The sequence below is a fragment of the Cryobacterium sp. TMT4-31 genome (assembly GCF_004403385.1).
GTDB classification, from domain to species: domain Bacteria; phylum Actinomycetota; class Actinomycetes; order Actinomycetales; family Microbacteriaceae; genus Cryobacterium; species Cryobacterium zongtaii.
The window spans coordinates 1-57,671 of the sequence record NZ_SOGI01000074.1 but is presented as its reverse complement, the minus strand read 5'-3'; the positions used below and the strand labels follow the sequence as shown (position 1 = coordinate 57,671).

Here is a 57,671-nt window from a genome sequence, read left to right as displayed (position 1 = left end):
GTTCTTCGAGTGACACGTTGCCGCGCACCTCGTCGATCGTTCCCGCGGCCAGCACCGAACCCTGCACAATGATCGCCACGTGGTCGCAGACCCTCTGGATGAGGTCCATACCGTGGCTGGAGAGAATCACCGTTCCGCCGGCAGCGACGTAGCGCTGCAGAATCTCGGTGACGTTCACGGCCGACACCGGGTCGACCGATTCGAACGGTTCGTCGAGCACCAGCACGCGCGGCGAGTGGATCATCGCGCAGGCCAGGGCGATCTTCTTGGTCATGCCCGCCGAGTAGTCGGCGACCAGACGGTTGAGAGCATCCTCAAGGCCGAACGCCGCGGCCAGGTCGGCGGACCGGGCCCGCACGGTTTCGCTCTCGAGGCCCCGCAGCACGCCGGAATAGTAGAGAAGCTGTGCACCGGTGAGCCTGTCGAACAGCCGCAGCCGGTCCGGGAGGACTCCAATGGTGCGCTTGGCGGCGATCGGGTCGGCCCACACGTCCACGCCGTGTACCTGGATCGAACCGGAGTCCGGCCGCAGCAGCCCGGTGATCATCGACAGCGTGGTGGTCTTACCCGCGCCGTTAGGGCCGACGATGCCGTAGAACGACCCGGCCCGAACTTCGAGGTTGACGTCGGCGACGGCCACGTTCTGGCCAAAGCTCTTGTTCAGCCCGCTGACCGCGATCTCCACGCGAGGGGACGCCCCGATGACGGCGGATGCGCCGGTGCGCGGGGCCATCGGCTTGCGCACTACCGGCGGGATGCGCTGCGACGTGGCACCGACAACGGGTTCGGGGACCGCGGTGGCCTGGCCGGTGCGATCCGCGGCCGAGACGACGGGCACCGTAGTCCGAGCGGGTGCAACAGGGGCTTCGGGGCTCGCTGGTACCCCGGCTGCCACGGCATCCGTGCGCTCGGCAGCGCCGAGGTCGGTCGGAGACACGGCCTCGGTCTGCTTCGGAGCAAACCTGGGCAGCCGCCAGAACGGCCGCTTCGCGGGCTGGGCCGGCTCGGAGGCAGGGGCGCTCGTCGCAGGGGTCACGGTGAGCACAACGGTGTCGTCGGACTCCGGGGAGGCCGGCATCGTCAAGACGACGGTCTCGTCGTCGGCGGAGAGCGCGGGGGCGACCGGCACGACCGGCAGCACCATGGTGGCGTCGGGCTCGGGTGCAGCGGGCGCGGCCGTGTCGGGCACTGAGGCGACGGGCGCTTTCGTTACGGGCTCTATAGTGACGGATTCCGCAGCGGCTGGTGCGTCCTCAACGGCAGCCGATCGTGCCGCAGCGGCGGCGGCGGCAGCCGCGGTGGCGGCACGTGCAGACGCTGTGGCGGCGGTCCTGGCGGCGGCAGACTTCGCCGCGGCGGACTTGGTCGCTGCGGCGCGGGCCGCGCCGGCCTTGGTGGCCGATTCGGTCTTGGCTGCAGCGGCCTTGGCGGCAGCGGCCTTCGAAGCCGCGGTCCGGGCGCTGCTCGAGCGGGCGGCCGCGGTCTTAGCCTTCTCGGGGCCGACCTCCGCGGGGCCGGCGGGCAGGTCCAGCTCGGAGGCCGCGGCGGCGGCCTCGACGGCCTCCGCGGTATCGGCCGTGGACGTCGTCGTGGCCGGCAGCCTGGTGGCCTTGGCGACCGCGGGCTTCACCGGCGCCTTGCGGGCAGCGGGGGTGCGCGTCACCGTGACGCGCGCCGGCGCCGTTGCGGGTTCGGCGGCGGCCGGGGACACGGGCGTCGTCGTCGGTACCGACACGTCCTCCGCCAGCGCGGCGGCGGCCGGCTTCTTCTTGGCCGGAGCGCGGGGCGTCGACGTGGCTCGCGGAGTCGCAGGGGTGCGCGGTGCGCGGGTCGTGCTGCGCGCAGGCTTCACCGGGGTTGTCGAGCCGTCGGCGGTTGCTGTGTCGGCTGAAACCGATGTGTCGGCGTCGGATGCGGCGGGCGCGTTCGACGCCCCACCGGCCGAAGACGTCGTGGTTCGGGGGGTGCGGCGCACCGGAGGCTTGCGGGGCGGCAGCGCGCCGGTGGTCGGTGCTGTCGTTGAAAGGGAATCGGGCTCAGGGGCTCGGTTCGCAGGGGCGTTGTGTTCGATGGCACTACCCTCGCGTTCCGGCTCCGTATCGGGAACGGGCAAGACCGGAGTCCGCTCGTCAGGCTCGGAGTTCGGAGGCACTGGAGTCACCTCGCTAACTTACCAAGGACCGTCTGACCTCGCAGAGGCCGGCGGCGGTCGCAGGCGGATTCTCACCAAAACTCGCGCCGGAATCGCAGGTCACAGGGCCGCACGAATCGTCACGATCAGGACACGCCTCTGACCGTCTCTTCCCCCAGAACGGGGTCGTCGGGTAGTCTGAAGGTGGCATAACGGTGTGTCTATACGTGAACTTAGGGGTGAACCGCAGGCAAACTCGGCGAAAACGTCCGACCGCTGCGGGGCCACCCAGATCTTTCTTAGGAGATATTCGTGACCACCCAGGTAGTAATACTTGCAGCAGGAATGGGCAGCCGCCTCGGCCGCTCCCTTCCCAAACCGCTGACCGAACTCAACGACGGCCGCACGATCATGCAGCAGCAGTTCGACAACATCGAGCACGCCTTCGGCAAGAAGACCAAGGTCACCATCGTTGTCGGCTACAAGCTCGAGCACATCATCGAGGCTTTCCCGCAGGCATCCTTCGTCTACAACGAGCAGTACGACGTGACCAACACGTCGAAGAGCCTGTTGCGCGCCCTCCGCGCGTCCGCCAGCGGCGGCGTGCTGTGGATGAACGGCGACGTCGTATTCGATCCCGCTATCCTCGATCGCGCTGCCGCGATGATGAAGCGCGACCAGTCCTTCGTCACGGTCAACACGTCGAAGGTGTCTGACGAGGAAGTCAAGTACACGACGAGCGCCGAGGGCTACATCAAGGAGCTGTCGAAGACCGTGAAGAACGGGCTCGGCGAGGCTGTCGGCATCAACTTCGTGTCTGCCGCTGACAAGCCCATGCTCATCCACCACCTCAGCAAGGTCGGCGACCAGGACTACTTCGAGCGCGGCATCGAGCTCGCGATCGAGAAGAACCGCATGCTCGTGGAGCCCGTCGACATTTCCGACTTCTACGCCGTCGAGGTCGACTTCGCCGAAGACCTCGAGCGCGCCAACCTCTTCGTCTGATCAGCCTGGAGCCGTGGGGCGGTCGCGTCGATGGCGCGGCGCCCCGATCCGCTCCCATACGATAGAGCGCGTGAGTAGTTACGCTCAGGTGCGTCCTGAACAGCGCACCCCGTTTGCGCGGTACCGTCATTCCCTCTGGCTGTTGACCCAGCGGGACCTGCGGGTGCGGTACTCCACCTCCGTGCTCGGCTACTTCTGGTCGATCCTCGACCCGCTGGTGATGGCCGGCATCTACTGGTTCGTTTTCACCCAGGTCTTCCAGCGCACCGTCGGCAACGAACCGTACATCGTCTTTTTGCTCGCCGCACTGCTGCCGTGGATGTGGTTCAACGGGGCCGTCTCCGACTGCACCCGGGCATTCCTGCGTGAGGCAAAACTCATCAGGTCCACCCGGATCCCCCGCACCATCTGGGTCAACCGGCTCGTGCTGTCCAAAGGCATCGAGTTCATCGCCGCCATTCCGGTCCTGATCGTCTTTGCGATCTGGTCCGGCGCCGAGGTCAACGTTGATGCGATTTTCTTCCCGCTGGCCATCCTCATCCAAGCCGTGCTCACGGCCGGAGTCGGCCTCATCGTGGCCCCACTGGTCGTGTTCTTCCGCGACCTCGAGCGAGCCGTCAAACTCATCCTGCGCTTTCTGTTCTACGCGTCGCCGATCATCTACGGCACCAGTGACCTGCCGGAGCAGCTGCACTTCTGGGCGGCGTTCAACCCGCTCAGCGGCATCTTCAGCCTCTACAGGGCCGCGTTCTTCCCCGGCGAGCTGGACTGGTTCGTCGTGGCCGTCAGCGCAGCCATGTCGGTGGCATTCCTCGGAATCGGCCTGCTGGTCTTCTCCCGCACCGAGCGTGCCGTGCTGAAGGAGATCTGATGACCGAGACCGTCATCTCCCTGAACGACGTCGGAATCAGGTTCCGCCGGAATCGGCGCAGCCGCCGCAGCTTCAAGGACCTCTTCGCCGGCACCCGCCGCCGCACCAGGTCCGGTGAGTTCTGGGCGCTGCAGAACGTGTCGTTCACCGTTCAACGCGGTGAGGCGATCGGGGTCGTCGGCCGCAACGGCCAGGGCAAGTCCACCCTGCTCAAGCTCGTCACGGGTGTTGTGCTGCCCGACGAGGGCACCGTGAACGTCATCGAGGGTGTCGCCCCGCTGATCGAGATCACCGGCGGCTTCGTCGACGACCTCACCGTGCGCGACAACGTGTACCTCACGGCGGGTCTGCACGGCATGACCCGCAAGCAGATCGATTCCCGCTTCGACGACATCATCGAGTTCGCCGAGATCGCCGACTTCATCGATACCCCGTACAAGCACCTGTCCAGCGGCATGAAGGTGCGTATCGCGTTCGCCGTGATCTCCAGGCTCGAGGAGCCGATCATCCTCGTCGACGAGGTGCTGGCGGTCGGCGACAAGGCGTTCCGCGAGAAGTGCTACCGACGCATCGAAGAGCTGCTGGCCGGCGGACGCACCCTGTTCTTCGTGTCGCACAACGAGCGCGACCTGCGCCGGTTCTGTGCCAGGGGCCTCTACCTCGACAAGGGTGAGCTGGTCCTCGACGCCCCGATCAACGACGTCCTCGACCGGTACAACGCCGAGTACGGCATCAAGAAGGCCTGAGACGTCGCCCGACCGCGATTCGTCACGGCCAACGCGCATCAATCTGGCTGGGAATTACCTCGACGATGCTCAGTTTCGAACCGTAAACTCGTGCTTCTGCACCCGAGGAGGACCGCACCATGGCTAAGAAACCCACACCACTGCTGTCGCCCACCGGCGGGCTGCCGCAGGGCGGCCAGCTGCCATCCGGCGTCGCCACCGGTTTCGACAGGGTCATGGCGATTCATCGCCCCGCTGTGCTCGCCCACATCCGCAGCATTCGCCACCGTCACCCCGATGCCTCGCCGGAACAGCTTGTGCGCATTCTGGAGCGGCGTTATCTCGCCGCTGTCACCAGCGGCGGCGCCGCGGTCGGCGCGACGGCCGTGATCCCCGGCGTCGGCACCGGTATCACGCTCGCTCTGTCCGGCGTCGAGACGGCCGGTTTTCTTGAGGCGACCGCTCTTTTCTCCCAGTCCGTCAGCGAGGTGCACGGGATCACGGTGAGTGATCCTGAGCGCGCGAGGGCGCTCGTGATGACCATGATGCTCGGCCACGAGGGCTCCGACCTGGTGCGTCAGCTGGCCGGTCAGGTCACCGGCGGAGGAGTGGCCCGTACTGCCTACTGGGGAGAGTTGGTAACCACCAGCCTGCCCCGCGCCATCATGGGGCCGCTGACAGACCGCCTCAAGCGCACCTTCATCCGGCAGTTCGCTGCCAAGGGCGGAGCCAGCCTGATCGGCAAGGCCGTGCCGTTCGGCATCGGCGCCGTGATCGGCGGACTGGGCAACCACATTCTCGGCAAGCGGGTCATCGGTTCGTCCAGGCTCGCGTTCGGTCAGGCGCCCGCCGCCTTCCGCCCGGAGCTCGACCCGCGGGCGCACACCATCACGCTGCGCGACGGCGCCGTGATTCCCGGCAACCGGCTCACTCAGCTGGGCCACGGCGCACTCCGGGCACTCCCCCGGCCGCTCCGCCGCCTGCCGACCGGCGGGGACCCGGTCAAGCCGGATGCAGCCGCACCGGCGGAACCCCTCTAAGCAGAGCCCGACCGGCCTGACCCTGCCCGCCTCACCCGATCACTCAGACGTCTTCGGTCTCGCTGACTTCCTCGACGAACTCGGCGAGGCCGTCGTCGTCGCCGGCGTGCACCTGGGCGAACCGGTCCCATTCGGTCATCAGATGTTCGATCGCGGCATGGAACCGCGCCGTCGGCGCACCGGGCGTGGGATCGCCGAAGTACTGCTCGACCCAGACGCGCAGACGTTGGTCGGCGCCGTCGTCGTTCACAAGCTCGTCGAGGGTCTCGACGATACCGGCGGTCTCGCCCGCGTCAAGCCACTCGCAGTCGGACAGGTACCCGCTGGTGTCGATGGCGGCGAGAGGGTTCAGCGGCCGCGTCACCATGAGCGGTTTGCCCGATGCAAGGCGGTCGTAGACCATCGCCGAGATGTCGACGATCGCAACGTCGGCGGCGGAGAGCTGCCAGCCAAGCTCCGCGCCGGTGTCGATGATGTGCTGGGCGCTGGCATCACGGCTGTTCGCCGTGTTGATCATGGCCATGATCTGCTTGTTCGCTAGACCGTATTCGTGGTCGACCACACCTGATCGCGGATGCGGGCGGTACACCAACCGGTGCCGGGGGCTGCGCAACAGGGCAGTGACCAGGGCCACGCCGTGCGTGGCGATGGAGCCGTACGCGGCGGCGGCGCGGTCGCCCTCCCAGGTGGGCGCGTAGAGCACAACGGTGCGCTCGTCGGGCATGAACGGCAACCGGCCCGAGTAGTGGTCGGCCTGGGGCCGACCGATGGTGATGGCCCGCTTGTCGAAGTCGTAGTCCCAGAGCACCTTGCCGAGCCTGGCGACGGCGGCCTGACCGGCCACGAACGAGTAGTCGTAGGCCTTGAACTGGTTCGTGGTCATGTACATCTTGTCGCTCTCACCATGGTTGATGAAAACGTGCCAGCGGCGCCCGTAGCGCATCATCTGGAAGTTGCGGGAGTTCTGATTGACGTACAGGACGATGCGGATGTCCTGCTCGGCGATCACTCGTTCGAGGTCGGACACCTTGCGCACGTAGGCGACCGGGATCGGGCTCTCTTCGATCAGCTTCATCGTGCCGCCGGCGGTGCGGCTCAGGACGACCACGGGCCAGGTCTCGGCCAGCTTCGCGAGTGGCTTGTACCACTGGCGCATCTGGTAAAGGTTCACCGGGCCATCCGCGAAGTACACGGCGATCTTGAAAGTATTGGCGGGCAGCGGGCCGCGTACGGCGAGGCGCTCGGTGAGTAGGCGCTGAGCCTTGCGGGAACCGAGCACATCCTTCACCAGCTTTGCTGCGAGTCGGACGTCTTTGCTGCTTACCACTGCTCCAGCCTACCCACCGGGCCGGGACCTAGGGCCTACCGCCCCCCCCGGAAGGGGCGCACCGGTAGCCAATCGTTAGGCCCCGCTCAGATGACGGGGGGCCGGCCCGCGCGGGTCATCCGCCAGATGGTGCGGGTCGCCAGCGGACGGCGTTCGCCGGGGTCGGTGACCCACCCCTCCCACCAGCCACGGAACCAGGCCTTGAGGGCAGCCGGGTTGCGGGCTCCGCGGAGCACCTGGATCGCCGTCCAGGACCCCACGTAGAGCGGTATCAGCGGCAGTGGCAGGTTGCGCCGGGCGATCCAGACGCGGTTGCGGGCGTTGAGCCGGTAAAAATCGGCGTGCCGGGTGGGCAGGATCACCGGGTGGTTTGCCACCAGGTTGCCCGCGTACCAGGTGCGCAGGCCCTGGTCCCAGACCCGCCAGGCCAGCTCGATGCCCTCGTGGGCGTAGAAGAACGGTTCGGCCCAGCCGCCGGTGGCGTCGAAGACGGGTCTGGGCAGAAGCACAGCACCCTCCCACACCGAGAACACCGCGCTGGAGTGTGCGGCGTCGCCCTTGCGGATGCGTGGAATCCAGCGGCGTGGCGCGGTGAGGCCGGCCGGGTCGACGACCTGAGGCTGCAGCAGACCGATGCTGGGGTCGGCGCGCAGCACCCCTACGGCGTCGATCAGGAACCGGGGATCCGGCAGGCTGGCGTCGTCATCGAGGAAGAAAAGGTAGTCGCCGCCCACGTGCTCCACGCCGCGATTGCGGCCGGCGGGGATGCCCAGGTTCTCGGGCAGGGCGAGCGCGGCGACGACACTGGGCAGGCCTGTGGGCTGCCAGCCGTTGCCCACGCAGATGATGTCCAGCTGCACGTCTTCCTGGGCGAGCAGGCTGCGAATGCCGCGCTCGAGGTCGTCCGGGCGGCGGCCCTGGGTGAGCACGACCACACCGATGGTGACGGGCACGCTGTCGCCTGACTTCAGGACCGCACTCGCTTCGAGGCCATGATCGCCAGGAAGTGGCCGATCAGCGCTAGGAAAGCGAGGGGAACGAGGACGGCGAGGAAGACCCGGTCGGTGATCGGCTGACCGAGGACGAGGCCGATGACGGCGGCGACGAAGATCACCATCGTCATTTCCACCGAGTGGTACAGGCGGTGGAAGGGCAGGAACCGGGCCAGGCGGCGCAGGGTCGCGATCAGGCCGGCCTGCGGCACCTTCTCACCCTTGTTGTCGGCCAGCTTGGGCAGGCCGGCGTTGGCGCGGGCAACGTGCACCATGTCGTTGAGGGCCTTGTTGAGCACGATCAGCAGTGCCAGGGCCAGGCCCAGCGTGGTGAACAGGAAGTCGGCGGGTGCTTCGAACGGGTAGGCGGCGGCGCGGATGCCCAGCGCGATGGGGATCAGGGCCTCGGTCGAGTAGTGCCCGACCTTGTCGAGGAACACCCCGGCCGGTGACGACGTCCTACGCCAACGGGCGACCTCGCCGTCGCAGCAGTCGACGAGCATCTGCAGCTGGCCGAGCACCAGGGCCAGCAGGGCACCCCAGATGCCGGGAATGAGCAGCGCCGCGGCCGTGGACCAGCCGACGAGGATCATCAGGCCGGTGACGCCGTTGGCCGAGATGCGCGTCTTCAGCAGCAGCCAGGTGAGGTACGGCGACAGGTCACGCAGGTACAGCGACGCCGTCCAGTGCTCGGCGTTGGCGCGCATCCGCACCTCGGGAGGTTGCGCGACGGCACGAAGCTCGGCGATCGAAGAGGGCCGAGCCGTGTTGGGCGAACCAGACGTCATTGATGTCTTCCCGTGTGTGCCGAGATGTTGGTGGTGAGCTTGAGGTAACCGAGCAGGAATCCGATACCCCAGCAGAAGTGAATGCACGGCAAGACTACGAGAAACCAGAGCGCGACACGAACGCCGTCGGACCGGGTCGACGCAACAGTGGCCGCCACGACGATGAGCAGGTAGGCCAGCGGGGCCAGGAAACCCAGCAGCAGCCAGCCCGGTCCGCCCAGCAGGACCTGCACCAGGCCGGCGAGGCCGAGCAGGATGCCGATGGTGACGCCGAGTACCATCACGGGCGGGGCGAAGTAGCGCAGGCCGTTGGATTCGGGGAACCGGCGGGCCAGTTCGCCGCGCCACAGTCCGGTGGAGACCATCTGGCGGGCCAGGCGGGACAGGCTGGGCCGCGGCCGGTAGATGACCTTCAGCGCCGGGGTGAACCAGACCGAGCCGCCGTGCTCGCGCAGGCGGCGGTTGAGTTCCCAGTCCTGGCCGCGCTTGATGCCCTCGTCGAACATGCCCACCCGCAGCAGGCTGTCACGGCGGAAGCAGCCGAGGTACACGGTCTCGGCTTCGCCCTCGGGGCCGCCGACGTGCAACGGAGTGCCGCCCAGGCCGATGCGGGTGCCGTAGGCGCGGGCGACGGCTTGCTGGAACGGGGCGGTGCCCTGGGCATCCATGATGCCGCCGACGTTGTCGGCGCCGGTGCGTTGAAGCGTCTCGACGGCGATGCGGGCGTAGTCGCGCGGAAGCACCGAGTGGGCGTCGACGCGGATCACAACAGGAAAGGTGGAGGCGCGAATGGCGATATTGAGGCCGGCCGGCGTCGACCCGACTTCATTGGCGACGACGCGGATGCGCGGATCCACCGCGGCCATCTCTTCGACGAGTTCGGTGGTGCCGTCGATGCTCGGCCCCAGGGCCAGGGTGACCTCGAACGGGCCGTCGTAGTCCTGCTCGAGCAGGCTCTGGACCGCCGCTCGTACATGGCTGGCCTCGTTGAGCACGGGCATGATGTACGAGACGCCGATCAGCACTGTGTCTGCGATCTCGTGCACTGGGCTGGCCATCTTTCCACTCATTCGGGCAATCGCCTGAGCCTAGCAGCCGAGTCTTTTCACTCGGTCCGCGTTACCTGTGGCACGCCTCCGAGCTGGCGGCCGCGGCCCCGGACACAACTGCGCCGCCGGTGCAGGACCGGCGGCGCAGGAGGAAGGAAGGAGCTGATCCGGGCTAGCTGGTGAGCTCGCCGACGGTGACCGACACCGTCACCGATTCGCCTTCACGCACGTAGGTGAGGTCGGCGGTGGCACCGGCTGCGAGGGTACGCACCTGGGCGGTGAGGTCGGTCGCGTCGGTGATGGGAACACCGTTGAAATTGGTGACGACGTCACCAGCCTTCAGGCCGGCCTTCTGGGCGGCTCCGCCGGACGACACCTCGCTGATGAGGGCGCCGACGGTGTCGCTGTCGGTGCTGGTGGCGCCGGTGACGCTGGCGCCGAGCAGGCCGTGCGTGGCAGATCCGGTGTCGATGATCTCATCCGACACCCGCTTGGCCAGGTTGGCCGGGATCGAGAAGCCGACACCGATGCTCCCGGCGGTGGTGGCGGTCGAGCTGCCACCGGCGTTGGCGATGGCGACGTTGATGCCGATCAGTTCGCCCTTGCTGTTGAGCAGGGCTCCGCCGGAGTTGCCGGGGTTGATCGCGGCATCCGTCTGGATCACCGCGAGCGAGATGCTACTCTGGGCGGCCTGGGTGTCCGGGGTGTCGGGGGTCGAACCGTCCCGGTTGGGCAGGTCGTAGTTGAAGAAGTTGCCGTCACCCTCGTCTGGCGTGGTCTCGTCGGGCGTGGTGGGTGCGGCGGAGGACGCGACGGTGATGCTGCGGTTCAGGGCGCTCACGATGCCGTTGGTGACGGTGCCGGACAGGCCGAGTGGCGCGCCGATTGCGATGGCGGTGTCGCCGACGTTGAGATCGCTCGAGTCCGCCCAGGTGATGGGCGTGAGGTCTGACGCGTCGGTGAGCTTGATCACGGCGAGGTCGGAAACCGGGTCGGTGCCGATCAGGGTGGCCGCGTACAGCTTGCCGTCGCTGGCCTTCACCTGGATGGTCGCGTCTGCGGCGGCGCCGTCGAGGGTGACGACGTGGGTGTTGGTCAGGACGTAACCGTCTTCGCTGAGGATGACGCCGGAGCCGGAGCCGCCGGAGTCACCCGCGGCGACCTCGATGGTGACGACACTGGGCGACGCCTTGGCGGCGACGGCGGTGATCTCGTTCACGCTGTCGGTGTTGTTGACGACCACCGTGCTCGGGCCCTGGGCCTCGCTGGCCGGGGTGCCGTTGCTCTGGCTCGAGTAGACGACAGCGGAAACACCGGCTGCGGAGACCCCGCCGACCAGGGCGGCGATGGCGAGCGCGGCGACGAAGGCCACGTTGCCTTTGCGGCGGTTGGGGTCCTTGGGCGCCTTCGGTGCACCCGACGGTTGCGCGGGGTAGCCGTTCGCGTTGGCGTAGGCCTGCTGCTGCGCCGGGGTGGGGGCGTAAATCGGGGTGGACCCGTCCGGGCCCGGAATCGGGCGGCCGAAGGCATCCGTGGGATAGGCGGGGGGCGCCTGGGTGTACGGGTGCGTCGGCTGAGCTGCCTGAGCGTGCTGAGCTGCGGCCTGGTGCGCTGCTGCCTGCTGCGCGGCGGCCTGGTGCTCAGCTGCCGTGGGCGCCGGGGCAGCGACCGTGGCGTCTTCCGAACCGAGCACCTCGGTGGGCTGGTTGTCGGCGGCGCGTGGAACTGCGGGCTGTGCTGCGGTGGGCTGTGCTGCGGTGGGCTGTGCTGCGGTGGGCTGTGCTGCGGTGGGTTGTGCTGCGGCTTCACCCGACGAGTTGACCTCGAACGGTGCGTTGTCCTGAGGCTGGTCGGGGGTGGTGCCCGGGTCCTGAGTGTTGTCGGTCATGGTGTGCTCCTTCCAAGCGAAGCTAGCTTCTCGCCTAAAGCTGAACGTTTGATATGCGCAGACTGGGAGCAATCAATGATGAAGCCGTGACCTTGCCCGGCTCGCGGAACGACGTGGTCCTGCAGCGGCCCGATGACTCTCAGCAGCCGGGGCCGCCGGGGTTGCCGAGGCAGGACTCGGCCACAAGAACCGTGCCGGCGCGGTCGGCGATCGCGGTGATCGGGCGGGTGGGCACCAGCACCAGACCCTGCACGTCGCGCCATTCGGCACCGGCAAAGCGATACTCGGCCGAATATGACACGACCAGCCCGATCGACAGCGTGCCGGTGCTCTCGAACACGTGACTAGTTGAGGTTTCTGAGAACTCGGGAAGGTTCAGGGCCGCCCAGGTCGCCCCGCCCGAAGCCGACGTTCGCGACGTTCCGTCGCCGTATTCCCACCGGAATCCCACCGGGGTGAACCGCACCTCGGCTGAGGCGCCGAGGAGGGTCCCTGACCGGACATGGGCCGACGCCGTGGCGAAGAAATTGGCCGGGACTCCGACGACGAGCCAACCGTTGGGTTCCATCCCCTGAGTGGGCGCGTCGGCCGGGATACTGACCAGGTCACTGACACGCACGACCAGATCCGGATCGCACGGCGTCTGAGGCTGGCACACCGGCACCGCGGGGTCGGCCGGCGCCACTATCGGTTGGCGCCTCGGACCAGTCCCCAGTCCGCCGGATGCGTCGCCCCGGTCGACGGGGACTCCCCCGGGAACCAGGCTGACGCCGTCAGGGAGCCCATCCCACTCGCCGTCTCCCGAGCCGCCACCGCCGTCGCCGTCGCCGTCGCGGCCGTTGCCGGAACCAGACCCCTGACGTCCAGGCGTGTTGACCTCCCGGTCTGCGCTGAGGTCGACCCCGCCGTCGCCGACCGAGGCGCCCGCCTGTGGGCAAGAACCTGCCTTTTGCTGAATACGGTCGCATCCCGAGTCCGCGACTGCACTCAATGGCGCCAGGACCCCCGCGAGGGAGGCTGTGAGTACAACGGTGATGGCTACCAGACCTCGCCCCGCTAGCAAAAACTCTTCCCCTGCCAAACGTCGCGAGAATCCACGATGAGGGCTTCATCACTATTCAGGACGAAGCCAACCTCGAATGGTGTCACGCTGTCGCGAATCTCCGAAACGAGTGAGGAGCCATTCTCGTCAAGCACGTCGACTTCCGATACGTCGTCGCAGATGTAGAGCGAGATGGCGATCTCATCCAGACTTGCGTAGCTCAGCTCCTGGGTGCCGGCAACGAGAAATGTTGTCGAACCAACGCTTCGTGCCCCCGCTTCCCTGAAGCCATCGGACTGGTGCACCGCCGTGGGGAGGAGGCTGGCTGACACAAATGGAGCGATGCGCTCTGGATCGATTCCGCCTTCACTATCGATCTGGTCGGACATATTTTGATAGTTCGCGTAGGCCTCGGTGGCCGCGGCGAGCGCCTCCTCGTCGGAAGCGAAGATGGGGGTGATCGTGGGCGTGGGCGACGGAGGCGCGGGCTTCGGCGCCGCCGTACAGCCCGCCGCACCCAACAGCAGACCACCCACACAGGCAGCACTAGCCATCCGTCCGACACCTCGTCGCCCACCACCCACGATCACCATCCCGCCACCGTATGACAGCAGCCCTCCCCCGCGTGCAAGTTATCCACAACCCCGAACCCTGCCGTGGACCTGCATAACTCCGGCAACCCGTCGCTGGTCGCGCATCCGCACCGGTGTTCGCGGGGTGCGGTCTGACACGGAATCAGGAAGAGGAGGAGTTGCGCACACCCGCGGGGAATCTGGCTAGACGGGCGGGTGCGTGAGTTGGGCCGGCGGGATGTCGTAAATTTGGGGTATGCAGCAGGTCACCACATGACGATCGGCGGCGCCTGGCGTCGCACCGCCAGAGGCGCCGGGCTCCTCGCCGCCGACGGCACCGTCTCGGCCAGTATTTTCGCGGAAATGAGCGCGCTCGCCATGCGCACCGGCGCCATCAACCTGGGTCAGGGTTTTCCCGACGAGGACGGTCCTGCCGTCGTGCTCGAAGCCGCTCGTCAGGCCATCCGCGACGGCGTCAACCAGTACCCGCCCGGGCGGGGAGCACCGGTGCTGCTCGAGGCGATTGCGCGCCACCAGCAGCGCTTCTACGGGTTGACCGTCGACCCCGGCACCGAGGTTCTCGTCACCGCCGGCGCCACCGAGGCGCTCTCCGCCACCCTGCTGGCGCTGCTCGAACCGGGCGACGAAGTGGTGACCTTCGAGCCGTTCTACGACGCTTACGGCGGCCTGATCGCCCTGGCCGGCGGCGTGCATCAAACGGTGCGGCTGCACTCCCCCGATTTTCAGCCCGACCTGGATGAGCTGGCGGCTGTCGTGACCGACCGCACCCGGATCATCCTGATCAACAACCCGCACAACCCCACCGGCACGGTCTTCACCCGCGAGACCCTCGAACTGATCGTGGCGCTCGCGCATAAGCACGACGCCCTCATCGTGACCGACGAGGTCTACGAGCACCTCACCTTCGGCGTCGCCCACCTGCCGGTCGCGACCCTGCCCGGTGCCCGTGAGCGCACCGTCACGATCTCATCCGCCGGCAAGACCTTCAGCACGACGGGTTGGAAGATCGGCTGGTTGAGCGCCCCGGCGGCCATCGTCACGGCGATCCTCGCCGTCAAGCAGTTCCTCACCTATGTCAACGGCGCCCCGTTCCAGCCGGCCACGGCGATCGGACTCGATCTGCCCGACGCCTACTACTCCGGCATCGCCTCCGACCTGCAGGCCAAGCGCGATGTGCTGGCCGGCGGGCTCGGCGCGGCTGGGTTCACCCTCGCGGTGCCGCAGGGTTCGTATTTCATCGTGGCGGATGCCGCGCCCCTCGGCCATCCCGACGCCGTCGAGTTCTGCCGCGCGCTGCCCGATCTGGCCGGGGTGGTCGGGATCCCGATCTCGGCGTTCTGCCTGCCCGAGCACAAGGCGCAGTACGCGTCGCTCGTCCGGTTCGCGTTCTGCAAGCGCGTCGACGTGCTCGAGGACGCCGCCGCGCGTCTCGCCCACCTGTAGTCACCTCTCGGCGCACAAAACGGCCCCCTGCAGCAGGGGGCCGTTCGGTCTCAGCGCGCGGGCGCGCCGCGGGAGAGGCTAGCTCGCGTAGGCCGGGTAATCGGTGTACCCGACGGCATCCGGGCCGTAGAACGTGGCCGGGTTGGGCTCGTTGACCGGCAGGTTCTCCAGCCAGCGGCGCACGAGGTCGGGGTTGGCGATCACGGCACGACCGACGACGACACCGTCGCCGAGACCGTCGTCGAGCAGGGCGATGGCCTCCTCGCGGGTGGTCACGGCGCTGAAACCGGTGTTGACCAGCAGCGGGCCGCCGAACCGGCTGCGCAGCGTGCGCACCAGCTCGCCCGCGGGGTCGCGGTTCAGAACGCTGAGGTAGGCCAGTCCCAGCGGCGCCAGGCCGTCGACCAGCGCACCGTAGGTGGCCAGGACGTCGGCGTCGTCGGTCTCGACGGCATCCTGGATGTTGTGCTGGGGCGAAATGCGGATGCCCACCCTGTCGGCGCCGATCGCCGCGGCGACGGCCGTCACGACCTCGATCACGAACCGGGCCCGGTTCTCGGCGGAGCCGCCATAGATGTCATCGCGCTGATTGGAGGCCGGCGAGAGGAATTCGTGCAGCAGGTACCCGTTGGCGGAGTGGATTTCGACTCCGTCGAGGCCGGCCGCGACAGCGTTGCGGGACGCCTGCACGAAGCAGTCGATGATGCCGGGCAGGTCCTCGCCGGTCAGTGCGCGCGGCACCGGGTAGGGCAGCTTGCCCTTGTAGGTGTGGCTCTCGCCCTGGATGGCGATGGCGCTGGGGGCGACGATCTGGAGCCCTCCGGTGATCTCGGGATGGGAAACCCGACCGGCGTGCATGACCTGGGCCACGATGCGGCCACCGGAGGCGTGCACGGCGTCGGCGACCTTGGCCCAGCCGGCGATCTGTTCCGTGGTGACCAGGCCCGGCTGGCCTGGGAAGCCCTGGCCGGCCTTATCGGGGTAGACACCCTCGGACACGATCAAGCCGAGGGTGGCCCGCTGGCGATAGTGCTCGATGTTGAGCGCACCCGGGATGCCGTCAACCCCTGACCGCATCCGGGTCAACGGTGCCATGACCATTCGGTTGGGCAGTTCGAGGGCGCCGAGGTTCAGCGGGGTGAAAAGACTCACGTGGTGCTCCTTATATCTGTGGGATGGGGACGCAGTGGATGCGGCTGTGCCGCCGTTGTCGAACACGCGTCCCGTTCAGCAAACTCTGCGACCGGGCAGGGTATTCCGGCCGCGGCAAATGATCAGCCGGAACTCAGGCTTGGCCGGCCGCCAATCCGGGTCGCCGGCCGTACCGAACCCCTGTTATGAGCACCGCCACCGCCGTCCCGGCAGGTTTCGACACCGACCTGGGCTACTGCCCGTTTGCGCTGTCACACGACTCCGGCCGGCTGGGCCTGAGCACGAGCCTGATCGACACACCCCTCGGTCCGGTCGCGGTGCGGCATGGTCGGCGAACAGCGACGGGCTCCACCGGCACCGCGACGATCCTGCTGCACGGTGCGGCCGGATCGTGGACCACCTGGACGCCGCTGATCCGCGCTGCGGACCGGTTGCCCGCGCCCCCGCTCGAGAACCTGATCATCCCGGACCTGCCCGGCTGGGGCGACACTCCCCTGGCAATCGACGAAGACGCTGAGACCATTGAGTCCCTCGCCGCGGTCGTAGCCGAGATCGCGCGCGCCCTGGGGTATCGGCGTTGGCGGGTAATCGGGCACTCGCTGGGCGGGTTCGTCGCCCTCGAGCTCGCGGCGAGCAGACCCGGGCAGACGACCTTTGTCGGGCTGGTGTCCGCGACGACGTTCGGTGTCATCGACAGCGTGCGGCATCCGTTGTCCCGGTTCGCCGTGCTGCCCGGCTTCACGGCCCTGCTCGGCGTGATGAGGGTTCTCTCGGCGTGCGGCGCGGCCGGCCGCGGTCTGGCAGCCGGGCTGAATCGGCTGGGCTTGCTGCGCCCCGCGGTGGCTCCGTTGTTCAGCAACGTCCGCCGGGTCGACCGGAGCGTGCTGTCCGCTTTGGCCGCCGAGACGCGGCCACGCTCGTTCACCCTGGCCGCCGGCCGGGCCGGTCGTTACAACGCCGAGGCGTCCTGGGCCCGCATCGAGTGCCCGGTGCGGTCGGTGCACGGCGACCGTGATGTCTTCGTCGGAGACGACGACGACCGGCGCCTGGCCCGAGTGATCGCCGACCTCGAGGTCACGGTACTCACCGGCACCGGCCACTTCGGCCACGTCGAACGTCCGGTCGACACGCTCACGGCTCTGCATTCGCCCGAATTCCTTGCGCTTTGCCGGGCAGCAGAGGAGAGTTGAGGGATCCTCCGGTTCTTCTGTCAGTGCCCCATCATCGCTTTCACCCGTTCCCGGCACCGAGCGTGGCCAATCTGGAAGTGAACGCGAAAACTCATGGGCACCCTGTCCTACGACCGGGTCGTCGTTGAATTCGACGACAGGATCCTGACACATCTGCAAGTCGTGATCGTGCAGAAACTCCGCCGCGGCGAGAGCTTCCTTTTCTCCTGGCGCAACGCCATCGAGGTCGGCGACGGACGCAGTTCGGCATGGATGAATCCGGCGATACCGCTGTACTTCAAGTTCACCGGCGGCCACACCCCGACTCTCAACCCGGAGTGGATCGCACAGTTGACGCGCTCGGCCAACAGCTCGCAAGGGCTGATCGCCACCAGCGAAGAACGCGCCATCGATTCCAATCACGCGGGTGGGATGGATGTGTCGTTCGCGGTGAAGTCGGCCTCCGCGTTGCCGAAGTCGTCGGTGGCCGCGCCGGAATGAGCGCTTAGAGCGGCACCGTGCCGAAACGGCGCAGGGCAACGGCGGGGTTGACCCGTCGCACCTCGGCAAGCCGGGCAGGGGAGATCCAGCCGACGGCCACATCCGTCGTTTCCCCGATCGTGACCAGCTCAACACCCATCGGGTCGACCACCATGCTCGCGCCGACGCCGCTTGGCGGCGCATGGTCGGCCGCCGCGAGATAGACGGTGTTCTCGAGTGCGCGCGCCGTGACCAGAGTGCGCCAGTGCTGCTCCTTGAGCGGTCCGCGCACCCACTCCGCGGGGACGAGCACAAGGTCGGCGCCGGCATCGACAAGACGGCGGGTGACCTCGGGGAATCTGATGTCGTAACAGGTCTGCAGGCCCACCGTGAGACCGGCAACGACGAAGGTCTCCGGCGCTTCGATGACACCGGCAAGCACCCTGTCGGATTCCCGTGACCCGAACGCGTCGTAGAGGTGCAGCTTGCGGTACCGCGCCACGACCAGCCCGGCGGGGTCGACGGCGACGAGAGTGTTCTGCACCCGGTGGGGGTCGTCGGTGCGCTCGAGCATGCCGGCCACGATGTGCACGCCCAGATCGGCGGCCAGGTGACCTAGCGCGGTCACAAACGGTCCGTCGAGCGCTTCGGCGGCGGCAACGGATGCGTCACCCAACCGACTCTCGAAAAACGACGAATACTCGGGGAACACCACGATGCCCGCCCCGCGCGCCACGGCGGTACCGGCCAGCGAGCGCATCGCGGCCAGATTCGCCGCCTGATCAGCGCCGGGCGCGAACTGCGCCACGGCCACCCCGAGTTCGTCGCTCGCGCGCGCATCCACCATGTCGTCAGCCTAGCGGCGGCTTCCCAGCTTGCCGTCGGCAGGTCGCGAGCGAAGCGTCACGCAACGTGCCAGCATGAGACCCTGGTGCGAGCGAAGGGTGACGGATGAAGATCTTGGTCGTGGAGGACGATGACCAGATGGGTGCCCTCATCGAACGCGGACTGCAGGCCGAGGGGTACGAGACGGTGCGGGTCTCCACCGGGGTCGACGCACTCATCGCCCTCAATGGGGACGGCTTCGGCCTGGCCGCCATCGATGTGATGCTGCCCCAGATGTCGGGTTTTGAGATCTGCCGCCGCATCCGCGAGTCGGGCAACACCATGCCCGTGCTACTGCTGACCGCACGCGACACCGTCGACGACAGGGTTTTCGGCCTGGACAGCGGAGCCGACGATTACCTCACCAAGCCGTTTGCGTTCGCCGAGCTCTCCGCCAGGGTGCGTGCCCTGCTGCGCCGCCGGTCGATGGGCGCCCCGACCACGGTGGAGATCGGCAACATAGTGCTGGACTCCCGCGACCTGCGGGTGACCGTGGCCGGGCGTGCGGTGTCGATGAGCCCCAAAGAGGTGGCGTTGCTTCGACTGCTCTGCAGCAGGGCCGGCACTACGGTCGACCGCACCACCATTCTCGAAGAGATCTGGAACGGCACGAACCACATCGACCCCAACATCGTCGACCAGTACATCAGCTATCTGCGCCGCAAGATCGATACCGATGCCGCGGGCGTGCGCATCGTCACCGTGCGAGGCACCGGTTACGCCGTGGAGCTCGCCGGATGAGGCGGCCCTCCCGGTGAGTGGCCCCCGGGGCATCTGGTTGCCCGCGCTGTCGATCCGCGCGCGGATCACCTTGGGAAGCCTCCTCGTCGCGACCCTGTTGTTCAGCACCGCCGCATTCTTCGTCCGCCTCGAGGTGCAATCGATTCTCACCGATTCGAACGAGACCATGCTGCGCAACGACGCCGAGTCCCTGCTGGGTCAGCTCGCGACGAACCCCGCCGAGGCCATCCAGAGCCCGAGCGAGGGCCAGCTGCTGGCCATCGTCGACCCGACCGGGACGGTACGGAAGTCGTCGCTGCCGCGCAGCCTGGACCGGCAGCTCGACGCCCTGATCGAATTGGGCGCCGAACCGCAGACCGTGACCACCCCCGCCGCCACCTACCTGGTCTCGGCGACGCCGGTGAGCTCGGATTCGGGCGACTGGCTCGTCATAGCCGCCCGCAGCCAGCAGGCCCCCACCCTGCTGCTCGATGAGCTCACCGGGGTGCTCGTGCTGGGCACGGTGATCCTCACCGCCGGGTTCGGACTGGCCTCCTGGCTGCTCACCGGCGCGGCGCTTCGCCCGGTGACCCGCCTGCGTGAGGAAGCCGAGAGTCTGAGCACGACGGGCTCCTCGGCGCAGCTGCGGGTTCCAGCCGGCAAGGACGAGGTGAGCGAGCTCGCCCGAACCCTCAACGACTTCATCAAGCGGCTCCGGCGCGGCGTGGACCGCGAAAAACAGATCGTGTCGGATGCGAGTCACGAACTGCGCACCCCGCTCGCGGTACTTCAGGCGCAGCTCGAGCTGGCCCACCTCGACTCCGGCGATGCCCCTGCTCTCGAGCGCGACATCCGAGACGCATCGGCAACAGCCGGACGCCTGAGCCGGCTGGCAACCAATCTGCTCGAGCTGAGCAAGCTGGAGAGTGTGCAGTCGCCGCCCGAGACGGACTGGACCGGTCTGGTCGACGAGATCACGGCGTCGGTCGACCGGGCGCGGGTGGTGCGGGACGGCCACGAACTCGAGGTCGTCTACCGCATCGACGATGACGACCCGGAGGGTCGCTACGGCGTCTCGGCCACGAATATGGGCCAGCTCCTCGACAACCTCATCTCGAACGCCGTCACGGCGATGGCGGGCCACGGCGGCGTCACCGTGTCACTCTCCCGCTCAGGCTCCGGCGCGCTGATCACCGTGATCGACACCGGCCCCGGCCTGCCGGAGGATTTCATTCCGCTGGCGTTCGACAGATTCTCCAGGCCGGACAACGCCCGGTCAAGCAGCTCCGGCGGATCGGGCCTGGGTCTGGCCATTGTGCACGCCATCGTCGAGCGCGCCAACGGCACGGTCCTGCTGCGCAACACCGGCAGCGGACTCGCAGTCGAGATCCGGCTGCCGCGGCACGTTCCCTAGCGGCACTTTGGGAACCTTCCAGGTCACCGAGGCCCCGCGTCGGTAAACGTTGGAGGGTTCTAGGGTCTGGAGGTGACGACTGTTCTCGCCTCTCCGCTCGTCGAGGCCCCGGAGCCGACGAGACACGGTCGGCGCGGCTTCGCCGCTACCGCGGCCCTGCTCGGCCTGGTCGGCTTCCTGGTGTCGGTGGCCGGGTCCTGGCAGCCGTCCTACTGGGGTGACGAGGCAGCCAGCGTGCTCTCCGCCGAGCGGTCGCTTCAGTCGCTGTTTCGGATGCTCGGCACGGTCGATGCCGTGCACGGTGTCTACTATCTGCTTCTGCACGGCTGGATCGACGTGTTCGGGGCGTCGGAGTTCGCTACCCGACTACTCAGCGCCCTGTCCATCGGCGCCGCGACGGCCGGCACCGCCGTCTTGGCCCGGATGCTCGTCAACCCGCGCGTCGCCCTGTTCGCCGCCCTCGTCTTCGCTGTGCTCCCCCGAGTGACGTATATGGGCGCTGAGGCCCGGTCCACGGCCCTGGCCACCATGATCGCGGTGTGGTGCACAGTGCTCCTCGTGCACATCGTGCGGTCCAGGCCCACCACCGCCACACTGACCCTGACGCTCTGGGCCGGCTACGCGGTGCTGCTCGCCGCGGGCATCGCCGTGTTCGTTTACATCGCGCTGCTGGTGCCGGTGCACGGGCTCGTGGTGACTCTGCTGACCCGGCACAGCCCACGCGTCACCGTGCTGACGTGGGCCGGCGGGGTGGGCGCCGCGCTGGCGGTGGCCTCACCGATCATCATCCTGGCCCACACCCAGCGTGACCAGATCGCCTTCCTGGCCCGACGCGCACAGGCCAGCCCGCTCGACGCCGCCGTCCAGCAGTGGTTCGACACTCCGGCCCTGGCCGCCCTCGCCTGGCTGTTGATCGCGGTCGGCTGCCTGACCGCGTTCGTCCCCCGGTTCCAGGGCGTCGGCGTGAACGCCGGGCCCGGGCGGGTGCCGCGGGCCGAACTGGTCGTCCTGCTGGCCTGGCTGGTCGTGCCGAGTACCACCCTGCTGATCGGCACCCACCTGATCACGCCGATGTACGCCTATCGCTACCTTTCGATCTGCGCGCCGGCGGCCGCCATCCTGATGGCCGTGGGCATCGTGGGGCTTCGGCCGTTCTGGGCTCGGGCGATTGCCCTGCTGCTCGTGGTGACCCTCGCGGCGCCCGGCTATCTCGCGCAACGCTCGGACTTCGCGAAGGACCACGGCAGCGACTGGCGCCAGACGGCCGACATCCTGCGCGCAGAGGCCCGACCACGCGATGCCGTCGTCTTTGACGAGAGCACCAGGCCATCGCGGCGCCCGCGCCTGGCCGGGCACCTCTATCCGGCGGCGTTCGTCGGGCTGAACGACATCACCCGCGACGAGTCGTTCGAGAACACCGACGGGCTGTGGGACCGCACACTCCCGCTCGAGGTGGCCGCCTTCCGGCTGGCTGCAACCGACAGAGTCTGGCTCCTGCAGAATGTCGGGAGCCGGGGAACGGCGACCGGAACCGACCTTGCCGTGCTCCGCGAGGCGGGTTTCTCCATCGTGTCGTCCCGCACGATCAACCGCACCATCCTCATCGAAATGACGAGGTTGACGATGCCGTGAGCCCGGGGTGTGACTTCTGGTCACGATGACTATATGATGGACCTCACGTTAGAGTCATATTGACCTTTACTCGAGGGATGCCCGATGACCGATCTACACCCGCCTGTGCTTGCGGTTTCGACGGTCATTTTCGCGCTCCGGCCCGACGTCGAGTCCGGCTTCATGACGCTCTGGCTTCCCCTGGTCCGTCGCACCAGGGACCCGTACCTGGGCCTGTGGGCGCTGCCGGGTGGCTGGCTGCCGCCCGAGGAGGAGCTCTCCACCGCCGCGGCCAGCACCCTGCGGGAAACCACCGGACTCTCCCCCAAGTACCTCGAGCAGCTGTACACCTTCGGCGATCTCAGCCGTTCCCCGGGCAGCCGCGTCGTCTCGATCGTGTACTGGGCTCTGGTGCAGTCCACCGAGGCCGACCTCGCCGCCGTCGATGAGAACGTGCAGTGGTTCCCGGCCGACCGGCTGCCCGAGCTCGCGTTCGACCACAACCACATCGTCGAGTACGCGCTATGGCGTCTGCGCACCAAGGTGGAATACTCCCGCATCGCGCACGCCTTCCTCGGCGAGACATTCACCCTGGCCCAGCTGCGCGACGTACACGAGGCGGTCCTGCGCCGGGCACTCGACCCGGCGAACTTCCGCCGCATGATCGAGTCGACGGGGACCGTCGTCGACACCGGGCTCCGCCTGGCCGGGGTACCGCACCGGCCGCCGCGGCTCTACCGCTACAACGACTCCCACTCCATCGCCGAGGGGCCCCTGGGCTCCACGGTCGGCTGGCCCGAAACTCCCCTCCAAACCACCCCGCACCCCCCGAGGAGCACGACATGACCATCGCATCGGTCGACCGCACCATCCGTCTGATCAGCACGGGCAAGAGCACGGGCAGCACCTGCACCCCCGACCTCGCCGTCGACCCGTGGTACTTCGACGACAAGGCCCCCGGCTACGGGCCCGGCTCCTCGATGGGCGACGTCATCCCCACCGGATCCCCCCGCCAGGGCGAGCTGCCCGCGCGCTACCGCACGGCATCCAACGGCGAACTGGGCGACTGGATCCGCGCCGCCAAGGCCACCCTGGGTGACCGTGTTGTGGTGCTCGGCCACTTCTACCAGCGCGAAGAGGTGCTGCAGCACGCCGACTTCATCGGCGACTCCTTCCAGCTCGCCGTGGCCACCCAGAGCCGGCCGGATGCCGAAGCCATCGTCTTCTGCGGCGTGCACTTCATGGCCGAGACCGCCGACCTGCTCTCCCGCCCCGAGCAGGCCGTGATCCTGCCCAACCTCGCCGCCGGCTGCTCGATGGCCGACATGGCCGACATCGACTCCGTCACCGAGTGCTGGGAACAGCTCGAAGAGCTCTACGGCACCGAACCGGATGCCGACGGGCGCGTCCCGGTGATCCCGGTCACCTACATGAACTCCTCCGCGGCGCTCAAGGGCTTCTGCGGCGAGCACGGCGGTATTGTCTGCACCTCCTCGAACGCCGAGACCGTGCTGAAGTGGGCCTTCGAGCGCGGCCAGCGGGTGCTGTTCTTCCCCGACCAGCACCTGGGCCGCAATACCGCCAAGGCCATGGGCGTTCCCCTCGAGCGGATGCCGATGTGGAACCCGCGCAAGGCCCTCGGCGGCAACACCGAGGCCGAACTCGAGAACTCGCAGGTGATCCTCTGGCACGGCTTCTGCAGCGTGCACCGCCGCTTCACCGTCGAGCAGATCGAGACTGCCCGCGTTGAGCACCCGGGCGTGCGCGTGATCGTGCACCCCGAGTGCCCGATGGCGGTCGTGGATGCGGCAGATGAATACGGTTCCACCGACTACATCGCCAAGGCCATCGCGGCCGCACCGGCCGGGTCGACGTTCGCGATCGGCACCGAGATCAACCTCGTGCAGCGCCTCGCCGCCCAGTACCCGCAGCACACCATCTTCTGCCTCGACCCTGTCGTCTGCCCGTGCTCCACCATGTACCGCATCCACTCCGGCTACCTGGCCTGGGTACTCGAGGCTCTCGTGGGCGGCGACGGCGTGCCGGCGGAGGTGCTCAACCGCATCACGGTCGCCGACGACGTCGCCGGGCACGCCAGGGTGGCGCTCGAACGGATGCTCGCCGCCAAGCCGCCCGCCGCCGGTCCCGTCGCCCCCGTCGTGACCGGAGCCTGACCATGACGCGCGTGCTGGTCGTCGGCAGCGGCCTCGCCGGGCTGATCGCCGCGGTGCGGGCAACCGATGCCGGCCACCGGGTGACCCTGGTGACCAAGGCCGCCCTTTCCGACAGCAACACCCGCTACGCCCAGGGCGGCATCGCCGCGGCGTTGTTCCCCGACGACTCCACCGACGCGCACATCCTCGACACCCTGCGCGCCGGCGCCGGACTCTGCGACCCCGCTGCCGTGCGGGTGCTCTGCGAGGAAGGCCCGGCCCGGGTGCGCGACCTGATCCGGTTCGGCGTCGATTTCGACCGCGACGAATCGGGCATCACCCGTGGGCTCGAGGCCGCGCACTCCAGGTCCAGGGTGTTGCACGCCGGCGGCGACGCCACCGGCGCCGCCATCGAGACCGCCCTGGTGGCCACGGTGCAGGAGCGGGCCAAGCGCGCCCACGCCCTCGGCGGCGACCAGATCACCATCCACGAACACACCATGCTCGTCGACCTGATCGTGACCGACGGCCCCGGCACGGTCCGGGTGACCGGCGCGATGCTGCTCGGGCCGGACGGCACCCAGCACGCGGTCGCCGCCGACGCCGTGATCCTCGCCACCGGAGGTGCGGGAGCGTTGTACCGGCACACGACCAACCCGGCCATCGCCACCGGCGACGGTGTCGCCGCCGCCTGGCGGGCCGGCGCTGCCGTCGCCGACGTCGAGTTCTACCAGTTCCACCCGACCGCGCTCGCGGTGCCCGGCACCCCGCTGGTGTCGGAGGCCGTTCGCGGCGAGGGCGCCGTGCTGCTCACCAGCACCGGTGAACGGTTCATGCCGGCCATCCACCCGGATGCCGAGCTCGCGCCCCGCGACATCGTGGCGCGCAGCATCGCCGCCCAGATGAAAAAGCAGGGCGGCGCCCCGGTGCTGCTGGACGCCACCGGGCTCGGCCGTGACCTGCTCGAGAGCCGGTTCCCCACCATCACGGCCGCCTGCCGCGCCGCCGGGCTGGACTGGGCGGTGCAACCGATTCCGGTCGCTCCGGCCGCGCACTACTGGATGGGCGGAGTCGCCACCGACGGCTGGGGCCGCACCTCGCTGGCCGGCCTCTACGCGGTGGGTGAGGTGGCCCGCACCGGAGCGCACGGCGCGAACCGGCTGGCATCCAACTCGTTGCTCGAAGCCGCTGTCTTCGCCGATCGGGCCGTGCGCGCGCTCGACGCTGAGGAGCAGCTACCGCCGCTGTTCGACGACCTCGAGGCAGTTGCCGAACTCGGCAGCGACCCGGATGAGGCCGGCACGCTCGTCGAGCGCAGCACCCTGCAGGAGCTGCTCTGGGAGGCCGCCGGAGTGCACAGGTCCGGCTCTGGCCTGACCCGGGCCGCCGTGACCCTGGCCGGGTGGCGGGCCGTCGACCGGGGCCGGGCCACTGTCGCCGAGCTCGAGACGGGCAACCTGCTCGACCTCGGCCGCCTGATCGTGGCCGCAGCCCTGGCCCGCGAGGAATCCCGCGGCGCCCACCACCGCGCTGACTTCCCAGACAGCCGCCCGGAACTCGCCCGGCCGCGCTTCACCCGGCACCCGGCGTCAACCCGCCCTCTTCTCACAGTTCCATCGCAGCCTTCGGAGGCCATCGCATGCTGACCACACACGCCATCGACACCGTCGTGCGGGCCGCCCTCGACGAGGACGCCCCGTGGGGCGACCTCACCAGCGAGATGCTGATCCCCGCCGACGCCGTCGCCACCGCCCAGCTGGTGGCCAGGGAAGCCGGCGTGTTCAGCGGCGGGGCCGTGTTCGCTGCGGCGTTCCGACTGGTCGACCCACGCATCGCGGTGCACCTCCACGTCACCGACGGCGCCGCCTTCGCTGCGGGCGACCTGCTCGCCGAGGCGTCCGGCCCGGCCCGCGGCATCCTGCAGGCCGAACGGATCGGACTGAACTTCGTGCAGCGGATGAGCGGCATCGCCGCCCTCACCGCCCGGTACGTGTCTGAGACCGCCGGCACCGCGGCCCGCATCGTCGACACCCGCAAAACCACACCCGGCCTGCGCGCGTTCGAACGCCAGGCCGTGCGCGACGGTGGCGGCCACAACCACCGGTTCAGCCTCTCCGACGCCGTGATGGCCAAGGACAACCACCTTGCTGTGCTGAGCGCCGGCGGCATCGGCCTCACCGAGGCGCTGCTGGCCGTACGCGCCAAGCTCTCGCACACCACCCACTTCGAGGTCGAGGTGGACACCCTCGAGCAGATCGAACCCGTGCTCGCGGCCGGCATCGATACCATCATGCTCGACAATTTCGACGCCGACAGCCTCCGCGAGGGCGTGCGCCTGGTCGCCGGCCGGGCCATCGTGGAGGCCAGCGGCGGCGTCTCGCTCGACACCGTCAGACGCATCGCGGAGTCCGGCGTCGACGTCATCTCGGTGGGCGCCCTCACCCACAGCGTTCGCTCGCTCGACCTGGGCCTGGACGTGGTGATCCTCACCGAGGATTGACCACCCCTTCCCCGAACCCGGAGCAGCCATGATCTACCTGGACAACGCCGCGACGACGCCGCTGCGCCGCGAGGTCGCCGAAGCCATCTGGCCGGTCATGACCCGCGGCTTCGGCAACCCGTCCAGCCACCACCGGGTGGGTGAGGCCGCGGCCGCCACGCTGAAGGCCGCCCGCGCCCGCATCGCCGGGGTGCTCGGCTGCCGGCCCGGCGAGATCACTCTCACCGGCGGCGGCACCGAGGCCGCCAACCTCGCGGTGAAGGGCCTCGCCCTGGGCTCCCCGCGCGGCCGGCACATCGTTAGCACCGCCCTCGAGCACGAGGCCGTGCTCGAGTCCTGCGACTATCTGCGCCGGCTGCACGGCTTCGAGATCACCCTGCTGACCACGGATGCCTCCGGCCGGGTCGATCCCGCCGAGCTCGCCAGGGTTCTTCGGCCCGACTCCACCCTCGTCACCGTGCACTACGCCAACAACGAGATCGGCACCGTGCAGCCCATCCGGGAACTCGCCGCCATCGCCCGCGCGGCCGGTGTACCGTTCCACACCGACGCCGTGCAGGCCGCCGGCTGGCTGGAGCTGAACGTCGTCGACCTCGGCGTCGACGCGCTGAGCATCTCCGGACACAAGCTCGGCGCGCCCCAGGGCGTCGGCGCGCTGTACCTGCGCGGTCGCCTGCAGGTCGAACCGGTGCTGCACGGCGGCGGCCAGGAGCGCGGCCGGCGCAGCGGCACCGAGAACGTGGCCGGGGCCGTGGGGCTCGCCGTGGCCCTCGACCTGGCCGAGGCCGAACGGCGGGAGCTCGCGCCCGCCCTGACCGTGCTCCGCGACGGTTTCGTCGCAGCGGTCCTGAAGAGCACCCCCGGCGCGGCGCTGACCGGGGACCCGCTGCACCGGCTGCCCGGCCATGCTTCGTTCACCTTCGCAGGCACCGGCGGCGAGGCCGTGCTGCTCGAGCTCGAACGCCACGATATCGTCTGCTCGAGCGGGTCGGCCTGTGCCGCCGGCAGCGACGAGGCGTCACACGTGCTCACGGCCCTGGGCATTCCCGCCGATCTCGCCCAGACCGCTGTGCGGTTCACCCTGTCGGCCACCACCACCGCCGCGGAGCTGACCGAGGCAGCCACCCGGGTGCGCGAGGCCGTCGCCGCCGTGCGCGGCCTGGCCGGCTGACCAGCGCCCCGGCCGCCCCCTCGCTCGCAACTGTTCCCGAACCGGACAACTGCGTCCGGCGCACCGGGCGCAATTGTCCGAACGGGGCACAGTTGCGGTGCAGGGCGAACGGATGCTGAACGGGCGCCGAAAGGCAGTGCACGTGGGACCTTTGGCCCGTGTTTTGGGCGTTCCGGCAGCCTATGTTTGAACCAGAGACAAAGATCCCAGATCGGGTTGTCCAGGAGGAAAACTATGACGATCACAGACCAACCAGTCGCCACTCCCATAGCTACGAAGATCGACACCCTGGTTGCCGCCGGCAACGTCGCGCTGAAGGACTACGCGGACTTCACCCAGGAACAGATCGACTACATCGTCAAGAAGGCCTCCGTCGCCGCGCTGTCCCAGCACGCCACGCTCGCCGTGCACGCCGTCGCTGAGACCGGCCGTGGAGTCTTCGAAGACAAGGCCGTGAAGAACCTCTTCGCGTGCGAGCACGTCACCAACAGCATGCAGAACCTCAAGACCGTGGGCATCATCAGCCGCGACGAGCTCACCGGCATCACCGAGATCGCCGAGCCCGTCGGCGTCATCTGTGGCATCACCCCGGTCACGAACTGTACGTCCACCGCGATCTTCAAGTCGCTCATCGCGCTCAAGACCCGCAACCCCATCATCTTCGGCTTCCACCCCGCCGCGCAGGAGTCCTCCGCAGCCGCCGCCCGCGTCGTCCGCGACGCCGCCATCGCAGCAGGCGCACCCGCCAACTGCATCCAGTGGATCGAACAGCCGTCCCTCGAGGCCTCCACCCTGCTGATGAACCACCCCGGTGTGGCACTCATCCTCGCGACCGGTGGAAACGCCATGGTCCGCGCCGCGTACTCCTGCGGCAAGCCCGCCCTGGGCGTCGGCGCCGGCAACGTGCCCGCCTTCATCGAGAAGAGCGCCAAGCTCAAGCGTGCCGTCAACGACGTCGTGCTCTCGAAGGCCTTCGACTACGGCATGATCTGCGCTTCCGAGCAGGCCGTCATCATCGAAGAGCCCCTCTACAACGAGGCCATGGCCGAGTTCAAGATCCTGCACGCCTACCGCACCAACGCAGAAGAGAAGGCCCTCCTCGAAGAGTTCATCTTCGGCGTGCAGGCCAACTCGGAGAACTGCGCCGGCGCCAAGCTGAACCCGAACGTCGTCGGCAAGTCGCCGGTGTGGATCGCACAGCAGGCCGGCTTCAGCGTCCCCGAAGAAACGTCGATCATCCTGGTCGAGGTGTCCGGAGTCGGACCGCACGAGCCGATGACCCGCGAAAAGCTGGCACCGGTGCTCGCCGTCATGCACGCCAAGGACGCCGAAGAGGGCATCTCGCTCTCCGAGCAGATGGTGGAATTCGACGGACTGGGCCACTCGGGCTCGATCCACAGCGAAAACCCCGCGATCATCGAAGAATTCGGCAAGCGCGTCAAGGCTGTCCGCATCATCACCAACGCCCCCAGCTCGCTCGGTGGCATCGGTGACATTTACAACGCGTTCATCCCCTCGCTCACGCTCGGCTGTGGTTCGTACGGACACAACTCCGTCTCGAACAACGTCTCGGCGATCAACCTGATCAACATCAAGCGCATCGGCCGGAGGAACAACAACTTGCAGTGGTTCAAGATCCCCGCGAAGACCTACTTCGAGCCGAACGCCATCCGTTACCTGGCCGACATGCGCGACGTCACCCGGGTCACCATCGTCACCGACTCGACCATGACCCGCCTGGGCTTCGTCGACAAGATCCTCGACGTGCTCAACCGCCGTGAGGGCCGCGTTGCCCTGCAGATCATCGACAACGTGCTCCCCGAGCCCACCGTTGCCGCCGTCGAGAAGGGCGCAGAGGAAATGCGCGCCTTCAAGCCGGACACCATCATCGCCCTCGGTGGCGGTTCGCCGATGGACGCCGCCAAGGTCATGTGGCTGCTGTACGAACACCCCGAAATCGACTTCGCCGACATGAAGGAAAAGTTCTTCGACGTGCGCAAGCGCGCGTTCAAGTTCCCCGACCTCGGTGAGCTCGCCAAGCTGGTCTGCATCCCGACCACCTCGGGCACCGGTAGCGAGATGACCCCGTTCGCCGTCATCACCGACGACGTCACCGGCGTCAAGTACCCGCTGGCCGACTACGCGCTGATCCCGTCCGTCGCGATCATCGACCCCGTGCTCACGGCCATGATGCCGTCGTTCCTCGCCGCAGACTCCGGCTTCGACGCCCTGACCCACGCCACTGAGGCGTATGTCTCGGTGTACGCGAACGACTTCACCGACGGCCTCTGCCTGCACGCGATCAAGCTGATCTTCGAGAACATCGAGACCAGCGTCAAGGGCACCATCGGCAGCACCGATGACGCCGTGATCAAGGCTCGCGAGAAGATGCACAACGCCGCATCGATCTCCGGTATGGCATTCGGTAACGCCTTCCTGGGCATAGTCCACGCCATGGCTCACGTCACCGGCGCGCAGCTGCACCTGATCCACGGCCGGGTCAACGCGACCTACCTGCCGCACGTGATCCGGTACAACGGCACCGTACCGACCAAGCTGACCAGCTGGCCCAAGTACGAGCACTACATCGCCCCGGAGCGCTTCCAGGAAATCGCGAAGCACCTCGGCCTCCCGGCCTCCACCCCGGCCGAGGGCGTCGAGTCCTACGCCAAGGCCGTCGAGAAGCTGCGCGACCAGGTCGGCATCAAGCCGTCCTTCCAGGCACAGGGTGTGCCGGAAGAGGACTTCATCAGCCGCCTCGACTCGCTCGCCATGGGCGCCTACGGCGACCAGTGCGCACCCGCCAACCCGCGGATGCCGATGCTCGAGGACATGAAGACCCTCATGGAAGCCGCGTACTACGGCACGTCGTTCGCCGAGGTTCGCGCCGGACGCGCAGCCGTGGTTGACGCCGCGCACGAGACCGGTGCAGTGGTTGCCGCTCCGACCGAGGACGCCAAGAAGCCCGCCCGCAAGGCCGGCAAGTAGGCTCCACGCGTCACAGCAACAACCGTTCGACCTGCACCACCACAACGGCCCCGCACTCTCGTGCGGGGCCGTTCTGTGTTGCGAGAACGGTGCCGGCGGTCGCGGTCGCCCGTCGCTCCTCACCACCCATTGGTGTTAGATGGACACTGTGGGCAACCCAACTGACACTCCGCACGGCAACGCTGACGCTGCTGGACCCGATTCAGCCCGCATCCCTCAGGACGATCAGGACGAGCAGGACGAGGCTCGAACCTCCAGCCAAGCCGCCCAGGATCAGAAGATCGAAAAGATCCTGGTGGACGCACACCGACGGGACGATGAGGCCGACATCCGCGATGTCGAGTCTGACAAGCGTGCCGAAGCCGCCGACCTCGAGGCCTTTTTGGACACCAGCGAAATATATTCAGGCCACGGAGAACGGCGAGCAGCAGCGCTGGACCGCTCCCACGCCAAGAGCGATCGTCAGTCCTCCGCCGACGATCGAGCCGAACTCACGAAGCACAGAGACACCCCGAACGCGGACTAGCCGAATTCCTGGCGCCACGACAAGGCGGCTGAGCTGCGAGCCGGGTCTGATCAGGCCGGGAGGGAGTGGGGTTCCACACCGACACTGGTCAGCAGCGTGACGACGTGGGCGCGGATGTCGTCCCGGATGTCCCGCACGGCTTCCAGCGATTGTCCGGCCGGGTCGGCCAGCTCCCAGTCCTGGTAGCGCTTGCCCGGGTAGACCGGGCAGGCGTCGCCGCAACCCATGGTCACCACGACGTCGGCGGCCTGCACCACGTCGTCGGTGAGGGGCTTGGGAAACTCTTCGCCCAGGTCCAGGCCGATTTCAGCCATGGCGGCGATCACGGTGGCGTGGATCTCACCGGAGGGCATCGAGCCGGCGCTGCGTACGTGAACGCGCCCGCCGGAGAGGTGCGCGGTGAGTACGGCGGCCATCTGGGACCGGCCCGCATTCTGCTCGCAGACGAAGAGCACCTCGGGGACGTCCCGGGCAATCGCGCCCTTGGCCTGGGCGAGCGCGGTGAGCCGGTCCGTGGCGAACCGAACCGTGCGAGCGGCGACGTGTGCGCGCACCGTCGATCCGCGCAGGAGGCTGGTGTACGACTCGAGCACGTATCGTTCCACGGTCTCGAGGCCGAAGATACCGGAGAACTTGAGCGAGAGCTCGTCGGAAAGACGGTGCAGGTACGCCTCCGGGAAGGTGAGACCGGGAAGGGGGCGACGGTCCGAAACATCCATTTTCTTCACCTTGTCGAGTGTCGGGTGGTCAGGCGGTGACGGGAAGGATCTCGGCGAGCAGCTTCTCGATGCGAGCCTTGATGTCGTCACGGATCGGGCGCACCGATTCGATGCCCTGACCGGCCGGGTCGGCCAGCTCCCAGTCCTCATAGCGCTTGCCGGGGAAGATCGGGCAGGCATCGCCGCAGCCCATGGTGATCACGACGTCGGAGTCTTTGACGGCCTCGGTCGTGAGAATTTTGGGCACGTTGTGTGCAATGTCGATGCCGTCTTCAGCCATGGCCTCGATGGCGACGGGGTTGATCTGGTCCTTCGGCTCGGAACCGGCCGAGAGCACCTCGACGCGACCTCCGGAGAGCGCCGTCAGGTATCCGGCGGCCATCTGGGACCGGCCGGCATTGTGCACGCAGACGAACAGAACTGTGGGCTTGGCGGCGGACGTACCTGCGCTGAGGTCAGACATGGGGATTCCTTCGGCTGGTGATTGATCGACATCTGTCAATATAGACGATTCACGCCGGCTGCGGCACCAGTGCAGAAATTGTCTTGAGCCGCTCACGCGCCATTCACCTCCCGTTCACCCACTCCCGGCGCCGGTCGGCAATGGTGTAAATCGATGCACATCGATATGCTGGGATGGCCGGATGCGCTCGACACCGTGTCGCATCGCCCGGCGGATACCGAGGCTCCCATGACGTCCATCCAGATCTTCGAACCCGGCCTGTGCTGCGGCACCGGCATTTGTGGTGTCGACGTCGACCAGCAGCTCGTGACGGTGTCGGCCGACATCGACTGGGCGACCTCGGCCGGCGGCAGCGTGCGCCGGTTCAACCTCGCCCAGGAGCCCCTGGCGTTCGCCGAGAACGAGACCATGCGCAGTTTCCTGCACACGGTTGGCCAGGAAGGTCTTCCCGTCACGATGGTCGACGGCGCCACCGTGCTCACCGGCCGGTACCCGTCCCGCCCCGAGTTGGCCAAGTGGGCCGGCCTGGGCGCCCCCGCGGCCGAAGACCGGCCGTCGCTGCTCAGTGCCGCCCAGCCCGGTGCCTCCGCTGACGGCTGCTGCGGCGGCGGCGGCGGCGGCGGCGAAGGCTGCTGCTGATGACCGTCGGCACCGACATCCTTCTCGACACCGGCACCCGCAGCTCCACCGCCTTCCTGGCGGATGCCCCACGGTTCCTGTTCTTCACCGGCAAGGGCGGCGTCGGCAAGACCTCGATCGCCTGCGCAAGCGCGATCCGACTGGCCGAGGGCGGCGCATCCGTGCTGCTAGTCAGCACCGACCCGGCCTCGAACGTCGGCCAGGTGTTCGGCGTCAGCATCGGCAACACCGTGACTCAGATCGACGCCGTGCCCGGGCTTGCCGCGCTGGAGATCGACCCGGAGCAGGCCGTTCAGCAGTACCGCGAACGCATTGTGGGCCCGGTGCGTGGCCTGCTGCCCGCCGCGGAGGTCGCCTCGATCGAGGAGCAGCTCTCCGGCGCCTGCACCACCGAGATCGCCTCGTTCAACGAGTTCACCGACCTGCTCACGGATGCCGCCTGGACCGCCGCGTACGACCACATCGTCTTCGACACCGCACCGACCGGGCACACCATCCGGCTGCTGCAGCTGCCCGGCGACTGGACCGAGTTCCTCACCGCGGGCAAGGGCGACCCGTCGTGTCTGGGCCCGCTGTCCGGCCTGGAGAAGCAACGCGCGGTATACGCGCAGGCCGTGGCGGCACTCGGCGACCCCGAGCGCACCCGTCTGGTGCTCGTCTCCCGCGCCCAGCAGTCCACCCTGGCCGAGGCCGCCCGCACCCACACCGAGCTGGCCGCGATCGGCATGGACCGGCAGTACCTGGTGATCAACGGTGTGCTACCGGGCCCGGATGCCGAACTGCCCTCACCCGCAACGGGGCCCCCCGCGGGGGCTGACGACCCACTGGCGGCCGCCATCCGCCTGCGGGAACAGCGGGCGCTCGACGCCCGCGACCCCGTGCTGGTCGCGCTGCCCACCGATTACCTGCCGCTGATGGCCACGAACATGGTGGGCCTGCCCGCCCTCCGCGGCCTCCTCCCCCACGACGGCAGCTCTGTGAGCCCCGAGCCCGCCGCCGAGCTGCCCACGTCCGGACAAGTTGCCCCCGCACACCTGGGCAGTTCGTCCGGTGCGGGGCAACTCGGGGATGCCGGCCTTGAGGTTCTGGTGGACCAGATCGCCGCCGACGGCCACGGGCTGGTGATGCTGATGGGCAAGGGCGGCGTGGGAAAGACCACTATGGCGGCTGCCGTCGCCGTCGCCCTGGTCGAACGCGGCTTCGCCGTGCACCTCACCACAACAGACCCCGCCGCGCACCTGACCGACACCCTCGCCGGCGAACTCACCAACCTCGAGGTCTCCCGCATCGACCCGGCCGTGGAGATCGAGCGCTACACCGAGCACGTCCTGACCACCAAGGGCAGCCGCCTCGACGAACAGGGCCTGGCCATGCTGCGCGAAGACCTGCGATCGCCGTGCACCGAAGAGATCGCTGTTTTCCAGGCCTTCTCCAAGGTGACCCGGGAGGCCAAGAACAAATTCGTGGTGCTCGACACCGCCCCGACCGGGCACACCCTGCTACTGCTGGACGCGGCGGGGTCCTATCACCGGGAGATCGCCCGCCAGATGGGCACCTCGATGCACTTCGTCACCCCGATGATGAAGCTGCAGGATCCGGCCCAGACCAAGGTACTGCTGGTGACCCTGGCCGAGACCACTCCGGTGCTCGAGGCCGCCGGCTTGCAGGAGGACCTGAGGCGTGCCGGCATCGAACCGTGGGCGTGGATCGTGAACAACTCGATCGCGGCGGCGTCACCGACCTCGGCGCTGCTGAAGCGCCGGGCGGCCAACGAGCTGCCCGAGATCGACGCGGTCCGCACCCGGTACGCCGCCCGCACCGCTATCGTGCCGCTTCTGGCGGTGGAGCCGATCGGCATTCCGGCGCTGGCCGGCCTGTCAGGCGGTTAACGCAAAAGTCCCGGTCTCTTTCGAGACCGGGACTTTTGTTTTAGTTGCGGGGGCAGGATTTGAACCTACGACCTCTGGGTTATGAGCCCAGCGAGCTACCGAACTGCTCCACCCCGCGCTACAAGAACTAAGTTACCACAGTTACCCAAGGCCCTCGAATCGGGGACGCCGCCCGGGCGCGTCGCACCCGGCGCAGACAAAACGCGGGTGGTGCGACCGGGTTTCCCCGGCGCACCACCCGCGCATGGATGAGGCGGCTAACTACACGCTACTGCTGGTCGAGCAGCACCAGCAGCTCGGCGACCGCATCATTCAGCTTCTTGTCGGCAACCCCATAAGCGGAGAAGTCACCCGACGTCAGGGCCGCCTGCTTCTCGGTCACGGCCAGCTTGGCTTCCGCGAGGAGCGACCTGATCTGAGCATCCGTCGCCGGGTCACCGGTCGTCGTCGACGGGGCTGCGCCTCCGTCGACGGGAGCCTCGCCCGGGGCGGGCGTTTCCACGGCCGGCACGTCGGTGTCGCCGGCGTTGGCCCCGGACTCACCGCCGAAGAGCACGTTGAGTGCGTTATCGAGTGTGTCCTCGAAGGCGATCTGGTCACCGAAGGCCACCAGGACCTTCTGCAGCAGCGGGTAGCTGGTCTCACCGGTGGACTGCACGTAGACGGGCTGCACGTAGAGCAGACCGCCACCGACGGGCAGCGTCAGCAGGTTTCCGTTGAGCACGCTGGACTGGCCCTGCTTGAGCAGGTTGAGCTCGGCGGAGATCGTGGGATCACCGTTGAACTTGGCCTGCACCTGGCCGGGACCGGGCACCGTGATGTCGTTCGGCAAGGTCAACAGGCGCAGCTTGCCGTAACCCTCCGCCCGTTCCCCGTCGGTGGCACCCGCATCCGCGTCGGCGGCAAGGTACCCCGTCAGGACGTTCCGGCTGGTTTCACCGGACGCGTTGGGGATGAAGGTCGAGTACAGCGAGTACGACGGCGCATCCTGGCCGGGCATCTGCATCGTCAGGTAGTACGGCGGCTGCAGGGTGGTGTTGGTGCTCGGCGACACGGGGTCGTTCGGTGTGGTCCAGGCATCGTCTTCGGAGTAGAACGAACCGGGGTCGGTCACGTGGTACTTGCCCAGGACCGCGCGCTGCACCTTGAACATGTCGGCCGGGTAACGCACGTGGCTCATCATGTCGCCGGTCATCTCGCTCATCGGCTCGACAGTCGACGGGAAGATCTTCTGCCAGGTCTGCAGCAGCGGGTCTTCTTCATCCCAGGCGTACAGGGTCACGGAGCCGTCGTAGGCATCCACGGTCGCCTTGACGGAGTTGCGCATGTAGTTGATGTTGTCCAGCGCGAACGGCTGTTCGGGCGTCTCGGTGTCGGCGATGGCGTCGCTCAGGCTGACCGCGGTGGAGTACGGGTAGCTGGCCGAGGTCGTGTACGCGTCCACAACCCACTTGATGCGTCCGTCGACGACGGTCGGGTACGGGTCGGAGTCGAGCGTGAGGTACGGGGCGACCTTCTGCACGCGGGTGATCGGGTCGCGGTCGTAGAGGATCTGGGACTCGTCGTTGACGGCGTTGGCCAGGAAGATCTGCTCGGACTGGAACTTGAGTGCGTAGATCAGCTTGTTGAACGGGCCGTTCAGGCTGGGACCGCCGTCACCGGTGAAGGTGGTGTAGGTCTGCTGGGCGCCGTCCTCGCCGGACGGATAGTCCAGTTCGATGGGGTCGGTGCCCTCAGGGGCGCCGACGATCGAGTAGGTCGGTGAGGTCTCGCCGAAGTACACCCGCGGCTCGAACTCGCCGAGCGCTCCCGACGTGGGGATGCCGTTCTCCAGGAACACCGGCTGGCCGTCGGCCGAACGCTGGTTGCCGTAGGCGGCGACGACGCCGTAGCCGTGCGTGTAGACGACCGATGAGTTGACCCAGGTCTCGCTGCTCAGGCCGTTGAGGTTGAGGTCACGAACCGACACCACGGTGTCCTGGGACTTGCCGTCGATCGTGTAGCGGTCCACGTCGAGCTTGGACGGGAACTGGTAGTACTGCTTGAACTGCTCGAGCTGGGCGAACGCGTCGCTGACCAGGGCGGGGTCGAGGATGCGAATGTTGGCAGTGGTCTCCGCGTCCTCGCGCAGGGCGCCTGGCGTGGCCTCGGTGGTGGCGGTGTACGGGATCTCTTCCACATCGGCGACGCCGTAGGCATCGCGGGTGAGGTCGATGTTGCGCTGGATATACGGCGCTTCGAGGGTCTTCGCGCTCGGGTCCACCTGGAAGCGCTGCACGACCCAGGGGTAGAGCGAACCGATCAGCAGGCTGCTCACGATCAGCAACGCGGTGCCGATCACCGGCAGGCGCCAACGACCGATGAAGGCCGTGACGATGAAGAGGATGGCCACGAAGACCGCGATGCCGGCCAGGATTGCACGCCCGGGAATGGTGGCGCTGACGTCGGTGTAACCGGCGCCGGTGATCAGGTCGTTCGACTGGGTGAGGGTGGAGTACTGGTCCAGCCAGATGCTGACACCCTGCAGCAGTAGGTAGACCGCGGCGGTGATGGCGATCTGCACGCGGGCGGCCTTGGCCACGAAGACCTCACGGCCGGTGACGCGGATGGCGCCGTACAGGTAGGAGGTGGCGAGAGCGACCAGCGCGGAGATGAGCACGACGGCGGAGCTGAAGGCCAGCAGCGACTGGTAGAACGGCAGGTCGAAGAGGTAGAACGACACGTCGAAGCCGAACTGCGGGTCGGTGGTGCCCGCCTCGGTGCGGTTGAGCCACATCAGGATCGTCTGCCAGTGGGTCGCGGCGGCGACACCGGCGAAGAGGCCGAGCAGGGCGGGGATGCCGTACATCGCGAGCCGGCGCAGCGGCTCGATGACCTGCTGGTAACGATCGACCTGCGAGTTCAGCTTGGCGTAGACCGGGCGCAGCCTGTAGGCGAGCTGAATGCTCACCCAGACCGGCACGGCCATGCCGAGGAACCCGATGACGAACAGAACCGCGCTGGCGATCCATTGCGTGGTCAGCACGCTGAGGAAGCCGAGCTGGTCGAACCACAACACGTCGGCATAGAGCCCGGCGAAGATGAAGAACAAGATCACCAGCCCCGCAATGATCGCTGCCGTGATGGCGAGCGGGGCACGGCTCCGGCGTGGAGCGCTTCCAGCGGATGATGTGGTCACGAATTGGCCTCTTGCTCTGATAGATCGGGGGTCAGACCCTCATTCTATGCAGCCGCCCTCAGGGCAAACCCCGAGTTCGCTGAGGGCTCACCCAGAAGTGCCCGTGCTATCGGGTTGCCGGACAGGTCGGCAGGTCGCCGGTGTCGGCTCCGGTGCCGATGGCATCCAGCGCAGCGAGGGACTCGTCGAGGGTGCTCACGGCCAGGACCGTCAAGCCATCCGGGATGTGACCGGAGACCTCGTCGCAGTTGGCGGCGGGAGCCAGGAACCACTCGGCACCGGCTTCTTTGGCTCCGAAGAGCTTTTGGCGGATCCCGCCGATGGGGCCGACACTGCCGGACTGGTCGATGGTTCCGGTGCCGGCGACATCCGCCCCACCATGGATGGACCCCGGGGTGAGCTTGTCGATGATGCCCAACGCGAACATCATGCCGGCGCTGGGCCCGCCGACCTTGTCGAGCTGGATGTTGACGTCGAACGGGAACTTGTACTCCGACTTGACGTTGATTCCCAGAACCACGTTGCCGTCGACGTCGACGGGGGTGACCTCGACGCTCTGCTCGGCGCCGTCGCGGGTCAGCCCGATGGTGGCCGGGGCGTCGGCGCCGCTGGCGGTGAGTGCCGCCCGCAGCGCGGTGATGTCGGCCACGGCTTCCCCGTTGACGGTCTCGATCAGGTCGCCGGCCTCGATCAGGCCGGTCGCCGGCGCCTCGTCGGCCAGTGACACCACGCTCAGTTCGGTCGGGTAGTCGTAGCCGAGGTTGGTCAACGCCGCGGCGATGGCGTCCCGCTGGGAGTTCACCATGGCCGCCTGGTTCTGCTCGTCACGCTGTTCGGTGCTGACGTCGGCCGGGAAGACCGACTCCATCGGCACCACCGCCTGGCTCGGGTCGAGCCAGGCCGACGCGACCGTCAACCAGTTCAGGCGGTTGTCCGGGTTGCCGAGCACCGAGACCGTGAGCAGGTCCAGCGTGCCCTCCGTCGGGTACACGGTCTCGTCCGGGATCGTGATGAGGTCGGTTTTCTCCCCGTCATATTCGGCGGATCCGAGCGTGTTGTACACGGGCCCGGGCTTCTCCACGACATACGGTGACGGCACGATCGCCAGGGTGAGCCCGGTGACCAGTGCGATACCCAGCACCACCCACCCCGTGCGCGAACCCTTGCGGGGTCGGTCGGAGCCTGAATGCGGGTCAGCGGTGAAGAGGGCCACCAGGCTCCTTAGAAGGATGAAGGGGAAGTGCGCAAGCTGTTCGCTACGGGCGACAAGGCAAGAACCCAGCGTAGGTCATTTCCCAGTTCTAGCCGGGGTTCTCGGGCTAGCGTAGAGGGACGCAACTGAGAGGTGCCTGAAGTGGCCGATGACTCCCGACCCGACGAAGGTCAGAACCCAGAAGACGAATTCCGGGACATGCTCCGAGACATCCTGTCGGGCAAGTCGTCCATCGACCCCGGCCAATTAGCCGGCGCGGCCGGACTCCCGAACGATCCCGCCAGTGTGGCGGCGCTGATGAGCCAGCTGCAGGGCGCCCTGAAGGGCGGCGGCGACGGCGGCATCAACTGGGGCATCGCCCTGCAGCAGGGCCAGGAACGCGCGGCCACCGGGCAGCTCAGCACGACCGACGCCCAGCGCGCCGAGTTCGAGCAGGCCTTCCACATCGCGGCGCTCTGGCTGGATGACGTGATCAACGTCGCCGAGCTCACAGTTGTCCCGCGCCTGATGACCCGCAAAGAGTGGGTGACCGCCACCATGCCGCTGTGGAGCCAGCTTTCCGAGCCCGTCGCGACGAGCATTTCGGATTCGCTCACCAACGTGCTCACCGAACAGGCCCCAGAGGAGCTCAAGGGCATGCTCGCCGGTGCCAGCCAGATGATGCGTAGCCTCGGCGGCACCCTGTTCGCCATGCAGCTGGGTCAGGTTGTCGGCCAGCTCGCCAGCGAGGTCGTCTCCGGCGGCGACATCGGCATCCCCCTGTTCAGCGACCAGCAGGCCGCCCTGCTCCCCCAGAACGTCGCCGAGTTCGGCGAGGGCCTTGACGTGCCCATCGACCAGGTGCAGATCTATCTCGCCGTGCGTGAGCTCGCCCACGCCCGCCTGTTCCGGCACTCCCGCTGGTTGCGTCTGCACATGATCAGCTCGATCACCGATTTCGCCCACGGCATCAGCATCGACACCGAACGGCTGGAGTCCCTCGCCGAGGGCTTCGACCCGTCGAACCCCGAGGAACTGCGGGACGCCATGGTGAACGGCTCCCTGATCCCGCCCAAGTCCGACGCCCAGCTGGCCGCCCTCGGCCGGCTCGAGACCATGCTCGCCCTGGTGGAGGGCTGGGTCGACGTGGTCACCGTGGAGGCCACCAGCCGGCTGCCGCGCGCCGACGCGATCAACGAGACCGTCAAGCGGCGCCGGGCATCCGGCGGCCCCGCAGAGTCGGCCTTCGCCACCCTGGTGGGCCTGGAGCTGCGCCCCCGCCGCCTGCGTGAGGCCGCCGCAATGTGGCAGGCCGTCACCGACGCCGTGGGCAACGAGGCCAGGGACGCCCTGTGGGCGCATCCCGACATCCTGCCGACGTCCGCGGACCTCGACGACCCGCAGGCCCTGGTCGCTCGGCTGACCTCCACCGCCAAGGGCGAGCCCCCGGTCCTGGACGACATCGACCAGGCCCTGGCCGACCTCCTCCGAGACGACAACCCCGACCGTCCCCACGAGGCGTAACGAAGGGGTCAGGCGGCTCCGATCAGCGCCTGGGCGGTGTCTTCGTCGGTGATCAGGACCGTGCACAGGCCGCTGAGGACGACGGAGCGGGCGATGGCGTGCTTGCGCGGGCCGCCGATCACGGCGACGGAGGTTTTCGCTCGGCGTAATTGCTCGAGCGGGATACCGAAGGTGCGCTCGTCCAGCGCCGGGTCGACGATTTGGCCCGCACTGTCGATGAACCGGCCGACCACATCGCCGACGGCTCCCTTGCGCACCAGTTCGTCGACCTGGTCCGGGGTGAGGTAACCGCTGTCGACGTGGGCGGAGCCGGCGTCGGCCTGGCCCGCACTGAACAGATAGGCGGATGCCGCGGCGCCCATCTCGAGCACCGCCGCGACCGAGCGGTCGGACGCGATGGCCAACTTGGTCTCGACCCGTTCCAGGATCGCGGGGCTGGGCAACAAGGTGAACTGGCCCCCGCCCTTCTGGGCGATGCTGACGGCGGTGGCCGCGGCGGTTCCCGGCCGGGCGTTCAGGCTTACGCCGCCGTTGATTTGCACGACGTTGACGCCGTTCGCCCAACCGGGCTTGAGCTGTTCCGAGATATCGTGCAGGGTGCGCCCCCAGCTGATACCGAGCGTGCGCGGCACCGGGCGCAGGGCGCTGAGGTAGTCAGCGGCCGCCTGCGCGGTGCGTTTCTGCAGGTCGAGTTCGTCGACGACACCGGCAGTGGACACCACGATTGCATCGACGAGGCCGGTGGCTCTGCGCAGCTGTCGTTCGAGGCCGAGCCGGCGGGCGCGGGGATGCACGATTTCGATGCGGATGAATCCGTTCGCTTTGGCCTGGGCCAACAGCCTGCCGACCTTCCAACGAGTGATCCGGAGGATCGTGCCGATCTCGTCCTGGGTCTTGTCCTCTTCGTAGTACAGCTCGGCCGCCCGAATAGACAGCAGCTCGTCGATGTCGGTCATTCGTTGACGCCTTCCTCAGTGGCCCCAGCGTAAGTGGAGCTGACCGGCCGGTACAACATGCGTTGCAGATCTTGCTCATATGAGCAGCGGATTACGAGCGGTGCCGGCGCTCCAGGTCGTCCTCGAGCAGGTGCGGGCGCGCGACAACCGCGCCGGCCACGGTGATCGCGAGCGCCGTGCCGATCAGGAACAGCAGCGGGGCCGTCCACGCCCCGGTGATCTCGTGCAGCAGCGCCACGCACAGCGGGCCGAGCGCACCGAGGGTGTAGCCGACGCTCTGCACAAAACCGCTCAGTGCCACCGACCCGGCGTGGGTGCGGGTGCGCAGGTTGATCAGAACCAGCGTGAGCGGGAAGAACAGCGGACCGAGACCGGCCAGCACCACCCAGAGCCAGGTGAGCGTGCCTGGCGCCAGAAGCAGGCCGAGATCGCCGATCAGGAAAGCGGCGACCCCCAGGTAGACCAGGATGGCCACGTTTTTCATTCGGGAGGTCAGCCACGGAATCAGCAGCGCGCAGGGGATGCCCATGGCGGCGTAGACCGAGAGCAGAGTGCCGGCCTGGGCCGGGGTCACGCCCGCGGTGTCGATGAGCAGCTGCGGTAGCCAGGCGAACATCGCGTAGGCGTTCAGCGACGACGCCGCGAACACAACGGCCAGTGCCCAGGCGATCGAGGAACGCCAGATCCGACCGAGCAGCGCCGGCTCCGCTTCCTCGACGAGGGCCCCCGGGCTGGCTTGCACCCGGTGTCGCACGAACATCGTCAGCCAGGGCACGAGGGCGAACACCACGGGCAGCACCCAGAGCCCGAGGGAGACCCGCCAGCCGGCGGCATCCGCGACCGGCACGGCGATCAGCGGCGGGATCAGGGTGCTCAGTGACACCACGGTGACGTAGAGGGAGGTGATCAGGCCGACCCTGTCGGGGAAGTACTTCTTCACCAGCGGCGGCAGCAGCACGTTGCCGACCCCGAGCCCGGCGAAGGTGATCACGCTGCCGATCATCAAGGCGGTGAGGGATCCCGCCCCGCCGCGGGTGAGGTGCCCGATGAGCATCGCGGTGAGGGCGAGCACCAGCACGTTCTCCAGGCCCAACCGGCGGGTGAAGACCGGGGTGAAGATGCCGAAGACGGCGAAGCAGACCGGCGGCAGCATACCGAGGAGCCCGATGGACGTTGCGGTCAGCGGGATGTCCGTGGAGATCTGGCTGACGATGGGCGAGAGTGCCGCGACGGCAGTGCGCAGGTTGGCGGCGACCAGGACGATGCCCAGCAGTGCCAGGGTTCGCCCGGTCCAGAGGGGGCGGGGCGAAAATTCTGACACCGGGCAAGTCTAGGCTGGACGGCATGGCAGAATTTGCGCGACTCCTCCCCCTCAGCCTGCGGAGTGTCGGCAACGAATCCGGCGTGAATGCGCGCTGGTCGGGGCACCTCGCGGCCACCGTCACGGCCATCGCCGACCTGCTCGCCGAGCTGACGCCCGAGCAGTGGGAGGCGCAGAGCCTGTGCACAGGCTGGCGGGTGCGCGATGTCGCCGGACACCTGGTCTGGCGGCTTGGCAGCACAAAGCGCGAACTCCTCGGCAGCGCCGCCCGCGCGTACCTCGGTCACTTTGTGCGCCCGGGGCGCGCCATCGACGCCGTGAGCCGGGCCGCGGCCGCCGCCGAGCCGGCACAGCTGGTGGCGCGGCTGCGGGAGATCGCCGCAGCCAGGGCAGCCTCGGGCCGCGGTGGCATCACCGAGCTGACCGAGGCCGTGGTGCACGGCCTCGACGTGGCGCATCCGCTCGGCCTGACCCTGCCGATTCACGCGACCGCCGGTGGCGCGGTTGCGCTGCGGCGCAGTCTGATCGCCCCCACCGAGATCAAGGCCGTTCTGCGCACACGCCGGTTGCTGGCGACGGATGCCGATTGGAGCGTCGGCCACGGCACGCCGCTGCGGGCACCGGCGTCGGAGCTGATTCTGTTCCTGTTCGGCCGCGGGCCGCTGCCCGCGGACACCCCACCCGTTCAGGCACCGCCGGAGCAGCCGGCCGGCTAATCGGCCGGGAGCCGCAGGATCGCGCGGGTCTTCACGACGTCATCCTCGATCTGCCTGATCAGCGGCTCGATGCCGGTGAACGCGACCATGCCGCGGATGTGCTCGACAAAAGCGACCTCGACGACATGGTCGTACAGGTCGATCTCCTGGTCGAGCACGTACGCCTCGACCTGCTTCTGAGGCACGCCGTCGAAGGTGGGGTTGTTGCCGATGGAGATGGCGGCGGGATAGCGCACCCCGTTGTCGGTGAGCCAGCCGGCGTACACGCCGTCCGCGGGGACCAGCCCCTCGGCCTCCGGCGCGAGGTTCGCGGTGGGATAGCCGAGTTCGCGACCCCTGGCCGCACCGTGCACAACCATTCCACGCATCGTGGGGGTGTGCCCGAGCAACCGGGTTGCCGCCCGCACGTCACCGTCGGAGAGCAGCTCGCGGATCCACGTCGACGAGACCCGGCGCTCCCCCTGCGGCGTGACGTCGTCGATCAGGCGCACGTCGAAACCGTACCGGCCACCGAGCTCGGTGAGCAGATCGGCGTCGCCGGCACCGCGCGCGCCGAACCTGAAGTCCCGGCCCACCATCACGTGGCGGGCGTGCAGGGTGTTCACGAGGATGTCACGGACGAAGTCCTCCGGCGGCAGTGACGAAAGCGCCCTGTCGAACGCGAGCACCACGGTGGCGTCGAGGCCGGTGCCACCGAGCAGGTCGAGCTTCTGCTGCACACTGACCAGCTCGGCGGGACACTTGTCGGGGTTCAGCAGGGAGAGCGGGTGCCTGTCGAAGGTGACGACGACGGCGGCCAGGCCTTCCCGGTCGGCGAGGGTCTTGAGCTCTGCGATCACGGCGCGGTGGCCGGCGTGCACACCGTCGAACTTTCCGATGCTCACCGCGGAGGCCGGCCAGTCGGCCGGGACGGCGCCGCGACCGGGGAACACCTTCATACCCGCGGTGGTGGGCACGTTTGAGGGAACGTTTGTGGGCGTAGCCTGGGCGCCGGTCATGCCGGGACGCCGTTCCGGTCGGTGCGCTCCGGCGCGTGGCGGGCCAGCCACCACATGCCCAGGATCGGCAGCACCAACGGGATGAACAGGTAGCCGCGGCCGTACACCGACCAGACTGTGTCGTGCGGGAACAATTGCGGGTCGACCAGGCTGAGGGTGCCGATCACGAGAACACCGAGCAGTTCGAAGCCGATGGTGACCCAGGCGATCCGATACCAGGCGCGTCCGCGCTTGATCAGGGCGATGGTCGCGACGATGTAGACCACCGCGGCGAGGGCCGAGAGGGTGTACGCCAGCGGGGCCTCGTCGAACTTCCCGACGATCTGTACAAAGGACCGGCCGGTCGCGGCGAGGGCGAGGACGCCGTAGACCATGATCAGCACCCGCCCGATGCCGGTCACCCGGCCGGGAGTCGTCGTACCGGTGGCGTTGTCTCCGGAGTCGGTCTTGAGATCATTCATCGCTCAGTAATTATCGCAGCATCTCCGGGCCGAACGGTGCCGGTCGTGCCGCACGGCTCAGACGCCCTGCACTGTCCAGATCTGCAGCATCCGGTAGAGCATGACAGCCACCGACAGGCAGACCACCCCGAGGATCACCGTGCTCCACCGGCTGCGTTCGATGAGCGCCCACACTCCCCCAGCGATCGGCAGCAGGATGGCGCTGACCAGGTAGGTGTAGAACTCCAGCAGGCTGCCGGTGGCCTGGTTGCCGGTGAGCGGCGCAACCAGGGCCACCACGAGCTGCACGATCAGGAGCACCTCGACGAGCAGGGTCGCCCCCATGCTGACGTCGGTGGGCTTGCGGCCGGCCAGCCCCAGGCCCAGGCAGAGCAGGCCGGCAGCGGTGGCGATCGCCAGCTGCAGGTAGGTGAACCACTCGATCACGAGGCGTCCTCCGTGACGGCGGGGCCGTCGGCGGGTTCGTCTGGCGGGAAATTGACGATCGACTTGGCCTGGCCGGCGCGGTACTCGACGAGGCCGATGAGGCTGCCGTTCGGGCTGATGGCGGCGATCGGTCCGGCGTCTCCGGTGCCGACGGGCGCGTCGATGCGCTTGCCGTGGCCGAGGTCGATGGCCTGCTGCTCGCTCAGATCGAGCCGGCCGAACAGCCGGCTCGCGGCATCCGCCGGGCCGATCAGGGCGCGGGCCACATCGAGCCGGTCGAGCGGGTCGGCGGCGTCGATGCCGAACGGGCCGATGCGGGTACGGCGGAGGCTGGTGAGGTGGCCGCCGACGCCGAGGCCCGCGCCGAGGTCGCGGGCCAGCGCCCGGATGTAGGTGCCTGAGGAGCACACGACGCGCACCTCGAGGTCGCGGAACCCGTCGACCGGGATGCTGGAGAGCAGTTCGAACTCGCTCACGGTGACGGGACGGGCGGGCAGTTCGACGTCCTCGCCGGCACGCACCCTGGCGTAGGCGCGTTTGCCGTCCACCTTGATGGCGCTCACAGCGCTGGGTCGCTGACTGATGTCCCCGGTCAGGCCCTGGATGCCCGCGGCGATTGCCTCAGCGGTCACGGCGTCGACGACCTCGGCGGGCGCGCGGGTGAGCTCCTCCCCCTCGGCGTCGTCGGTGGTCGTCGCGGCGCCCAGCCGGATGGTGGCCAGGTATTCCTTATCGAGGCCGACCACGTAGGTGAGCAGCCGGGTGGAGCTGTTGATGCCGAGGATCAGCAGGCCCGTCGCCATCGGGTCCAGGGTGCCGGCGTGGCCGACCTTGCGGGTGTTCGCCAGGCGGCGGGTGCGCGCGACGGCGTCGTGGCTGGTCCAGCCCTGGGGCTTGTCGATCAGCACGAGGCCGCTGGTCGTGCTGCCGGGCTTGCGGCGTGGGGCGTTCACTGGAAATCCTTCTTAGCTGGGGTCAGGCATCTGCGGCGGCTTCGGCGGCTGTGGCGCCGAGCACCAGGTCGAGCTTGCCACGGAACGTGCACCGCATGAGTTCCTCGGCGTCGGGGTCCTCGTCGAAGATGTCGGGCAGCCGGATGGCCAGGAGCGTGTTGAACAGCATCCCGTCGGCCAGGAACCCGCGGATGGCGTCCGGCGGGAAGCCGGCCTCGTCGCGCAGCATCCGGTAGATCTCGAGGAACCCGGCCCTGGCCTTGGCGCCGACGACCGGGTTGTGCCCGCTGATGAAGGCCTGCATGAGCGAGAGCAGTATGCCGCGATCTTCAATGAGGTCCACGTAGGCGCCGCCGAGCCGTGCGGCCAGCAGCTCCATCTCGTCCTCGCCGTGCTCGCGTGGTTCGGCGATGATCTGCCTGAAGCCGGCGACCAGGCGCTCGAGCGCCCTGGCCAGCACCTCGAGGAACAGGTTCTCCTTGGTGCCGAACATGCGCACCACGTAGGGCTGGCTGATGCCGGCCACCTTGGCCACCTGGTCGGTTGTTGCACCGGAATAGCCGCGCTCACCGAAGACCACGCTGGCCGCGGCCAGGATCTGCTCGCGTCGTTCCGCGGCGGGAATGCGCTCGGTGGGCTGGGCGGCTACGGTGCCGGATTTCTCGTTCACACTTGACAGGTTATCAGTCGATTACTAGTCTCCTGTTTTGTAATCATTCAATTACAACATTCGCTGGCTCCGTTCCCGAAGGGACCTCCCATGACCGCCACCCTCACCCCGCCCGGCAAGCGCCTCGGCCGGGTTCCCGTCTGGCTTGCCGTCGTCGCCGCGTCACTGCCCATGTTCATGGCCACCCTCGACAACCTCGTGGTCACCAGCGCCCTGCCGGTGATCAACACCGACCTCTCGGCGACAATCGAAGAACTCCAGTGGGTGGTGAACGCTTACTCCCTCAGCTTTGCCACGTTCATGTTGATGGCCGTCGCAATCGGCGACCGCTTCGGGCGCCGGACCGTGTTCCTGGCCGGCATCGCGGTGTTCACCGCCGCATCGGCGCTCTGTGCCATGAGCGTCGAACCGTGGATGCTGATCTCCGCCCGTGCGCTACAGGGCGTGGGCGCCGCCGCGCTCATGCCACTCTCCCTCACCCTGCTCGTCGGGTCGGTCGCCGACCGCTTCCGGCCAGCGGCCATCGGCATCTGGGGCGGCATCGCCGGCCTCGGTGTGGCCCTCGGCCCGCTCATCGGTGGCGCCGTGGTGGAAGGGTGGAACTGGGAAGCCATTTTCTGGCTGAACGTTCCGCTCGGCCTGCTGTCGGTCCCCCTGGTGCTGGTGGCGTTGCCCAATAGCTTCGGCGCCCGGCTGCGCGCCGATGTGGTGGGCCTGGTGCTGGCCGGCGGCGGGGTCTTCGGAATCGTCTACGGAATCGTGCGGGGCAACGAAGCCGGCTGGAGCAGCACCGAGGTGCTCGCGGCGCTCATCGGCGGCGGAGCGCTCCTGCTGGCCTTCGTCTGGTGGGAGGGTCGGGCATCCGCACCCCTGCTGCCGTTGCGGTTGTTTCGGGACCGCAGCTTCACGGTCGCGAACCTGGTCGGGATCACCTTCAGCTTCGGCATCTTCGGGTCGATCTTCATCCTCATCCAGTTCCTGCAGATCGTGCAGGGCCACAGTCCGCTCGAAGCCGGTGTGATGACGATGCCGTGGACGCTGGCTCCCATGATCGTGGCCCCGTTGACCGGGATGCTCAGCCCGAGAACCGGAACGCGGCTGCCGATCGTGCTGGGGCTGGCCCTGCTCGCGATCGCGATGGTCTGGCTCGCCCTCAAGATGTCGGCCGACGTCGAATACGGCGAGCTGGTCGGCGCGTTCATCCTGGCCGGGCTCGGCATGGGACTGGTCTTCGCGCCGAGCTCCACCGCCGTGCTGGCCAATATGGTGCCCGACGACCATGCCAAGGCGTCCGGCACCAACTCCACCTTCCGCGAGATCGGTGTGGCGCTGGGCGTCGCGGTGCTCACCGCCGTGTTCACCGGCAACGGCGGCACGCTGACCCCCACCGGGTACGTGGATGCCGCGGTGCCCGCCGTGTTGGTCGGCGCCGGGGTGCTCGCCGTCGCGGCGGTGATCGCGCTGGCGCTGCCGTCAGGTCGTCGGGTCGATCAGGCACCGCAGCCCGTACCGGTTCGCTCGGACGCCCTCCTCGTTCGCGGGTAGTCAAGGTGGCCCGGCCGGGGCTTCTAGGCTGAGGTCATGCGAATTGCTGTGATCGGCGCTGGCGCCCTGGGCGGAACCTTCGCCACTCTGCTCAGCGCGGCCGGCCACGAGGTGACCGTCACCGCGCGCGGCGCCGGGCTGGCCGTGATCCGCGAGCGCGGCATCCGGCTCGTGGGCGGGTTCGGCCCGGCAACGGCGCATCCCGCCGCCCTCGAACGGCTGGTCGAGACGCCCGATCTCGCCCTGGTCTGCACCAAGGCGCAGGATGCCGAGGCCGCGATCGCCGACAACGCCGCCGTGCTCGACGGCGCCGCGGTGATCGTGGTGCAGAACGGCCTCGACGGGGTCGAGACCGCCCGGCGGCTGCTCCCCCGCTCTGACTGCTTCGGCGCCCTCTCGATCATCGCGGCCAACTACACCGAACCCGGCCTGGTCACGGTCACCACCGTCGCGCCCACCTATCTCGGCCGGGGCACGGGGCCGGCCGACGCGGCCACCCGGCGCTGGCAGGCCGTGCTCGCCGAGGCGGTGCCCTGCCAGGCCATCGACAATTTCGTCGGCGCCCAGTGGACCAAACTTGTCGTGAACATGCTCAACGCGCTGCCCGCGATCACCGGGCTGAGCGTGCAGGCCGTCGTCGCCCACCGGGGCCTGCGCCGGGTGCTGACGCTGAGCATGCGCGAAGCCGTGCGGGTGGGCAAACGCCGCGGCATCCGGTTCGGTGCCATGCAGGCGCTCGGCGACCGCCGGTTGCGGATCTTCTCGCTGCTGCCGGCGTGGGCGGGCCAGGTGGTGCCGCTGCGGATGCGTGCCCGCATGGGCAGGGTGCCCAATCTGGGCTCCACCCTGCAAAGCATCACCCGCGGCCAACGCACCGAGGTGGACCACCTCAACGGCGTAGTGGTACGTGAGGCCGCTGCCGCCGGCGTTCCGGCCCCGGTGAACGGCCGGCTGACCGCCCTGGTGCACGAGGTGGAGGAACGCGGGACGTTCCTCAGCCCCGCCGACGTGCTGGCACGGTTCAGCAGGAGTCGCTGAACACCCGCTGGGGGCGGTGCCGTTCACTGAGGTCGATCACGGCCGACGCCACCTGCCGGGGGCGTTCCTCCTTCTGGTAGAGGTAGTCCGCCTCCGAGGTCGCCTCGCTCTCCAGCAGGATGCGGTAGTTCCAGGCGTCCCTCAGCTCACTGCGGTTGATGAACTCGCCGTCGATGACCAGGAACGCGTCCGCCGGAGCCGTGGTCCAGGTCGGTTCGATCCAACTGTCGCGGTCGGGGTCGAAGACCTGGGTGACGAAGCCGGTGCTGCCGCCGAGCCGGAACGGTTCGAGCAAGACCCGGCGCAGCGCGGAATAGTCGAAACCGTGCCGGAAGAAGCGCTCCGGGGAGTCGGCGCCGAACCGGCCGACGTCTTCCCTGGATCGCTGGAAATAGCGCAGCGACGCCCGGTAGGTGGGCTTGTCGGCTTCGTCGAGCACCGCGGCCAGATCGTCGGCGAACGCCGTGCGGGCGGCCGCGTCGGCGCCGTCCACCGCCACGATCACCCGGCCCCGGCCGTTCAGATTGAGGATCTCGGACGAGAGGGTACGCAGGTACTCGACGCGGGGAGTGGAAACGAGCTTCATGAATCGAGCCTAGGTTAGAACCGATGAACGTCACAGTCCACAGCGCTGCCCCCGTCGACGGTGCCATTGTCGGCGCAGCGCCCGCCGGCCCCGCCCTCAGCCACAGCATCAGTGCCTGGTTCAACGACAACGCCCGCGACCTGCCCTGGCGGCGCGACGGTTTCAGCGCCTGGGGCACCCTGGTGAGCGAGTTCATGCTGCAACAGACCCCGGTGAGCCGGGTCATCCCGCGTCTTGAGGAATGGCTCGAACGCTGGCCGACACCCGCCGACCTGGCCTCCGTACCGGCCGGCGAGGCCGTTCGGGCCTGGGCGAGCCTGGGCTACCCGCGCCGAGCACTGTGGCTGCACGCCGCTGCCGTGCAGATCGTGGAACGGCACGGCGGCATCGTGCCGGAGGACGTGGACGACCTGCTAGCCCTCACCGGAATCGGTGATTACACGGCCAGGGCGGTGGCGGTCTTCGCCTATGGCCACCGGCATCCGGTGGTCGACACCAATACCCGCCGGGTGATCGCCAGGGCTGTGGCCGGGCAGGCCGAACCCGCACCGCCCAGCCGCAGCAGGGACCTCGAGTCGATGTCGGCGTTGTTGCCCGCCGAGCCCGTCGCGGCGGCGGTCTTCAACGCGGCCATCATGGAGCTGGGCGCCATCGTGTGCACCAGCCGCAGCCCGCGGTGCGAGAACTGCCCGATCCGGGATGCCTGCGGCTGGCGTGCGGCCGGCTACCCGGCCTACGCGGGACCGAAGAAGGCCGTGCAGAAGAAGTTCGAGGGCAGCGACCGGCAGGTGCGCGGACTGATCATGGCCGAACTGCGGGCCACGCACCATCCGGTGACCGCCACTGAGATCGACACCGTGTGGCCGGATGCCGTGCAGCGCGACAGGGCCCTGGCCGGGCTCCTCGCCGACGGTCTCGCCGTACTCGTCGAACCCGGGCGGTACGCTCTTTCGCAGGGGTGAAAACCCCCACGCTCTCTCCAACAGAAATGGTTTCAATGAAGAACTGGGCCGGCAACGTCGAGTATTCAACGGACGACATCAGGCACCCGACGACGACCGAAGAGGTCTCCCGAATCGTCGCGGCGGTCGACGCCGGGGCCGGGCAGATCAAGGCCCTGGGCTCCCGGCATTCCTTCTCCACGATCGCCGACAGCGTCGGCACCCTGATCGCCCTCGACCGGCTGGACATCGAACCGTCGCTCCAGTTCGGTGACGACGGCGCAGCGGTGAGCGTGCGGGTGGGCGCGGGAAGCACTTACGCCCAGGTGGGCGCATACCTCGCCGAACACGACCTGGCCCTGCCGAACCTCGCGTCCCTGCCGCACATCTCGGTCGCCGGCGCCATCCAGACCGGCACCCACGGCTCCGGCGTGCGCAACGGGTCGTTGGCGTCCTCGGTCGTGGCGCTGGAGATCGTGCGCGCCTCGGGGCAGGTCGAAATCGTGCGGGAACACGACCAGGACTTCGCCGCCTCCGTGGTGGGCCTGGGTGCCGTCGGCATCGTCACCGCGGTGACCCTGAGGGTGCAGCCGCACTTCCAGATCTCCCAGTACGTACACGAGCGACTGTCCTGGACCGCGGCCCTGGCGAACTGGGCCGCCATCATGGCCAGCGGCTACAGCGTCAGCGTGTTCACCACCTTCCGGGGTGAGAACACACACCAGGTCTGGTCCAAGCGCCGGCTGGATGTGGACGGCCCCGAGCTGGACCTCGCCGCTCTCGGCGCCACCGAGGCCATGGTGGCGTTGCACCCGCTGCCCGGCGTCACCGCCGAGAGCGTGACGGGGCAGTTGCGCGAGCCCGGACCGTGGAACGAGCGCCTCGCGCACTTCCGGAGCGAGTTCCAGCCCAGCCACGGTGAAGAGATCCAGTCCGAATACCTCATTCCGGCCGAGCACGCCGTTGCCGCGATCACCGCCCTGCGCGCGATCGGTGACCGGATCGCACCGCTGCTGCACATCTCCGAGCTGCGCAGTGTGGCCGCAGACACCGCCTGGCTCAGCCCGAGCTACGCCCGCGACTCGCTCGCCATCCACTTCACCTGGAAACCGCTTCCGGCCGAGATCCGCACGGTGCTGCCCCTCATCGAGCACACCCTGGAACCATTCGCGCCGCGCCCGCACTGGGGCAAGGTCGCCACGATGTCCCCGGCGGGTCTCCGCCGCGCCTATCCGCGCCTCGATGATTTCGCGGCGCACGTGCACAGGGTCGATCCCGACGGACGCTTCGAGAACGCCTACCTGAAACGAGTTCTGTCCCATGACTGACGCCGTCGCCACCACCACCACTCCCACGGATGCGTCCGTGCCGCCGCTCTCCGGGCTGCAGTACACGATCAACCACGACGGCTACTCGGCCACCATCGCCAGCGTCGGTGCGAGCCTGCGCCTGCTCACCTGGCACGGTCGTCACCTCGTCGTTCCGTTCGACGCCGACGAGGTGCGTCCGGGCTACCGGGGCGCCGTGCTCGCGCCATGGCCCAACCGCGTGGTCGACGGCAGTTATACCTTCGACGGCCTCGACTACCAGCTTCCGCTCACCGAACCCAGCCGCTCGCACGCCCTGCACGGCCTGGTCTGCTGGGCCGACTGGAGCCTGCAGGCCCGCTCCGCCGACTCCGTGACCCTCGGCACCACCATCGTGCCGAGCGACGGGTACCCGCACCGCATCGCCCTCCTGGCCACGTACAGCCTGGCCGACGACGGCCTCACCACCACGGTGACCGCCGAGAACCGCGGCACCGCCACCGCACCGTACGGCACCGGGCCGCACCCCTACCTCGTGGCCGGGCCGGGCACCGTCGATGACTGGACCCTCGAGTTTCCGGCGGCCAGCTACCTCACGGTGACCCCAGACCGGCTCAGCCCCGTGGCCACCGTCCCGGTCGAGACCACCCCGGAGTTCGACTTCCGCACTCCCCGGGCCATCGGTGACACCTTCATCGACCACGCCTTCACCGCGATCGCGCGCGGTGCGGAAGCATCCGCGAGCGTCACCGTGACCAGCCCGGCCGGCACCGGCGTGCGCATGAGCTTCGGCGCCGAGCTGCCCTGGCTGCAGGTGCACACCGCTGACCGCCCGGCACCGGAGCGCAGCCGGATCGGCCTGGCCGTCGAGCCGATGACCTGCCCGCCGAATGCCTTCTCCACCGGCGAAGACCTGGTGCTGCTGGCCCCCGGCACCTCCCACTCCGCCAGCTGGACCGTCGCAGCCACCGAGGCCTGACCCAGGCCGGCCGATCCACCAAGAAGACCCCGTGGCACCGGCCACGGGGTCTTCATATTGTGCTGGGGTTCGTGTGCTCAGCTGTACTGAGGCGAACCCTGGTCGAACCGTGCGCCTTCCGGCTTCGACGGCAGCAGGGTGAGGATGAAGAGGATCAGTCCGCCGATGCCGGGAATCAGGGCGATGAGGATGAACCACGCCGAGAAGTTGCCGTCGTGCAGCCGCCGGGCCGTGAGCGCCAGCCCCGGAATGATCGTGGCCAGCGAATACGCGGTGATGATGAGCACCACCACGATTGCTCCCCCGGCGGGCGGAGCCACCGTGCCGTCCACGGACACCTGCGGGGTGCCGCCGGCCACGAGCGCGAGGATACCGAGCACAAAGAGCACGGCGTAGTTCACCAGCGCCCACCACCAGTACTCGCTGAGGCTGGCCCGGCCCGAGAAGGTGGCGTACTTGCTGAAGAAGCGCCTCACCGCTACCGCGATCGGAGCGCCGTAATACGGCTGGGACAGGGGAACGCCCGCGACACGTGCGGCGGTTTGCTGGGATGCGACCATGACAACTCCTTCTGGATGGGACGAATGCGTCGAGCCTAGAAGTAAATGGGCGCGGTCACCGGGGATTTCTCAAAAAGAGGCCGGGTGTTCCGTTATATGTCACACGCACGCAACCTCCGGCGCCCGTGGGGCGGCCGGAGGCTTCGAGGGATGGTGCGGAGCAGGTTACAGAGCGTCGGGCTCCGTGGGTGCGGCGTGACGGCCGCTGTGTGCCGGAGGCGTCTCCGCCTCGTCCTCGTCGGAGTCGTCGTCATCCTCGTCGTCTTCGACGTATTCGCGCGGCTTGACGTAGGGGTCTTCGTCGCCGGCGTACACGGCCGAGCGGGCCATCTCGCCCACCTGGGTGTCGCGTTCGCGGGCCTCACGGAGGAGGTCGTCGATGAGGGCGGCGTTCTCCGGGATGGCGTCGGCGATGAACTCGATCGACGGCGTCAAGCGGGCGGTGATGTTCTTGCCCACTTCGCTGCGGAACATGCCGGTGGCAGCCTTGAGGGCCGCGGCGCTGTCCCTGCGCTCGTCTTCGGAGCCGTAGACGGTATAGAACACCGAGGCGTGCTGAAGGTCGCCGGTGACCTTGACGTCGGTGATGGTCACAAAGCCGAGCCTCGGGTCGCGGATGCCGCGTTCGAGCCGCTTGGCCACGATGACCTTGATGCGGTCCGCCATCTTCCTAGCGCGTGCCGGATCTACCATGTCGAACTCCTATAAACCTAAAAATTTCGGGGTACTACTTAACGCTCTTAAGCCCTCTCCCCGCCATCGTATTGACGGATGGCTTTTCGGGGACCGGGGCGGAGCTCGATCCCCCCTAAAAAGGGAATCGGGGTAGGGGTCCCCGCTCTTCCCTTTTTAGGGGGGATCGAGCGGAGACCCCTTGCCACCTAGCTTTTAGCTACGCGGCTTTTCCTTCAATTCGATCGTCTCGATCTCATCGCCGATCTGGATGTCGTTGAACTTACCAAGACCGATACCGGCCTCGAAGTCCGTACGAACCTCGGTGACGTCATCCTTGAAGCGACGCAGCGACTCGATGGCCAGGTTGTCGCCCACCACGATGCCGTCGCGGATGACCCGCGCCTTGGCGTTTCGTGTGATCGTTCCCGAGCGCACGATGACACCGGCGACGTTTCCGAACTTGGACGAGCTGAAGACCTCGCGGATCTCGGCGATACCACTCTGCACTTCTTCGAACTCGGGCTTGAGCATTCCGGTGAGGGAAGACTCGATGTCCTCGAGTGCGTTGTAGATGACGGAGTAGAAGCGCACGTCCACGCCTTCACGAGCCGCACGTTCGCGCGCCTTCGTGTCGGGGCGAACGTTGAAGCCGATGATGATGGCGTTGTCGACGGTGGCGAGGTTGACGTCGCTCTCCGTGACCGCACCGACACCACGGTGGATGATGCGCAGCTGAACGGAGTCGTCGACCTCGATCTTGAGCAGCGACTCTTCCAGGGCCTCAACGGCACCGGAAACGTCACCCTTGATGATGAGGTTGAGCGATTCCACCTTGCCCTCTTCGAGTGCACGGGTGAAGTCCTCCAGGCTGATGCGCTTGCGGGCCTTGGCCAGCAGGGCGTTGCGCTCGGCGGCTTCGCGCTTCTCGGCGATCTGACGCGCGGTGCGGTCTTCCTCGATAACAAGGAAGGTGTCACCGGCGCGGGGAACGCTCGAGAGGCCCTGCACCTGAACGGCACGGGACGGCGTGGCGGCGAGAACGGCGTTGCCGTTTTCGTCGGCCATCGCACGAACGCGGCCGTATGCGGTACCGGCAACGATCGAGTCGCCGACGTGCAGCGTTCCGGACTGGATGAGCACCGTGGCGACTGCACCGCGGCCCTTGTCGAGCTTGGCCTCAATGGCCACACCGCGGGCATCCTTGTTCGGGTTGGCGCGCATGTCGAGTCCGGCGTCTGCGGTGAGCAGGACGGCGTCGAGGATTTCCTGGATGCCGACCTTGTTCCTAGCTGACACGTCGACGAACATGACGTCTCCGCCGTACTCTTCGGCGACGAGACCGAATTCGGTGAGCTGCTGGCGCACCTTCTGCGGGTTCGCACCGGCCTTGTCGATCTTGTTCACCGCGACCACGATCGGCACGTTGGCGGCCTGTGCGTGGTTGAGTGCCTCAATCGTCTGCGGCATGATGCCGTCATCGGCGGCGACCACGAGGATCGCGATGTCGGTGACCTGCGCACCACGAGCACGCATGGCGGTGAACGCCTCGTGACCGGGGGTGTCAATGAAGGTGATGGCGCGTTCTTTGCCCTCGTGCTCGGTGACGACCTGGTAGGCACCGATGTGCTGGGTGATGCCACCGGCTTCACCGGCAGCGACCTTGGCGTTACGGATGGCGTCAAGCAGCGCGGTCTTACCGTGGTCGACGTGACCCATGACGGTGACGACGGGAGGACGAACTTCGAGCTCTTCGTCGGTCTCGTCGGCCAGCTCCTGGTCGATGTCGATGTCGAAGGCGAGCAGCAGCTCGCGGTCCTCGTCGTCGGGCGAGACCATCTGGATCTTGTAACCCAGCTCGCTGCCCAGAACGTCGAATGTGGCCTCGTCGAGCGACTCCGTTGCCGTTGCCATCTCACCGAGGTGGAACAGCACGGTGACCAGGTTGCCCGGGCTCGCGTCGATCTTGTCGGCGAAGTCGGTGATCGAGGCACCGCGGCGCAGACGCACCACGGTTCCGCCGTCGCCACGGGGGACGCTGACGCCACCCAGCGACGGAGCCTCGCGCAGCTCGAACTCGGCCCTCTTCGTCCGCTTCGACTTGCGCGCCTTGTTCTTGCCGCCACCGCGACCGAACGCACCAGCGGTTCCACCGCCGGGACCACGGCCACGACCACCGGCGCCGCCGCCACCGGCGGGGCGGGGCGGGCCGAAGCCGGGGGCACCGGCAGGTGCGCCGGGGCGGGTGAAGCCGGGGCGTGCGCCACCGGCGCCG

The 57,671-nt window shown here is 68.2% G+C and carries 51 protein-coding genes and 1 tRNA gene (1 of these 52 running past the window's edge); 26 read left to right on the top strand and 26 right to left on the bottom strand.

The annotated features are described in order from the left end of the window. Window positions 1-733: the 5' portion of an ABC transporter ATP-binding protein gene (locus E3T19_RS17900; protein WP_134480754.1), read on the bottom strand. The gene continues 71 nt to the left of window position 1, outside the view; the window shows 733 of its 804 coding nt (coding positions 1-733); its start codon is at window positions 731-733; its stop codon lies beyond the left edge, outside the window. 1,710 nt (window positions 734-2,443) lie between these two features. Between E3T19_RS17900 and E3T19_RS17895 the strand changes: the two genes are divergently transcribed. The 4 genes from E3T19_RS17895 to E3T19_RS17880 all read left to right on the top strand — a co-directional run bounded on the left by E3T19_RS17895 (window position 2,444) and on the right by E3T19_RS17880 (window position 5,772). Then, window positions 2,444-3,136, top strand: coding sequence for an NTP transferase domain-containing protein (locus tag E3T19_RS17895; RefSeq protein WP_134409488.1), 693 nt, complete (start codon window positions 2,444-2,446; stop codon window positions 3,134-3,136). 70 nt (window positions 3,137-3,206) lie between these two features. Continuing rightward, window positions 3,207-4,007: an ABC transporter permease gene (locus E3T19_RS17890; RefSeq protein WP_240632398.1), complete on the top strand. Its 801-nt coding sequence runs from the start codon at window positions 3,207-3,209 to the stop codon at window positions 4,005-4,007. Continuing rightward, a complete protein-coding gene (locus E3T19_RS17885) occupies window positions 4,007-4,753 on the top strand; it encodes an ABC transporter ATP-binding protein (protein ID WP_088455542.1) in 747 nt (248 codons plus the stop codon). The genes E3T19_RS17890 and E3T19_RS17885 overlap by 1 nt, the downstream gene beginning before the upstream one ends. Window positions 4,754-4,872: 119 nt before the next feature. Next, window positions 4,873-5,772, top strand: a complete 900-nt coding sequence (locus E3T19_RS17880; RefSeq protein ID WP_241980340.1) for a hypothetical protein — start codon at window positions 4,873-4,875, stop codon at window positions 5,770-5,772. A gap of 43 nt (window positions 5,773-5,815) precedes the next feature. On the opposite strand, the gene E3T19_RS17875 is transcribed toward E3T19_RS17880, so the two are convergent. From E3T19_RS17875 to E3T19_RS17845, 7 genes are all read right to left on the bottom strand, one after another. Next, entirely contained in the window at window positions 5,816-7,099 is a 1,284-nt protein-coding gene (locus tag E3T19_RS17875; RefSeq protein WP_134409487.1) for a hypothetical protein, read from the bottom strand. A gap of 86 nt (window positions 7,100-7,185) precedes the next feature. Beyond that, window positions 7,186-8,052, bottom strand: coding sequence for a glycosyltransferase family 2 protein (locus E3T19_RS17870; RefSeq protein ID WP_088455540.1), 867 nt, complete (start codon window positions 8,050-8,052; stop codon window positions 7,186-7,188). 14 nt (window positions 8,053-8,066) lie between these two features. Further along, a complete protein-coding gene (locus tag E3T19_RS17865; protein ID WP_088455539.1) occupies window positions 8,067-8,879 on the bottom strand; it encodes a CDP-alcohol phosphatidyltransferase family protein in 813 nt (270 codons plus the stop codon). Continuing rightward, window positions 8,876-9,937, bottom strand: coding sequence for a glycosyltransferase family 2 protein (locus E3T19_RS17860; RefSeq protein ID WP_241980339.1), 1,062 nt, complete (start codon window positions 9,935-9,937; stop codon window positions 8,876-8,878). The genes E3T19_RS17865 and E3T19_RS17860 overlap by 4 nt, the downstream gene beginning before the upstream one ends. Window positions 9,938-10,100: 163 nt before the next feature. After that, complete coding sequence (locus E3T19_RS17855; RefSeq protein ID WP_134409486.1) at window positions 10,101-11,816, bottom strand: S1C family serine protease; 1,716 nt, start codon at window positions 11,814-11,816, stop codon at window positions 10,101-10,103. Window positions 11,817-11,955: 139 nt separating this feature from the next. Next, window positions 11,956-12,501, bottom strand: a complete 546-nt coding sequence (locus tag E3T19_RS17850; protein WP_134409485.1) for a hypothetical protein — start codon at window positions 12,499-12,501, stop codon at window positions 11,956-11,958. Window positions 12,502-12,872: 371 nt separating this feature from the next. After that, the gene (locus E3T19_RS17845) at window positions 12,873-13,451 is read right to left on the bottom strand and encodes a hypothetical protein (protein ID WP_134409484.1); all 579 of its coding nucleotides are present in this window, start codon (window positions 13,449-13,451) and stop codon (window positions 12,873-12,875) included. 252 nt (window positions 13,452-13,703) lie between these two features. Between E3T19_RS17845 and E3T19_RS17840 the strand changes: the two genes are divergently transcribed. After that, window positions 13,704-14,894 carry an aminotransferase class I/II-fold pyridoxal phosphate-dependent enzyme gene (locus E3T19_RS17840; protein WP_134409483.1) on the top strand — a complete coding sequence of 397 codons (1,191 nt, stop codon included), beginning with the start codon at window positions 13,704-13,706 and terminating at the stop codon, window positions 14,892-14,894. Window positions 14,895-14,972: 78 nt separating this feature from the next. On the opposite strand, the gene E3T19_RS17835 is transcribed toward E3T19_RS17840, so the two are convergent. Further along, window positions 14,973-16,046, bottom strand: a complete 1,074-nt coding sequence (locus tag E3T19_RS17835) for an alkene reductase (protein ID WP_134409482.1) — start codon at window positions 16,044-16,046, stop codon at window positions 14,973-14,975. Window positions 16,047-16,231: 185 nt separating this feature from the next. On the opposite strand from E3T19_RS17835, the gene E3T19_RS17830 reads away from it, so the two are divergent. Both E3T19_RS17830 and E3T19_RS17825 read left to right on the top strand, forming a co-directional pair. Continuing rightward, a complete protein-coding gene (locus tag E3T19_RS17830) occupies window positions 16,232-17,236 on the top strand; it encodes an alpha/beta fold hydrolase (protein ID WP_088455533.1) in 1,005 nt (334 codons plus the stop codon). Window positions 17,237-17,329: 93 nt separating this feature from the next. Continuing rightward, complete coding sequence (locus tag E3T19_RS17825) at window positions 17,330-17,716, top strand: ATP-dependent DNA ligase (RefSeq protein ID WP_240632395.1); 387 nt, start codon at window positions 17,330-17,332, stop codon at window positions 17,714-17,716. A gap of 4 nt (window positions 17,717-17,720) precedes the next feature. Here E3T19_RS17825 and E3T19_RS17820 read toward each other — a convergent pair whose 3' ends face one another. Next, window positions 17,721-18,542 (bottom strand): carbon-nitrogen hydrolase family protein, encoded by an 822-nt coding sequence (locus tag E3T19_RS17820; protein WP_088455532.1) that lies wholly within the window; start codon window positions 18,540-18,542, stop codon window positions 17,721-17,723. Between the two features lie 104 nt (window positions 18,543-18,646). Between E3T19_RS17820 and E3T19_RS17815 the strand changes: the two genes are divergently transcribed. The 10 genes from E3T19_RS17815 (at window position 18,647) to E3T19_RS17770 (ending at window position 31,663) form a co-directional block, all read left to right on the top strand. Beyond that, the gene (locus E3T19_RS17815; RefSeq protein ID WP_088455531.1) at window positions 18,647-19,321 is read left to right on the top strand and encodes a response regulator transcription factor; all 675 of its coding nucleotides are present in this window, start codon (window positions 18,647-18,649) and stop codon (window positions 19,319-19,321) included. Window positions 19,322-19,334: 13 nt separating this feature from the next. Further along, window positions 19,335-20,714 (top strand): HAMP domain-containing sensor histidine kinase, encoded by a 1,380-nt coding sequence (locus tag E3T19_RS17810; RefSeq protein ID WP_165788011.1) that lies wholly within the window; start codon window positions 19,335-19,337, stop codon window positions 20,712-20,714. A gap of 72 nt (window positions 20,715-20,786) precedes the next feature. Further along, window positions 20,787-22,346: a glycosyltransferase family 39 protein gene (locus E3T19_RS17805; RefSeq protein WP_134409481.1), complete on the top strand. Its 1,560-nt coding sequence runs from the start codon at window positions 20,787-20,789 to the stop codon at window positions 22,344-22,346. 84 nt (window positions 22,347-22,430) lie between these two features. Then, window positions 22,431-23,171, top strand: a complete 741-nt coding sequence (locus E3T19_RS17800; protein WP_134409480.1) for an NUDIX domain-containing protein — start codon at window positions 22,431-22,433, stop codon at window positions 23,169-23,171. Continuing rightward, complete coding sequence (gene nadA, locus E3T19_RS17795) at window positions 23,168-24,499, top strand: quinolinate synthase NadA (RefSeq protein ID WP_088455527.1); 1,332 nt, start codon at window positions 23,168-23,170, stop codon at window positions 24,497-24,499. Before E3T19_RS17800 ends, nadA begins: the two co-directional genes overlap by 4 nt. Before the next feature lie 2 nt (window positions 24,500-24,501). Further along, window positions 24,502-26,124, top strand: a complete 1,623-nt coding sequence (gene nadB / locus E3T19_RS17790; RefSeq protein WP_088455526.1) for an L-aspartate oxidase — start codon at window positions 24,502-24,504, stop codon at window positions 26,122-26,124. Further along, window positions 26,118-26,978 carry a carboxylating nicotinate-nucleotide diphosphorylase gene (gene nadC / locus E3T19_RS17785; RefSeq protein ID WP_088455525.1) on the top strand — a complete coding sequence of 287 codons (861 nt, stop codon included), beginning with the start codon at window positions 26,118-26,120 and terminating at the stop codon, window positions 26,976-26,978. The genes nadB and nadC overlap by 7 nt, the downstream gene beginning before the upstream one ends. Window positions 26,979-27,006: 28 nt before the next feature. Then, complete coding sequence (locus E3T19_RS17780; RefSeq protein ID WP_088455524.1) at window positions 27,007-28,149, top strand: cysteine desulfurase family protein; 1,143 nt, start codon at window positions 27,007-27,009, stop codon at window positions 28,147-28,149. 234 nt (window positions 28,150-28,383) lie between these two features. Beyond that, window positions 28,384-31,137: a bifunctional acetaldehyde-CoA/alcohol dehydrogenase gene (gene adhE, locus E3T19_RS17775; RefSeq protein ID WP_174776223.1), complete on the top strand. Its 2,754-nt coding sequence runs from the start codon at window positions 28,384-28,386 to the stop codon at window positions 31,135-31,137. Between the two features lie 148 nt (window positions 31,138-31,285). Beyond that, window positions 31,286-31,663, top strand: coding sequence for a hypothetical protein (locus E3T19_RS17770; RefSeq protein ID WP_134409479.1), 378 nt, complete (start codon window positions 31,286-31,288; stop codon window positions 31,661-31,663). 50 nt (window positions 31,664-31,713) lie between these two features. On the opposite strand, the gene E3T19_RS17765 is transcribed toward E3T19_RS17770, so the two are convergent. Then, window positions 31,714-32,382, bottom strand: coding sequence for a phosphatase (locus E3T19_RS17765; protein ID WP_088455522.1), 669 nt, complete (start codon window positions 32,380-32,382; stop codon window positions 31,714-31,716). A 28-nt stretch (window positions 32,383-32,410) separates the two neighbouring features. Beyond that, the gene (locus E3T19_RS17760) at window positions 32,411-32,845 is read right to left on the bottom strand and encodes an arsenate reductase ArsC (RefSeq protein ID WP_088455521.1); all 435 of its coding nucleotides are present in this window, start codon (window positions 32,843-32,845) and stop codon (window positions 32,411-32,413) included. A gap of 228 nt (window positions 32,846-33,073) precedes the next feature. Between E3T19_RS17760 and arsD the strand changes: the two genes are divergently transcribed. Together arsD and arsA are read left to right on the top strand one after the other, a co-directional pair. Beyond that, window positions 33,074-33,484 (top strand): arsenite efflux transporter metallochaperone ArsD, encoded by a 411-nt coding sequence (gene arsD, locus E3T19_RS17755; RefSeq protein ID WP_134409478.1) that lies wholly within the window; start codon window positions 33,074-33,076, stop codon window positions 33,482-33,484. Then, complete coding sequence (gene arsA, locus E3T19_RS17750; RefSeq protein WP_134409477.1) at window positions 33,484-35,373, top strand: arsenical pump-driving ATPase; 1,890 nt, start codon at window positions 33,484-33,486, stop codon at window positions 35,371-35,373. Before arsD ends, arsA begins: the two co-directional genes overlap by 1 nt. Before the next feature lie 44 nt (window positions 35,374-35,417). On the opposite strand, the gene E3T19_RS17745 is transcribed toward arsA, so the two are convergent. The 3 genes from E3T19_RS17745 to E3T19_RS17735 all read right to left on the bottom strand — a co-directional run bounded on the left by E3T19_RS17745 (window position 35,418) and on the right by E3T19_RS17735 (window position 39,764). Beyond that, a tRNA-Met gene (locus tag E3T19_RS17745) sits at window positions 35,418-35,491 on the bottom strand. 150 nt (window positions 35,492-35,641) lie between these two features. Next, window positions 35,642-38,551 carry a UPF0182 family protein gene (locus E3T19_RS17740; RefSeq protein ID WP_174776224.1) on the bottom strand — a complete coding sequence of 970 codons (2,910 nt, stop codon included), beginning with the start codon at window positions 38,549-38,551 and terminating at the stop codon, window positions 35,642-35,644. 106 nt (window positions 38,552-38,657) lie between these two features. After that, on the bottom strand, window positions 38,658-39,764 hold the full coding sequence (locus tag E3T19_RS17735) for a PDZ domain-containing protein (RefSeq protein ID WP_088455519.1): 1,107 nt from the start codon (window positions 39,762-39,764) through the stop codon (window positions 38,658-38,660). A 141-nt stretch (window positions 39,765-39,905) separates the two neighbouring features. On the opposite strand from E3T19_RS17735, the gene E3T19_RS17730 reads away from it, so the two are divergent. After that, window positions 39,906-41,267, top strand: coding sequence for a zinc-dependent metalloprotease (locus E3T19_RS17730; RefSeq protein WP_370028227.1), 1,362 nt, complete (start codon window positions 39,906-39,908; stop codon window positions 41,265-41,267). A gap of 8 nt (window positions 41,268-41,275) precedes the next feature. Here the strand turns inward: E3T19_RS17730 and E3T19_RS17725 are convergent, their stop codons facing one another. Together E3T19_RS17725 and E3T19_RS17720 are read right to left on the bottom strand one after the other, a co-directional pair. Beyond that, on the bottom strand, window positions 41,276-42,223 hold the full coding sequence (locus tag E3T19_RS17725) for a sugar-binding transcriptional regulator (protein WP_088455518.1): 948 nt from the start codon (window positions 42,221-42,223) through the stop codon (window positions 41,276-41,278). Between the two features lie 91 nt (window positions 42,224-42,314). After that, window positions 42,315-43,544 (bottom strand): MFS transporter, encoded by a 1,230-nt coding sequence (locus E3T19_RS17720; RefSeq protein ID WP_088455517.1) that lies wholly within the window; start codon window positions 43,542-43,544, stop codon window positions 42,315-42,317. Between the two features lie 23 nt (window positions 43,545-43,567). On the opposite strand from E3T19_RS17720, the gene E3T19_RS17715 reads away from it, so the two are divergent. After that, on the top strand, window positions 43,568-44,260 hold the full coding sequence (locus E3T19_RS17715) for a maleylpyruvate isomerase family mycothiol-dependent enzyme (RefSeq protein ID WP_088455516.1): 693 nt from the start codon (window positions 43,568-43,570) through the stop codon (window positions 44,258-44,260). On the opposite strand, the gene E3T19_RS17710 is transcribed toward E3T19_RS17715, so the two are convergent. The 5 genes from E3T19_RS17710 to E3T19_RS17690 are packed head-to-tail and all read right to left on the bottom strand — an operon-like array spanning window position 44,257 to window position 47,768. Further along, on the bottom strand, window positions 44,257-45,198 hold the full coding sequence (locus E3T19_RS17710) for a bifunctional riboflavin kinase/FAD synthetase (protein WP_103478507.1): 942 nt from the start codon (window positions 45,196-45,198) through the stop codon (window positions 44,257-44,259). The genes E3T19_RS17715 and E3T19_RS17710 overlap by 4 nt on opposite strands. Window positions 45,199-45,254: 56 nt before the next feature. Next, window positions 45,255-45,719, bottom strand: a complete 465-nt coding sequence (locus E3T19_RS17705) for a hypothetical protein (RefSeq protein ID WP_088455514.1) — start codon at window positions 45,717-45,719, stop codon at window positions 45,255-45,257. A 57-nt stretch (window positions 45,720-45,776) separates the two neighbouring features. Then, window positions 45,777-46,145 (bottom strand): hypothetical protein, encoded by a 369-nt coding sequence (locus E3T19_RS17700; protein WP_088455513.1) that lies wholly within the window; start codon window positions 46,143-46,145, stop codon window positions 45,777-45,779. After that, window positions 46,142-47,098, bottom strand: a complete 957-nt coding sequence (gene truB / locus E3T19_RS17695) for a tRNA pseudouridine(55) synthase TruB (RefSeq protein WP_134409476.1) — start codon at window positions 47,096-47,098, stop codon at window positions 46,142-46,144. Before truB ends, E3T19_RS17700 begins: the two co-directional genes overlap by 4 nt. Window positions 47,099-47,120: 22 nt before the next feature. Further along, window positions 47,121-47,768 carry a TetR/AcrR family transcriptional regulator gene (locus E3T19_RS17690; protein ID WP_134409475.1) on the bottom strand — a complete coding sequence of 216 codons (648 nt, stop codon included), beginning with the start codon at window positions 47,766-47,768 and terminating at the stop codon, window positions 47,121-47,123. Window positions 47,769-47,858: 90 nt separating this feature from the next. On the opposite strand from E3T19_RS17690, the gene E3T19_RS17685 reads away from it, so the two are divergent. Then, window positions 47,859-49,313: an MFS transporter gene (locus E3T19_RS17685; protein WP_088455510.1), complete on the top strand. Its 1,455-nt coding sequence runs from the start codon at window positions 47,859-47,861 to the stop codon at window positions 49,311-49,313. Window positions 49,314-49,349: 36 nt separating this feature from the next. Beyond that, window positions 49,350-50,351 (top strand): ketopantoate reductase family protein, encoded by a 1,002-nt coding sequence (locus tag E3T19_RS17680; protein ID WP_134409474.1) that lies wholly within the window; start codon window positions 49,350-49,352, stop codon window positions 50,349-50,351. On the opposite strand, the gene E3T19_RS17675 is transcribed toward E3T19_RS17680, so the two are convergent. Next, a complete protein-coding gene (locus E3T19_RS17675) occupies window positions 50,335-50,937 on the bottom strand; it encodes a hypothetical protein (RefSeq protein WP_088455508.1) in 603 nt (200 codons plus the stop codon). The two genes, E3T19_RS17680 and E3T19_RS17675, sit on opposite strands and share 17 nt — an antisense overlap. Window positions 50,938-50,960: 23 nt before the next feature. On the opposite strand from E3T19_RS17675, the gene E3T19_RS17670 reads away from it, so the two are divergent. From E3T19_RS17670 to E3T19_RS17660, 3 genes are read left to right on the top strand one after another with little or no spacing between them, the layout of a single operon-like run. Continuing rightward, on the top strand, window positions 50,961-51,899 hold the full coding sequence (locus E3T19_RS17670) for an A/G-specific adenine glycosylase (protein WP_134409473.1): 939 nt from the start codon (window positions 50,961-50,963) through the stop codon (window positions 51,897-51,899). Window positions 51,900-51,934: 35 nt separating this feature from the next. Further along, window positions 51,935-53,206: a D-arabinono-1,4-lactone oxidase gene (locus E3T19_RS17665; RefSeq protein WP_134409472.1), complete on the top strand. Its 1,272-nt coding sequence runs from the start codon at window positions 51,935-51,937 to the stop codon at window positions 53,204-53,206. Further along, window positions 53,199-54,164: an aldose 1-epimerase family protein gene (locus tag E3T19_RS17660; RefSeq protein ID WP_088455505.1), complete on the top strand. Its 966-nt coding sequence runs from the start codon at window positions 53,199-53,201 to the stop codon at window positions 54,162-54,164. Before E3T19_RS17665 ends, E3T19_RS17660 begins: the two co-directional genes overlap by 8 nt. 77 nt (window positions 54,165-54,241) lie before the next feature. Here E3T19_RS17660 and E3T19_RS17655 read toward each other — a convergent pair whose 3' ends face one another. From E3T19_RS17655 to infB, 3 genes are all read right to left on the bottom strand, one after another. After that, complete coding sequence (locus E3T19_RS17655) at window positions 54,242-54,724, bottom strand: DUF805 domain-containing protein (protein WP_088455504.1); 483 nt, start codon at window positions 54,722-54,724, stop codon at window positions 54,242-54,244. 165 nt (window positions 54,725-54,889) lie between these two features. Continuing rightward, window positions 54,890-55,417: a 30S ribosome-binding factor RbfA gene (gene rbfA, locus E3T19_RS17650; protein ID WP_088455503.1), complete on the bottom strand. Its 528-nt coding sequence runs from the start codon at window positions 55,415-55,417 to the stop codon at window positions 54,890-54,892. 195 nt (window positions 55,418-55,612) lie between these two features. Beyond that, a partial coding sequence (infB, locus tag E3T19_RS17645) for a translation initiation factor IF-2 (protein ID WP_134409471.1) occupies window positions 55,613-57,671 on the bottom strand: 2,059 nt, incomplete at its 5' end.

Excerpts from the sequence above, each read along its gene's own strand:
- E3T19_RS17725 (WP_088455518.1), bottom strand. The coding sequence starts at position 42,223 with ATGACCGACATCGACGAGCTGCTGTCTATTCGGGCGGCCGAGCTGTAC.
- rbfA (WP_088455503.1), bottom strand. The coding sequence starts at position 55,417 with ATGGTAGATCCGGCACGCGCTAGGAAGATGGCGGACCGCATCAAGGTC.
- E3T19_RS17800 (WP_134409480.1), top strand. The coding sequence starts at position 22,431 with ATGACCGATCTACACCCGCCTGTGCTTGCGGTTTCGACGGTCATTTTC.
- E3T19_RS17680 (WP_134409474.1), top strand. The coding sequence starts at position 49,350 with ATGCGAATTGCTGTGATCGGCGCTGGCGCCCTGGGCGGAACCTTCGCC.
- E3T19_RS17885 (WP_088455542.1), top strand. The coding sequence starts at position 4,007 with ATGACCGAGACCGTCATCTCCCTGAACGACGTCGGAATCAGGTTCCGC.
- E3T19_RS17865 (WP_088455539.1), bottom strand. The coding sequence starts at position 8,879 with ATGACGTCTGGTTCGCCCAACACGGCTCGGCCCTCTTCGATCGCCGAG.
- E3T19_RS17715 (WP_088455516.1), top strand. The coding sequence starts at position 43,568 with ATGGCAGAATTTGCGCGACTCCTCCCCCTCAGCCTGCGGAGTGTCGGC.
- E3T19_RS17815 (WP_088455531.1), top strand. The coding sequence starts at position 18,647 with ATGAAGATCTTGGTCGTGGAGGACGATGACCAGATGGGTGCCCTCATC.
- adhE (WP_174776223.1), top strand. The coding sequence starts at position 28,384 with ATGACGATCACAGACCAACCAGTCGCCACTCCCATAGCTACGAAGATC.
- E3T19_RS17765 (WP_088455522.1), bottom strand. The coding sequence starts at position 32,382 with ATGGATGTTTCGGACCGTCGCCCCCTTCCCGGTCTCACCTTCCCGGAG.
- E3T19_RS17705 (WP_088455514.1), bottom strand. The coding sequence starts at position 45,719 with ATGAATGATCTCAAGACCGACTCCGGAGACAACGCCACCGGTACGACG.
- nadB (WP_088455526.1), top strand. The coding sequence starts at position 24,502 with ATGACGCGCGTGCTGGTCGTCGGCAGCGGCCTCGCCGGGCTGATCGCC.
- E3T19_RS17655 (WP_088455504.1), bottom strand. The coding sequence starts at position 54,724 with ATGGTCGCATCCCAGCAAACCGCCGCACGTGTCGCGGGCGTTCCCCTG.
- E3T19_RS17760 (WP_088455521.1), bottom strand. The coding sequence starts at position 32,845 with ATGTCTGACCTCAGCGCAGGTACGTCCGCCGCCAAGCCCACAGTTCTG.
- E3T19_RS17845 (WP_134409484.1), bottom strand. The coding sequence starts at position 13,451 with ATGGTGATCGTGGGTGGTGGGCGACGAGGTGTCGGACGGATGGCTAGT.
- nadC (WP_088455525.1), top strand. The coding sequence starts at position 26,118 with ATGCTGACCACACACGCCATCGACACCGTCGTGCGGGCCGCCCTCGAC.
- arsA (WP_134409477.1), top strand. The coding sequence starts at position 33,484 with ATGACCGTCGGCACCGACATCCTTCTCGACACCGGCACCCGCAGCTCC.
- E3T19_RS17820 (WP_088455532.1), bottom strand. The coding sequence starts at position 18,542 with ATGGTGGATGCGCGCGCGAGCGACGAACTCGGGGTGGCCGTGGCGCAG.
- E3T19_RS17825 (WP_240632395.1), top strand. The coding sequence starts at position 17,330 with ATGGGCACCCTGTCCTACGACCGGGTCGTCGTTGAATTCGACGACAGG.
- E3T19_RS17840 (WP_134409483.1), top strand. The coding sequence starts at position 13,704 with ATGACGATCGGCGGCGCCTGGCGTCGCACCGCCAGAGGCGCCGGGCTC.
- E3T19_RS17675 (WP_088455508.1), bottom strand. The coding sequence starts at position 50,937 with ATGAAGCTCGTTTCCACTCCCCGCGTCGAGTACCTGCGTACCCTCTCG.
- E3T19_RS17665 (WP_134409472.1), top strand. The coding sequence starts at position 51,935 with ATGAAGAACTGGGCCGGCAACGTCGAGTATTCAACGGACGACATCAGG.
- E3T19_RS17860 (WP_241980339.1), bottom strand. The coding sequence starts at position 9,937 with ATGGCCAGCCCAGTGCACGAGATCGCAGACACAGTGCTGATCGGCGTC.
- E3T19_RS17880 (WP_241980340.1), top strand. The coding sequence starts at position 4,873 with ATGGCTAAGAAACCCACACCACTGCTGTCGCCCACCGGCGGGCTGCCG.
- E3T19_RS17780 (WP_088455524.1), top strand. The coding sequence starts at position 27,007 with ATGATCTACCTGGACAACGCCGCGACGACGCCGCTGCGCCGCGAGGTC.
- E3T19_RS17685 (WP_088455510.1), top strand. The coding sequence starts at position 47,859 with ATGACCGCCACCCTCACCCCGCCCGGCAAGCGCCTCGGCCGGGTTCCC.
- E3T19_RS17710 (WP_103478507.1), bottom strand. The coding sequence starts at position 45,198 with ATGAAGGTGTTCCCCGGTCGCGGCGCCGTCCCGGCCGACTGGCCGGCC.
- E3T19_RS17830 (WP_088455533.1), top strand. The coding sequence starts at position 16,232 with ATGAGCACCGCCACCGCCGTCCCGGCAGGTTTCGACACCGACCTGGGC.
- arsD (WP_134409478.1), top strand. The coding sequence starts at position 33,074 with ATGACGTCCATCCAGATCTTCGAACCCGGCCTGTGCTGCGGCACCGGC.
- nadA (WP_088455527.1), top strand. The coding sequence starts at position 23,168 with ATGACCATCGCATCGGTCGACCGCACCATCCGTCTGATCAGCACGGGC.
- E3T19_RS17855 (WP_134409486.1), bottom strand. The coding sequence starts at position 11,816 with ATGACCGACAACACTCAGGACCCGGGCACCACCCCCGACCAGCCTCAG.
- E3T19_RS17670 (WP_134409473.1), top strand. The coding sequence starts at position 50,961 with ATGAACGTCACAGTCCACAGCGCTGCCCCCGTCGACGGTGCCATTGTC.
- E3T19_RS17660 (WP_088455505.1), top strand. The coding sequence starts at position 53,199 with ATGACTGACGCCGTCGCCACCACCACCACTCCCACGGATGCGTCCGTG.